This window comes from Pontibacter diazotrophicus, assembly GCF_003367245.1.
Classification (GTDB): domain Bacteria; phylum Bacteroidota; class Bacteroidia; order Cytophagales; family Hymenobacteraceae; genus Pontibacter; species Pontibacter diazotrophicus.
Genome location: NZ_QRGR01000001.1, coordinates 173,014 through 230,684, shown reverse-complemented (window position 1 = coordinate 230,684; position 57,671 = coordinate 173,014). Strand labels below are relative to the sequence as shown.

Sequence of the window (57,671 nt, the reverse complement as noted above, 5' to 3'; positions counted from 1 at the left end):
TCTGCGCCATCTGCTGCATCATCTTCCCTACTTTCACAGCTACCTCACCGGATATACCAGTATCAATCTCGTCGAACACAATGGTTGGCAATGCAGTCTTATCTGCGAGCATATACTTAATGCTGAGCATCAGGCGCGAGAATTCACCACCGGAGGCAGCCTTACTCAACGTCTGGGGCTGTGCTCCTTTGTTGGCGCTGAACAGGATGTTGATATCATCGGTACCTGTGGCTGTTGGCGCTACTTCGTTGTGCTGAATGACAATGCGGGCGTTTGGCATACCAAGGTCAGCAACGAGTGTATACAGCTCCTGCTCAAATGTGTCGAAGGAAGCTTTGCGGCGCTCCGAAAGGATCGCTGCTTTTTCGTGCACCTCCTTCTCTGCCTGCTTCATAGCCTTTTCGGTGCTGGCAATGGCGTTGTCCAGATTCAAGACACTACCCACTTTATCTTCCAGCTCACGCTGTATTCCCAGCAACTCAGCGATGGTAAGCACCTGGTGCTTGCGCTGCAGGGTATAGATCAGGTTCAGGCGCTCCTGTACCTCTTCTGTCCGCTCCGGGTCAGCTTCGGTATTTCGATCAGCGTCCTCCAACTCCCCGGCAATATCGTTTAGCTCTATCATGCAGCTCTCCGTGCGGGTGCGCAGTTCCTCGTATTTAGAGGAGAATTGTGCCAGCTGCCCAATAAGATAGGCCGTGTCTTTCAGGGACGAGGTAATGTTAAACTCCGACTCCGTGAGGCTCTGCACCGCCTGTGCGAGCTTCAGTTTAATGTCTTCGGCATTCTCCAGTTGCTTCAGCTCTTCCTCTAATTCCTCCTGCTCTTTTTCCTGCAGGCTGGCCTCTGCCAGCTCGTTCAGGAGAAAAGCGTGGTAGTCATGTTCTTTCTGGGCCTGTGCCAGCTTTTCAGTCAGCTTTTTATAGTCACTCTCCAGCTTTTTAAACTGGCGGTAACTCTCGTTATACTTGCGCAGGTACGACAGGTTCCCCGCATATATATCGAAGGTGGTGTTACCCATGGCTGCCGTGTTACCGGCATATATGTCCAGGATGTTCAGCTGATAACTGGTATCGCCGAGCTGCAGCGTGTCGTGCTGCGAGTGGACGTCCATCAGGTTCTCACCGATTTTCCGGATCACGTCCAGCGTTACGGGTGTGTCGTTGACAAAGGCACGGCTCTTCCCGCTCGGGCTAATCTCGCGGCGCAGAATACACTGGTCATCAAAGTCCAGGTCCTCTTTCGTGAAGAGCTCCTGCAGGTTGTAGCTCGATATATCGAATACTCCCTCTATCACGCACTTCTCGTTCTGGTTAAAGAGCAGCTTTGTATCTGCGCGGTTACCCATCAGCAGGCCTATGGCCCCCAGCATAATGGATTTACCCGCACCGGTTTCACCCGTGATGATATTGAGCACCGGCGAAGGACGCATCTCCAGCTTCTCAATCAGGGCGTAATTTTTTATTTTAAGATCTATCAGCATACATCAAGACACAAGACTAAAATCCAAGATATAAGACTTTTTGCCTATGCTAAAGTTCGGAAATTCTATTGAAATACAAGATAAAATTATGGGGAGCAGGTGCTTTAAGTACAGGGCTAAAGCGAACACTTCCGCTATCAATATGGCGCTTCTATGTCGTAGATGATTTCTTCAATCTCACCGATAGCCACTTTATGCTTTCCAAAGCGATGGTCCTTCAGGTGAAGTTCTTCGTCCGTCAGCTTTGTGATGTCGCCGTTCATAACTACTTTACTGCGCAGCACCACCTGCACTGTTTGCCGCACCAACAGCTCCTGAATACGGTTCTTTATGTCATTCCTGAAAATGCGTTCCTGCCGCTTGCCCATAGGGGATATAGGTATAAACCCGACTTTGCTGCCGGGTGCGTGAAGATACGCTGTTTTAGCGAAATTCTAAAAATTTTAGCGTTTTAGCAAAATCTCGTATTTCGTATTGTTGGTGGGGTCTACCTGCGATAAGACAGTGAAAGCCTGCTGCTTCTGGACAGGCGCGGCCGTTTTAAACATATTCACCAGTTCATCAGACTTCGCATCGAAGAAAGCGCGCAGCACAGCGGCGTTTGGCTTTTGCTGCTGCAGGCGCTGCAGGTCTGCTAAGAAACCAAGCATTGTGGTCCGTGCCTTTTCAGGGTCCTGCGCCATAATGTCCAGCCCTTGCCGATGCATCTTGTACATGCCCTCGCGGTAAGGCAGAAACTGCGGGTCCTGCAGGTTGTCGATCAGCCAATAGCGGTTCCGGTTGCCGTCGAAGGCTTTCCAGCCTACATATCCGGCTCCTTGTGAGGCAGCAATGTTCAGTACGTTCCTCGCCCTGTCGAAGGCGGGTGCGCCACCCAGGCGGCCAAAGCTGTCGTTATCCATTCCCACTATCATGTAGGCATAGAAAGCCAGCATGGAGGAAAGGTTAGAGGTATAGTTGTTTTCAGAGAAGTCAAGTGGTTGAGCGGTGTTAAACTGAAAAGTCCAGTCTTTGTCGATGAACGAGAAAAGAACTGTCTCATAGCCGGTGCCATACGTTGGCCGCAGCGACACCACCTGCACATTGGCCTGGAAGGTTCCAATCTCCGGCATGGCTGTGAGGTTGATCAGCAACCTGCATTTAATGCGCTCGTCCGGCTGGTAAGGTTGGTCTGTCCAGCGGCGGTTGTTCATGAACTCAAAGATGCTGGTTTGCATATCCGAGAATAGCTGCCGGTCGGTGTATTGTACCTGCTCGCTGTTCACTACTACATCACACTGCAGTTCCTGCGCCCTGGCAGTCCAGGCCGTGCAAAACAGCAGCAGCATCACAAATACTTTTTTAACCATGTAGCCTGTCCCAGATGAGGTTTACAATATCCTGTGCCACTTCGCTCTTCGGCTTCAGCTCAAAGGCGGTGGTGGCTTCCTGTTCAATAACAGTTATTTTATTTGTATCGTGCCTGAAACCTGCCCCCGCATCGTTCAGGGAGTTCAGCACAATCATATCCAGATTTTTTTTATGCAGCTTTTCGCGGGCGTTTGTATTCTCATTGTGAGTTTCGAGGGCAAAGCCCACCGAAAACTGCCCCGGCTTTTTACGCTGTCCCAGCGCCGCTGCTATATCAACGTTCTTAACCAGTTCAATCGTCAGCTCGTTCCCTGATTTCTTGATTTTTTTCTCTGCGGTTACTTTTGGCTTGTAATCGGCCACGGCAGCGGCGAATATCAGGATATCAGCCGCATCGGCATGTTCCAGCACAGCGGCATACATTTCGTCGGCCGTTGTCACGTTTGTAACGGTAATGTTAGCATGGTGGGCATGGAGGTTAGTGGGCCCTGCCACCAGTTGCACGGTAGCCCCGCGCTGTGCAAAACATTCAGCCAGGGCATAGCCCATTTTACCTGTAGAGTGGTTTCCTATAAAGCGAACGGGATCTATAGGCTCTTGTGTCGGCCCGGCCGTTAAGAGTACTGTTTTGCCTTTAAACGATTCTTGATTCACCTCCAAAGAAGTTCTGAAGTACTTGTACAATTTCTTCCGGCTCCGCCATACGCCCCTGCCCTACCAGGCCACTTGCCAGCTCGCCGTAACCTGCCTCTATAATGCGGTTGCCGTAGCCCTGCAGCTTTGTGAAATTAGCCTGCACTGCCGGGTGCCGGTACATATCCAAATCCATGGCGGGGGCAACAAATACAGGGCAGCGTGCCGAGAGATAGGTGGCAGAAAGGAGGTTATCACAGAAGCCGTTGGCGAACTTGGCCACTGTGTTGGCACTTGCCGGGGCTACCACCAGGGCATCAGCCCAGAGCCCGAGGTCCACGTGGTTGTTCCAGGTGCCTGTTTCGTCTTTCACAAAATGGCTGAGCACGGGCCGTTTAGAGAGGGTAGCCAGTGTGAGAGGGGTTATAAACTCAGAAGCAGAAGCAGTCAGGATGACTTGTACTTCTGCTTCTGCTTTTATGAGTTGGCGGACAAGCAGCGCTGCCTTGTAGGCTGCAATACTTCCGCAAACTCCCAATATAATCTTTTTGCCCTGCAGCATACGCCTGTATTACAGGTTGATGTCCTCCTGTGTTTCCTCGTCGCTCGGGTTTCTTACGTAAACCTTCTTCTCCAGGAACTCCTCTACTGCCAGGTTGGTAGGCTTCGGAAGGCGCTCATAGTACTTAGAGATTTCGATTTGCTCGCGGTTCTCGAAAACTTCCTCCAAGTTATCTACAGTAGTAGCGAATTCAGCCAGCTTAGAGTTTAACTCCTCCTTCAGCTTCACAGAAATCTGGTTTGCTCTTTTGGAAATCACTGCCACAGACATGTATACGTTGCCGGTTTGCGCTGCAAAGTCGGCCATGTTGCGGGTAACGATAGATGATGGAACTGATGCCATATGTATATTCTTTATAGATTCGCTTGATTGTTCGTATTCTTTCTGATTCTTTCGAGTTCGCTTCTTGCCTGCTCGTAGAACTGCTCCGCATTACGCTTAAACCTGCTGTCAGGATACTGATCCACGAAACTCTGAAAATAGTCTATTGCCTCGTCGAAGCGCTCTTCCTGCTTGCTTGCCACACTTTCCATAGCATAGCGGTACTGTGACTCAAGCTTTAAGAAAGCCGCCTCCTCGCTGTAAGGAGAAGAAGCATGCTCCCGCTGGAAATTATTGAAAGCCACCACAGCAGAGTGCCAGTAACGCAACTGGTAATACAAACGCGCCTGGTTAAACTCTTTCCTGTCAAGCTTTAAGTAGAGTTGTTCAATTCTACTGTTAGCCTCCGGCACATTCTCGCTGTCAGGATAGCGCGTAACAAACTCCTCGAAAGCCATGATAGCGGTTATCGTCGGCGTCTGGTCTTCCTGGTAACTTGGCGACTGCTGATACAGCGACTGCGCCTGCATATACATTGCCTCCTCTGCTAAAGGGCTTCGCGGGTAAGTTGTATAAAAATTGCGAAAGTAGGCATCACTCAGGATGTAGTTGCTCTGCTTAAAATGCGATTGCGCCTGATAAAACAGGGCTTTCTCTGACTCCCCCGTACCAGCTAACAACGGTGTAACCTGGTCTAGCAACTGAGAGGCACGATAGTACTCCTCCTTCTCGTAATACTCGAGGGCTGCCTGGTATTTCTTTGTGACGTCGTTACTCTTCAGAAGTTTCTGAAAATTGCTGCAGCCACTGATAAGCAGTAACAGGCAAAAAAGTGTAACGGTATTTAAAAAGCCTTTATTCATGAACAGGCAAAATTATAAAATATCAGTATGATTTACAAAAATGAATTTAAGATAGGTCGGGTAAATGAATCAATACCCTATTTCTTCTTCTTAGCCGCTTTATTTTTACCGGCTGCCTGTGCTGTAGGAGCCTGCTGCTTCGGTATTTCCGGGGGCTTTACCACTACAGCGCGCTTTGCCGTTACCTCCTGCTTCGTGGGTCGCAGCTCTGCCATCCAAGTAAAGCCCGCTAATGTTTTATCTTCTTCCTTTAGTTCATGCGGCGGCACAAAGTTGGCATCTGGCTGCACCAGAAACGAAATTGTCTTCAGTTTATTTTCAGCGAACTTCAAGACCATATCGCTGCAGATGGCTTTGTTCATCCCCGTCATCAGGGTGTCGCCCTGCAAAGCATAGTACAGGCTTTCCCCGTTTCCGTTTACATTCACCCGCTTTATCTTGCCATCCTGAAAATAGGCCGTCATGTCGCGGCCTTTTACCTGGTTGTAGTTCTTCAGCGAGTCTTCTGAGGAGATAAAGGCATTGCTGTACATGTACATCCTGTCGATGGTCTTGTTGCGCAGCTCCATGTGGATAGTATCTGATACCAGCTGGCTCTCGTCGCTCCAGAGCACCGGCGCTATGTTCAGGTGCATCAAAGAGTCGGTGCGGTTATAACTCAGCGAATCAGCCTTTCCCTGCAGGTCAGACTTAAAGATTTTTACGTTCGGGTAGGCGAAGATCATACTGGCCGCCTTCGCATCCTTCGCCTCGCGGGAGTAAAGCGTGTCTGCTGACAGGTAGAGAGTATCCTGGTCCAGGAAAGTTTCCATCACCGGGTTTCCGTACACCTTGGCTTCTCCTTTCTCGCGCCAGTAGCGGCCCACCTGGCCGTATATCGTCACATCGTCCTTCAGCGACCGCAAAGTTACATTTTGCTCTGCGTATCCATACCCCGTGTTCTGGTCGTAGAACAGTTTGTCTCCGCCCAATCGGTATTCAGGCGTCAGGATATAGGCATTGCGCCCGAAATTAGAAATCTTGGTGAGTGTGTTGTAATTGCCTTCTTCGGCATACAGATCCCCCTGCTGCCCTTTAATAATTGTTGGCCCCTGAAAGAACACCACTTTTGTAAGGGTGTTATACTTCATATTTTCGGAGGTGATATTATAGTCTTTGGTGGTCACCTTCACGTTCTCCTGGAAGGTATACAACTTGTTGTTCAGGTCGTAAGAGCCTCTGCGGCTTTCCAGCCGGTTCTCCGGATCCACAATAACACCGCCCTCGGTATACACAGCGGTTTTAGTATTCAGGTCGTAGTCCAGGCTGGGCGTGGTCAGGGTCATGCGCGGGTCGCGCATCACCACGTTGCCGGTCATCTTAGCAGTTCGGTTTGTGCCATTATACACCATGTGGTTACCTGTCAGGGTAACTGTATCAGCCTGATTAATGCGGACATTGCCAAAGGCCTCCAGCATATTGGTGTCGTCACGGTACTGGTACACAGAGTCGGCATACAGCAAGGCGTCGTTCTGCTTAAACTTCACATTGCCGATAAGCTTCACGATTTCGCGGCGATTAAAAGTACCGCCTATCAGGTCATCAGCTCCTTGTAACTGTACTTTCTCTGCCTGCCCTTGCTGTGGCTGTGGCCGCTGCTGCCCGAAAACCGTTAAGGTCATCAGGGTAAAGACAAGGGAAAACAGTAGTTTTGTGCTATTCATTTAGTTTATACAAAAGATATAAAGACGCAAGTTAAAGGACGTTGGAGAAGAACAAATCTTTCATCCTTTATCATGTCATCTTTCTTCATCCTATTGATTTCAAAATTAGAAAAAATTTACCAGTCGCTGCTTTATGCTACAGAAAGTTTCAGGTTTCATACAATCCCATCAGCTCTGCCAGCCTGAGAGCAGAATATTAGCTGCCGTTAGCGGTGGTATCGACTCAGTGGTGCTCTGCGAAGTGCTGCACCAGCTGAAGTACACCTTTGCTATTGCCCACTGCAACTTCGGCTTACGTGCCGAGGATGCCGAGGCTGATCAGCTATTTGTCAAAAAGCTGGCCAAAAAGTATGATATCCCCTTTTTCACAGAGAATTTTAATACCCGCGCCTTTGCCCAGCAGGAGAAGCTATCCACACAAATGGCAGCCCGCACCCTGCGCTACCAGTGGTTCGAGACCGTCAGGCAGGAAGAGGGCTATGACTACATCGCGACAGCCCACCATAGCAACGATACAACCGAAACCATATTGCTGCACCTGACCAAGGGCACCGGTATTGCGGGGCTGCATGGCATTCCCGCAAAGAACGGCTATATCATCCGTCCGCTGCTGCCGGTCACCAAAGACGACATCTATGAATTTGTAACCAGCAACAAACTTATCTGGCGCGAAGACAGCTCGAATGAAACCACCAAGTACCAGCGCAACAAAATCAGGCATGATGTAATTCCGGTACTCAAGGAAATAAACCCCAGCCTGGAAGAAACCATGCAGCACACTGCTGAGCGGGTGAGCCATGCTGAGGCCATTGTGGCCCTTTACATAGACCAACTGCGCCAGCAATGTGTAAAAGAAGCGGAAGAAGCTGTATATGTCGCGCTGCAGCCCTTACAACAGGCAACAGGCCTGCCAGTGGTGCTGCACGAGCTGCTGCGCCCCTACAACTTCAGCTATAGCGTGGTGCTGGAACTGGTGGAGGCACTGGAGGGCATCTCAGGCAAACAGTTTGACTCCCCCACCCACACCCTCGTTAAAGACCGCGACCAGTTGGTGATTACCCCCAAGAACATCAGCAGCTTTGGGAGTATAATGATAGCAGAGGGCGACACGACTGTGGAGGCTGGCAACATGAGCTTCAGCATTCGGTATGCAGATGCCGCTAACTATAAATTGATCACCAAGCCGCACGTAGCAGCCCTTGATGTGGACCAGCTGAAATTCCCTTTAAAGTTGCGCGCATGGCAGGAAGGCGACTGGTTTGTGCCGCTGGGCATGAACGGGAAAAAGAAAATCAGTGATTTGCTGATAGATAAAAAAGTACCGGCTAACCTTAAGCCACAAACACTGGTATTAGTATCTGAGCAATCCATTGCCTGGGTTGCAGGTATCCGGCCTGACAACCGCTATAAAGTAACAGACAAAACGCAGAAGGTAGTAGAAATTACGATGCAGCGTAAACCGTAACTTTTTTCGTAACTCGATACACGTATCAAGTAGCACGACTTCCTAGGTAAGCTTTACGCACTATGATAGAAGGGTTGATACAGTTGCTCCTTTAGCACTTCATGCGCTTCAAAATTTTGTCGTGCTACGTGCTTCGTGGTGCCTGATATGAAAAGTGATACCTGATACGAAAAAGCAGATTGCCGCTTGTTAATACTTGGATTTTCTTAGATTTACAGAAGTAACCGAATCTCAAACCAAAATAAAACATATCTGAAATGAAAGTAACTGTAGTTGGAGCAGGTAACGTTGGGGCAACATGCGCCGATGTGCTGGCTTACCGCGAAATCGCAAATGAAGTAGTTTTAGTAGACATCAAAGAAGGCTTTGCTGAGGGCAAAGCGCTTGATATCTGGCAAAAATCACCTATTAACTTATATGACACCCGCACTGTTGGTGTAACAAACGATTACTCCCGCACCGCCGATTCTGATGTAGTGGTAATTACGTCCGGCTTGCCAAGAAAACCGGGCATGAGCCGCGATGACCTTATTTCGACCAACGCGGGCATCGTGAAGTCTGTAACGGAGAATGTTGTAAAGCACTCACCAAACGCCATCATCATTGTAGTGTCTAACCCACTGGACGTGATGACGTACCAGGCGCACCTTACGTCTAAACTGCCTCGCACCAAAGTAATGGGTATGGCTGGTATCCTGGACACTGCCCGCTACAGGGCTTTCCTTGCTGAGGCGCTGAATGTTTCTCCGAAAGATATACAGGCAGTGCTGATGGGTGGCCACGGCGATACAATGGTGCCGCTTCCGCGCTATACTACGGTGGGTGGTATTCCGGTAACAGAGCTGATTGAAGAAGACAAACTGAACGCTATTATAGAGCGCACCAAAACAGGTGGCGGTGAACTGGTGAAACTGATGGGTACCTCTGCCTGGTATGCTCCGGGCTCAGCAGCTGCCCAAATGGTGGAAGCCATTGTGCGTGACCAGCGCCGTGTATTCCCTGTGTGTGTGAAACTGGAAGGCGAGTACGGCATTGATGGCGTATACCTGGGCGTTCCGGTAATCCTGGGCAAGAACGGTATCGAGAAAGTGATTGAGCTGCAACTGAACGACGAGGAGAAGCAACTGCTGGAGGAATCCCGCGGACACGTGAAAGAAGTGATGGACGCGCTGGACAAAATGTCTGCCAACGCTTAAGCATTCTTTTCTTCAAACTAAAACAGCAGCGGCGCTCTCTTCGGGGAGCGCCGCTGCTGTTTTAGTTTGAACAGGTTTATGGTTCAATGATTATATTGGAAGAGACCATGGATCAGGATAATATAGCATCTTTCAACAATCCTACACTTTTGTCTTTTGTCCAAAAGGCTTTTGTTAGCATTATTAAGGTATATCTAGCCACTCATGCGGGTTCCAGGCTATAGGCCTTGCTCCTACTGGTTCATAGGTTATCTGCGGGTCGTCTACCTGCAGCAGGGTCAGCAGCCTCTCTCCTAACAGCAGGTGCCATTGCGAGGCTTTGGATAAAATATCAAGTAAAATCTGAGCCGTTTCTTTCTCAACTGTGTCGAAGTGGTGCAGCACCAGCACCATGCCTTTGCCGGTTACAGTAATCTCCTTTAAGCTTTCTTTTAAAGCACCAAAATTACTTGCGTAAGTATCCGGGAACCTCAGTTTCTGTTTCAGTTCGTCATGCATTTTCTGCTCTTCTGCCCACCTGGAGCAGTCGAACTCCATTACTCTATAGCGCTCTTTCCGGAACCAACTGATGTCTATGATCAGGAACTCCGGACGGGAGTAAAGGCAGGTGTAGCCGTTCTGCAGGATAGACCAGTCCAGCCGCTGCCATTCTTCGGGTGTGTTTTGGAAAACAGGCATAAAATAGGTCTTAAATTTCCAGGCGCTCTTTCACCTGCTGCAGTTTACTGTCTTTTAAAGTGATGATGACCACTCCGCTTTTACCTGCAGCACCATATTTGTCAACGGCTTCAGTCTCTTTCAGAACCTCAATCCGGTCAATCCAATCCGTATCAACGATTTTAAGTTGTGGCTGCGTCAGGGTAATTTCCTCCTTTACATCCTGCAACACATAAAGCGGCTGGCTTTTCGGAGCCAACCCTTGTGCGCAGTACAAACGGATTGTCACGGCCTTAGAACTATCGGCACTTTGCCCATAGCCATGAAGCGACAGTACAAGAAAAAAGGCAATGGTAGACAGGAAGTATTTCATCAGTTAAATTGCTGAGCTTAATCTTTCTGGCTTGCCTGGAAGAGCTTCTGCTTCTCATCTTTCGACAGGCTTTCGTAGCCGGAGCTGGATATCTTATCCAGGATACGGTCAATCTCGTTCTGGCTGGGCTTGCCCGGCTGGCCAAAAGCGGACTTGCTCCCGTTTGTGGGAGTAGAAGAGGCTGTTGTTGAACGGCGGTGTGTTACCTTCAGGTTCGGCCTGCGTTTGAACAAGCCAGAGAAGAAGCCAATAACAGCATGTATCGGCCGACCCATGTCATTACCACGTTGCAGTTGCTTAATAAACGCCCAACCCAGAATAGCTCCCCCGATGTGGGCAATGTTACCACCAGCATTGTCGCCAACGGCACCGGAGATAGACAACAGCACCAGGAAAGCAGCGATATACTTTATCTTGATAGGGCCTATCAGAATCAGGTTAAAGGCATAGTTAGGCAGCAGAACAGCAGCTCCTACCACAACGGCCAGAACACTTGCCGAGGCACCTATCATCATAGAATAGGCGGCGCGATCAGCAAAATAAGGTATAAAGTTGTAGCAGAGCAGGTACAGAATACCTCCCGCTAAACCTCCCAGCACATACAGGCTGAGCAGCTTTTTCTCACCCAGGTACTCGCGCACTATCTGCCCGAACCAGTACAGGTTCAGCATGTTAAAGATGATGTGCAGAAAACCCTCATGCGTAAAGAAATAGGTAATCAGCGTCCAAGGACGGGTTATGAAGGTGAGCGGATAAGAATTAAGCGCCAGGTAGCGCATTATCAGGTCGTATACCCCTGATCCGCCTGTTAAAACCAAGATCGTACGCAATACAATCAGCACCACAAACACAATCACGTTGATCAGAATAAGCTGCTTCAATGTGTTGCTGGACTGACGGAAATTGTACTTTATATCTTCAAGGATGCTCATTGTTTTTTAGAAATTATCCTGATAATCGTTTCGCTGCCACATCTTTACAAGTATATACGCGAACAGCATACCTCCAAGGTGCGCAAAGTGTGCTACGTTATCACCCGGTGTCCGGTTAAAGCCAGTATATAATTCGTAAGCGCCGTAAAACAGCACAAAGTATTTCGCTTTTATAGGTATAGGCAGAAACAGCAGCATCAACTCCAGGTTCGGGAACAGCAGGCCAAAGGCCATCAATATCCCGAAAACAGCGCCTGAGGCCCCCAGCATCGGGCTGTTGTACATACGGCTGAACACATAACGTACGGCCTGCTTGCTTTCTTCTATATAAGACTCGTTATCGGGATTGCGCCGGTATTCTACAGCAAACCCCTGCTCATAACCACCAGAAAAATGATCCTCCATATAGTTATAAAAGCGGTTGGGGTCCGGGTTAGCAATATAGCTCACTGTTTCCTCCTCCAACTGGTTTAGTTCGTAACCACGCACTCCTGAGTATAAAAGGCTGGCTCCCAAACCTGTTATCAGGTAGAAGGCCAGAAACCGCTGTGGCCCCCAGAAACGCTCCAGCATGGGTCCGAAAATAAACAAGCTGAACATGTTGCTGAAAAGGTGTCCCCAGCCGCCATGCATAAACATATGCGAAAACAGCTGGATGGGACGGAAATAATCAGAGCCAAAGTAATGTAACGCGAAAGTTTCGATACTGATTACGCCACTAAGTTGCAATAAGTAAACAACCACATTAATGATCAGGAGATTCCTGACCATTGGGGTAATATTAAACATGCGAATTTTCTTTTAGAAGTATAAATCCTGCCTCAGTCATAACCTAAAGCCGGTACCTGTTCGAAATATAGATTCGGAGATTCTGCAGGAGGTCTGAATTTTATTCTCACTGCTGCAAATAGCGCCTCCAGCATAAAATTCAGACCTTCTCTTAACCTATTCTGGCTATCCAAAATAACAATTTTGTCATCAACAATCATGCAATTAAATTCAGCCTTTCATGAAAAGATCATGCAACTGGCCAAGCTGCATGATAACCAGTGTCTTCTGCCCTCCCGGGGCATAATTCGGCACCTGGCACGCAAAAAGTTTATCTACGAGAGAATTCATCTCAAGGTCCGACATTCGGGAAAGAGACCTGGAGGCGAGGCGTTTTGCCATGGCCCGGGCCAGGTTCTCCCGTTTATCAAGCTTCAAGGAGGTCAGGTTGTTTTTATATTGCTCAATTAATTCCTCCAGCAGCTCCTTTTCATTTACAGCATGCACATCGGCAGGTATACCATTCAGGATGATGGTGTTTCCGCCAAAATCCTCGAACAGGAAGCCCATATCTTTAAATTCCGCTGCCAGTTCATGCATCAGGGTGGCATCCGCCGGAGAAAGCTGCACCGTCTGCGGAAACAGCAGCGCCTGCGAGGCACCTGTTTTCTTTTGCAGCGAGGCCATATACTTCTCGTACAGGATACGCTCCTGCGCCGCCTGCTGGTCTATGATCATCACCCCAGACTTTACCTGCACCAGCAAGTACTTCTGGTGTATCTGGATGGCTTTGTTTGAGGAAGCGGCCGGTATGTCCGTTGCTGCGAAGGCATCGTCCAGCAAGCCCATTCCAGAGGAAGCTGATGTAGTACCTTCATCCTCCAACGGTTGCTCCCGCATGGGTTCATACAGTTGCTCCCAGCCTTTGGAGGTTGCCCTTCTGGAAGAAGCAGGAGGCGTAAAGCCGGGGAAAGCTGTGCTTCCGCCGCTTCTGGGTTTATTATCCGGGTCAAACTCATTGTAGCCACCCTGCACACGTATTGGCTGCAGCGGGGCAAAATTCACATCACCCTCAAAATCCAGCGACGGAGCGATATTATAAGCACCCAGGGCTTTTTTTACAGCGGCATGCACAATGGCATACACCGTTTTCTCGTCCTCAAACTTGATTTCGGTTTTAGTAGGATGCACATTGATATCGATCTTCTCCGGGTCCAGCTCAATAAACAGCACATAGAACGGATGGTTCTCTTTCGGCACCAGGCCCTCAAAGGCCGTCATCACGGCATGGTTCAGGTAGCCGCTCTTTACAAAGCGGTTGTTCACAAAAAAGAACTGCTCGCCGCGTGTTTTCTTCGCGTGCTCCGGTTTGCCGATATACCCCCTCACCGTCAGGAAGGTGGTATCTTCCTCGCAGTAAGCCATCTGCTCTTTATAGTTGCTGCCGAAAATACTTACAATACGTTGGCTCAGTTTGCCGGCAGGCAGGTTAAACACCTCTGTATCGTTATGGTGCAGGGTGAAAGTTACCTCCGGATAGGCCAGCGCCACCCGCTGAAACTCGTCCAGGATATGGCGCATCTCCACCGCGTTGGTCTTCAGGAAATTGCGACGAGCCGGCACATTGTAAAACAGGTTCTTTACTGCAATGGAGGTTCCTCCGGGCACAGCGGCCGGCTCCTGCAACACCACCGTTGACCCTTCGACCAGCAGTTTTGTCCCGGCTTCGGCGCCTTGTGGCTTTGTTTTGAGCTCTACCTGTGCCACCGCCCCGATAGAGGCCATGGCCTCACCCCGGAAACCCATCGTCCGGATACGGAAAAGGTCTTCGGTGGTGGCGATTTTGGAGGTGGCATGGCGCTCAAAACACATCCGGGCGTCTGTCTCTGACATACCGATGCCATTATCCACCACCTGTACTAATTGTTTGCCTGCCTCCTTCACAATTACCTGAATGCTGGTCGCTTTGGCATCCACGGCATTCTCCAGCAGTTCCTTCACCACCGAGGCAGGGCGTTGCACCACTTCACCGGCAGCAATCTGGTTGGCAAGGAAATCAGGCAGTAAATGTATGATGTCGGGCATCCGGTTCTTTAACTCCTTATTGATATATATTATTTTCTCGCTTTATCAGCCAATTCAGGCATTTGCGGCAGAATTATTGCTCTTACTAAATATGTAAAAACAGAACTTATTCGGAATCAAATTTATTATTAAATTAGAGACCGATTAAAAAAATAGGCAGGAATAACAGCTAACGATTTGCTTTTATTTTCGTCTAAATATATATAGCAAAGGTGCATGTATTAATGCAGGGGCTAGTGGCGTTAGCATATGAAGCTACTCTTTGAGGCCACGTTCGCATACAGGCAGGCATTAGATTCTCTGCCTTCGATCAGAGTAGCTGAAGAAATATACATCACCTCTGAAATTTAGTCTGTTTTTCCGAGCCGCCTTTTGCAAAATTAGGCTTAATTTTGACTTGTTCCAATTATAAATAAAGTAGCACAGGATGTTGAAGAGTTTTAGTTTAGGGTTGTTGATACTTGTTTTTCTCGCAGTGGGGCCACTGATGTCGTTAAAGCCGTCAGAGGAAGTGGTCGTCAATGTAGAAGAGAAAAACTGGGTTGACAGCGTGATGACGACACTCACTCCTGAGCAGCGCATCGGCCAGCTGTTTATGGTGGCTGCCTACTCAAATAAAAACGAAAAGCATTTTCGTGGCATAGATACCCTTGTGAGCCGCTATGGCGTTGGGGGCGTCATGTTTATGCAGGGCGGCCCTATGCGCCAGGCTATTCTTACAAACCGTTACCAGCGCCAGGCGAAGGTACCCATGCTTATTGCCATGGATGCGGAGTGGGGCCTGAACATGCGCCTGGACAGCAGCATGCACTTTGCCCGTCAGATGACCCTGGGCGCCATAAGCGATGAAAAGTACGTTTACCTGATGGGCCGAGAAATAGCCCTGAAGATGAAGCGCCTGGGCGTGAACGTAAGCTTTTCGCCGGTGCTGGACGTGAATGTGAATGCCACTAACCCAGTTATCGGAAGCCGCTCCTTCGGAGAGTCTACAGAAGAGGTTACCCGCCACGGCATCGCCTATATCAAAGGCCTGCAAGACCATGGTGTGATGGCGGTAGCCAAGCACTTCCCCGGCCACGGCGATACCGACACTGACTCTCACCTTTCTCTGCCTGTTGTGCCGCACGATATAAAGCGCCTGACAGAGGTAGAACTTCATCCTTTTAAGAAATCTTTTGAAGCTGGCGTAATGGGCGTGATGGTAGCGCACCTGTATATGCCAAGCATTGACTCCACCCTCAACTTGCCCACTACACTGTCGCGCCCCTTGGTAACAGGCCTTTTAAAGGAAAAGATGAAGTACAAGGGTTTAGTGTTTACCGATGCCCTGAACATGAAGGCTGTCAGCCGCTTCTATAAGCCTGGTGTAGTAGATCTAAAGGCGCTGATGGCCGGAAATGATGTTCTGCTCTTCCCGGAGGATGTGCCAACCGCTATCACCAAAATAAAAGAAGCCATTGCCGCCAAACAGCTGACGCAGGACGAAGTTGACCAGCATGTAAGAAAAATCCTGCACGCCAAGTACTGGGTAGGGCTTAACAACTACAAGCCTGTTGCACTGGATAACCTTCAGGAAGATATAGACAGGCCTCTTAGTACCGTAGTGCAGGAGCAGCTTTATGAGCACTCTGTAACAGTTGTAGAGAACAAAAGCAGTTTAATTCCTTTCCGCAACCTCGATACTTTAAGCATTGCCTCCGTAGCTATCGGAGCCCCTGCCAACAATGTGTTCCAGGAAACGCTTGGAAACTACGCTCCGCTGAATAAATTCGCTATACCCGATCGCTTTGCACCTGACTCTGCTTTCACAAAAGTTATTCCGCAGCTAAAAGACAATGACCTGGTGGTGGTGAGTATCCATAACATGAACATCACACCTGCCAAGAATTTTGGTATTGGTGTTGGCACCAGGGCCTTTATCAAGTACCTGCAGGAGCGCACAAATAAGAAGGTAGTGGTAGTAGTAATGGGCAATGCCTATAGCCTGAAATTCTTTGAAGGCAGCAACTGGCTCGTGTGTGGGTACGAAGATAACCCGGTAGCGCAGTCACTGGTGCCACAGGCGCTGTTTGGCGCACGTGCGGCCAAGGGCAAGCTGCCTGTAACGGCCTCTGCCACTTTCAAGTCAGGTACCGGCGTTTCTACGCAGGCGCTCGGGCGCCTGAAGTATGGCACCCCTGAAAGTGTGGGCATGAGTTCTAAAGTATTGCAGCAGATTGACAATGTTGCCACTGAAGCCATTGCCTATGCCGCTACCCCGGGTGCGCAGGTGCTGGTGGTAAAAGACGGAACCGTAATCTTTGACAAATCCTACGGCCATTATACGTACGAGAAGCAAAAGCCTGTCACGAAGCATACGGTGTATGATGTTGCCTCTATCACAAAGGTGGCCGCTACCTTACAGGCCATTATGTTCCTGAAAGACCAGGGCAAAATTAATATCGACGCAAAAGTATCTACTTACCTGCCGGAACTGAAAGGAACAAACAAGGAAAGCATCGTGCTGCGCGACGTACTGACGCACCAGGCGGGTTTGCTGGCTGGTTTGCCGAACTGGCAAAAGACATCAGCCTCTTTGGAGACCAAGAAGATGTTTTATGCCAGCAACCGCTCAGACTCTTACCCGAATGAAGTGATCCCGGGCTTTTACTCCATCAAAACAATGGAAGACTCGCTCTGGACCTGGACGGTAAAATCTAGAATGCTGCCAGCTAGGAAAGGCGGAAGGGGCCATGATTACAAGTATAGCGACCTTGACTTCTACGTGCTAAAGCGTGTGGCAGAGAGAATGCTGAACCAGCCACTGGATGAGTTCATGGACCAGAACTTTTATGCCCCTCTTGGCCTCAGCACCATGACGTACAAGCCACTGCTCAAGCACTCGCGCAATGTGATTGCCCCGACAGAAGACGACAAGTATTTCCGCCACAACCTGATTTGGGGTAGTGTACACGACCAGAGTGCAGCCATGCTGGGCGGCGTGGCCGGGCATGCCGGTTTGTTCTCCAACGCCAACGACCTGGCTATTCTCATGCAGATGAACCTGAACAATGGCAACTATGGCGGGCACAAGTACTTTAACTCTAACGTGGTAACGGAATTCTCGCAGCGGAACTCTAAAGACAGCCGCCGTGGCATTGGCTGGGATAAACCAGAACCGGAAGGCCACGGCCCCACCTCAGACCTGGCTCCTATGAGTACGTTTGGCCATACAGGCTTTACTGGTACAGGTGCCTGGGTAGATCCGGAGAACAAGCTTATCTACATCTTCCTCTCTAACAGGGTATTCCCGGATGGCGGCAATAACAGGCTGCTGAAGTATAACATCCGGACCAGGATACACGATGTGGTTTATAAAGCAATGATTCCTAAAACATAAAAGATAATTGGTAGTTTAGCAGGTGCAGTCATATTAGTTGGCTGCACTTTTGTTTTTTATATATTCAGAAAATGAGAATCGGTATAGTTTGTTACCCTACATTTGGCGGTAGCGGCGTGGTGGCCACAGAGCTAGGCAAAGCACTGGCTCTGAAAGGCCATAAAGTACACTTTATTACCTATAGCCAGCCTGCCCGCCTCCACCTTTTCAGCGAGAACCTTTTTTATCACGAAGTATTTATACCTGCTTACCCCCTCTTCCAGTACCCGCCCTATGAACTGGCACTGGCCAGTAAGATGGTAGACATAGCCCGCTTCGAGAAACTGGATCTGCTGCACGTGCATTACGCTATTCCGCATGCTTCAGCAGCATTTATGGCGAAGCAGATCCTCAAGACCAAAGGCATCAATATCCCTGTTATCACAACGCTGCATGGCACAGACATCACACTGGTGGGCAAAGATGCCTCGTTTGAGCCTGTGGTTACCTTCAGTATCAATCAATCGGATGGTGTAACTGCGGTTTCTGATAGCCTGCGCGTCGAGACTTACGACTACTTCGACATTGAGAAGGATATTGAAGTGATTCCTAACTTCATTAACCTTGAGAAGTTTAAGCGCCAGCGGAAAGAGCATTTCCGTATGGCCATTGCCTCAAGCAACGAGAAGCTGCTGGTACATACTTCCAATTTCCGGGCGGTGAAGCGCGTGGAAGACGTTATCCGGATTTTTGCAAAAGTGCGCCAGCAAATACCAAGCAAACTGCTGTTGGTAGGCGACGGACCGGACCGGCCCAAGATGGAGAAGCTTTGCCGGGAGCTGCAGATCTGCCAGGATGTGCGGTTTTTAGGGAAACTGGACGCCGTGGAAGAAGTACTCTCTATAGCAGACCTGTTCCTGATGCCTTCTGAGAAAGAAAGCTTTGGCCTGGCGGCACTGGAGGCAATGGCTTGTGAGGTACCCGTAGTATCCACTAACGCAGGCGGTATACCGGAATTGAATGTTGATGGCGAAACAGGGTTCACAAGCCCGGTTGGCGCTATAGACGAAATGGTGGAGAAAGCCCTGTATATACTGGATGATGAGAACCTCCCTCGCTTCAAAGCAAACGCTTTGCGGCGTGCCAAAGATTTTGATGTTGATAAAATAGTGCCGCTGTATGAGGATTTTTATCAAAAAATCATCAATACACAACTGGCATTGCTATAAATTCAATCATCTGATAAAAACTAAAATTCAAAAAGAACTGGCAACTTATAAGTTGCCAGTTCTTTTTTTTATATTTATGCCCTCTTACCCTTGTTGTTATACCTGCGCTTTAGGTATAGCCCATATTCCTTATTACAGACATGAGCAAAGACAAATACTTCATCATTGATTTTGACAGTACTTTCACCAAAGTAGAAGCCCTGGACGAACTGGGCGAGTTATCCCTTGAGGGAGATCCTCAGAAAGAAAGCATACTGCAGCAGGTAAAAGAGCTGACAGATAGCGCCATGGCCGGGCAAAGTTCTTTTGCAGAGGGCCTTCGCAAGCGCCTGGACCTGTTAAAGGCACATCAGAAACACCTGCCCCAGCTTATTAATGTATTGCAGGATAAAGTCTCTCAATCTGTGCGCAGAAACAAAGCGTTTCTGGAGGAGTACTCGGACCAGATTTACATTGTATCAAGCGGATTTAAGGAGTTTATTACGCCTATTGTAACGCAATACGGCATCAAAGAAGAGAACATCTATGCCAACACCTTCAAGTTAGACGACAACGGAAACATCATCGGCTTTGATGAGAAGAACGTGCTTTGCCTTGATAAGGGAAAAATCAAGTTACTGGAGCAATTGGCACTATCTGGTGATGTTTACGTCATCGGTGATGGCTATACAGACTATGAGATCAAAGAAGCCGGGCTGGCGAATAAATTTTACGCCTTCACAGAAAACATATCCCGCGACAGTGTGCTGGCGAAGGCAGAACACGTCGCCCCAAGCTTAGATGAGTTCCTGTACCAGAACAAGTTGCCAATGGCTATCTCCTACCCCAAAAACAGGATAAGCGTGCTGCTGCTGGAGAACATACACCCAAGGGCAGTAGAGATGTTCCGGCACGAAGGATATCAGGTAGAAACCATAGCCGGTGCCCTGAGCGAGGAGGAACTTTGTGAGAAAATACAGAACGTATCGATACTGGGCATCCGAAGCAAAACGCACGTAACCCGCAAGGTGCTGGAGCATGCCAACCGCCTCATGAGCGTCGGGGCCTTCTGCATCGGCACCAACCAGATTGACCTGGATGCCTGCCTCGAAGCCGGTGTAACCGTGTTCAATGCCCCTTACAGCAATACCCGCAGCGTAGTGGAAATGGCTATCGGGGAGATTATTATGCTGAGCCGTGGCATTGTAGATAAGAGCAGCAAAATGCATGAAAGTACCTGGGACAAATCGGCCACGGGTAGTTACGAGGTGCGTGACAAGAAACTGGGTATTGTAGGCTACGGCAACATTGGGGCGCAGCTATCCGTGCTCGCGGAAGCGATGGGCATGGTGGTATACTATTACGATGTAGTGGAAAAACTGCAGTTGGGTAACGCGCGCAAATGCGACACCCTCCGCGAGTTACTGGAGAAGGCTGATTTTGTGACGCTGCACGTAGATGGCCGCCCGGAAAACAAAAACATATTCGGGGCACAGGAGTTTGCCGCCATGAAAGACGGTGCCATTTTCCTGAACCTGAGCCGCGGCCACGTAGTGGACATAGAGGCGCTGGTAGAGAGCCTGAAGTCAGGCAAGTTGCGCGGCGCGGCCGTGGACGTGTTCCCGCAGGAGCCCGCCACGAACAGTGAGCCCTTTGTAAGTGAACTGCGCGGCCTGCCGAATGTAATTCTGACACCACACATCGGTGGCAGTACATCTGAGGCACAGATGAACATTGCCAACTTTGTGCCCAACCGCATCATGGACTATATTAACTCAGGCAACACCTACCAAAGCGTCAACTTCCCTAACATCCAGTTGCCGGAACTGAAAAACGCGCATCGCCTGATCCACATACATCAAAACGTGCCGGGCGTGCTGGCCGACATAAACAATGTGCTGGCAAAGAACCAGGTAAACATCCTGGGCCAGTACCTCAAAACAAATGAGCATGTAGGTTATGTGATTACCGACGTGAATAAGAAGTATGACAAACAGTTGGTAAATGATATGCGCGGCGTGCCGCACACCATCAAGTTCCGCATGTTGTATTAACAAATCAGCTAGCACGTATCACGACGCACAACACATGAACAACAAAGTATACTTCACCCCCGGGCCGTCAGAACTGTACCCTACCGTGCCACAACACATGAACACGGCATTGCAGGAGAAGATTGGCAGTATTTCACACCGCAGCAAACAGTTTCAGGAGATATTCGCACATGCGGTGGCGGGGCTACGGCAGCTGTTGCAATTGCCAGAAAACTACGAGGTGCTGTTCCTGGCGTCAGCGACGGAAATATGGGAACGCGCTATTCAGAATACCGTTCAGCAGGAGAGCTTTCACCTGGTGAATGGCTCATTCTCGGCTCGCTTTTTTGAAACAACGCAGGAACTGGGACTGAAGGCGCAAAAGCACGAAGTGCCGTTCAGCGAGGGTTTCGACGTGCCAGGCATTACGGTGCCTGCATCTGCAGAATTGGTAGCGCTTATCCAGAACGAAACCAGTTCCGGTGCCGCTATGCCTGTAGCTGAAATCAACCTTTTTCGGGAAAAAGCTTCTTCGGACGCCTTGATTTATGTAGATGCTGTTTCTTCGCTGCCAAATCCTGCTTTCGATTTCTCAAAAGTGGATGCTGTTTATTTCTCTGTGCAGAAGTGCTTCGGCTTACCAGCAGGTTTAGGCGTGTGGCTCCTGAACGACCGTTGTATTGCTAAAGCAGAAGCCCTGGCTGCCCAAGGCCAGACTATCGGATCTTACCACAGCATACCGGCTATGCTGAGCAAAGCCAAAGCAAACCAGACGGTGGAAACACCCAACGTGCTGGACATTTACCTGCTGGGCAAAGTAGTAGAGGATATGAATAGCAAAGGCGTGGAGGCAATCAGAGAAGAAACAGAAGCGAAAGCCAGCCTGATTTATGAATACCTGGAACAGAGCAAGACCTTTACGCCCGCGGTAGAGAACCCCCAACACCGTTCTCCTACTACCATTGTGGCCAATACCTTAGTGCCAGCATCAGAAGTAAACAAGCGCCTGGCTGAGTTTGACATGGCAGTAGGAAGCGGCTACGGCAAGTACAAGGAAACCCAGATACGCATCGCCAATTTCCCCGCCCACAGCCCGGAACAGGTAAAAGCCTTGGTAGAGAAACTAAAAGAGCTGTTTGAGTAAACAGCATAGAATAACCCAAACAGAAAGAGGTAGAACGGTCCACGTTCTACCTCTTTTCTTTTATAACTCTCTAACTTTCTAACTCAAAACACCTGCCTTATCTCCTGCTTCACATAACTGAGAGCACGGGAGGTCGGATCCTGCTCTGTTGCCAGCACACTTTCCAGGATGCGTTTGGCCAGATCAGTGCCACGGGAGTTTTCGGGCAGTTCCTTGTAAGTTTTGTTAATTAGGTTCACCACATCTTCGCGGGCGTGCTTTACCTGTTGCCAGGCCTGCTCCGTCATGTACACCTGTTGCGACATGTTATGGTTAAATTCATTGCGGATCTCGTTGAGCAGCACCCGGTGGTATTCGGCAGCCGTCTGTCCGGAGGCGCCCACACGCAACAATAGGTTGCTTGGCGTAATACGCTCCAGCAACAGTACAATGCGCTCATAGGCCTGCAAACGAATCGGCAGCACTACCTCTGCATTTTTTTGCCGCAACTCCAGTAGCTTTATTTTATGATCCCGCTCGTAGTGCTTTTTCACGAGGTAATACATTGCCACCGCCACGATGATAGCTGGTAGTGCGATTTTTAAGAGGTCTATAATAAATATGAGAAATTCGTTCATGTTAGTTGTCTGATGAAAGCTTAAATATCGTAAAAAATTAACGGAAGATACATGAATCATTCAGCCGGTTTGGCTGTTAAATGAGTACACAAGATAGCCATGCCGCATAATTCAGAAGAATTGTGTAAGTTTGTGGCTACAAATAAAAGAGCGTACACTATGGCAACAGAAACTAAAACTGCACCTATTACTTTGACTGAAAAGGCCTTAGCGGAGGCTAGAAATATAATGCAGGAAAAAAATGTACCAGCAGAATACGGCTTGCGCGTTGGTGTGCAAGGCGGCGGATGCTCCGGTATGTCTTACCTGCTTGGCTTTGATAAGCCAAAGGATTCTGATGAGACTTATGATTTAGATGGGCTGACACTCATTATGGACAAAAAGCATGGCATGTATGTGATAGGCATGGAAGTTGACTTCCAGGATGGCCTGAACGCGCGTGGCTTTACGTTCAGCAACCCGCAGGCGAAGAGCACATGCGGTTGTGGCAGCTCTTTCTCTGCATAATCGAAACCTTCTTTCTCTTTGATAAGCAAAGCCCGGTCATTTGGCCGGGCTTTGCCGTTTTTATCCGTATAGCTCACTCAGACGCTCGCAGGAGCTGCGCACGCTGCGAGGTCTTTGAGCGTAAGGCTGAGAGCACTTAAGCTAGCAATGTGAGCAGAGCTTTAAAACGTTCGGGTCATGCTGGCGGGAACCACAATAACATAGTCGGCTTTCTCTTTGTTTTCCTCTGATAGCTTCTCCAGGTCATCTTGCAGCAAGGTGGTAATAGTAACAGTTTTTAGCTGGGGTTGTCCCTGCTTCAGGTACCAGCCAATGCCTTCAAAATTATCCGAGTGATAGGCACCGTTAATGTGGAGCAACTTGTTATCTTGCTTTACCTGCTCCAGTATGAAATGCGCCATAGTGGCATCTTTTAGCGCCTGCGCCTGCACTATATTCTCGCTTTTGGTATTGCCATGCGTACTGCCTCCGAACATACCCATCATACGCTTATACCCCGGCAGGTTCATGTCCACCTGTATCGGAAGCGGTGCGATGTACTTTTTCGCTTCCTCTGAAATACCTCCCAGCGCACTTAGGCTACCTGCTGATACCATGGCCGCATATCGCCTGGGAACATTGGTGGCAACAACAGGAATTCCATTTTCCTTAGCGTAGCGCAATATTGGTTTATAGTCTGTTTTATAATTAGGCCACGGCCGCGACTCCTGCTCAAAGTTCGCCTCCGGCGTCAGGTTCGCCAGGTACTCGTTTAGTACCAGTTGCACATCTGCCTCAAACATCTCTACTCCTATGGCAAAGTTCTGCGGGTGTGCCTGGTGTAAATCCTTCGCCAATTCTAACTGCAGCCAATGCGCAATCGGGTCGTTGTGCTGCTCACCGAAGAGCACTACATCAGCTTTCTCAAGTTCCTTCAGCATTTTACTATAGCTGATATTCTTACCCTCCTTTGTGAACAGGCGGTAAGCAGGCTTATCTTTATTCTGGGCAGAGGTAACAGCAGTAACCATTAGTAGCAACAAAATCAGGAGCGGCAGATTCTTCATTCAGTTTGTGATTATCAAGCAAATTTACAAAAAAATAGCCGGCCTTTGGTTGGGGCCAGCTATTCTTGTTTTATGCTACTATGTACGTTTATACTCTATAAAACAGCCACTTCGACAGTTCTTTATAATTAATCTTTTTGCCATACATCAGGATACCGACACGGTAAATGCGGCTTGCAATCCAGGTGGTAAATATAAAGCCAGCTATCAGTAGCGCCATCGAGAGCAGCAGTTCCCAGGCGGGCACGCCAAAGGGCACCCGTACCATCATCACAATCGGGGAAGTGAGCGGGATAATCGACATCCAGAAAGCCACCGGCCCATCCGGGTTCTTCAGCACAACAGAATACGACATGATGAACGCAATAATCAGCGGAATCGTGATAGGCATCATAAACTGCTGCGTATCTGTCTCGTTGTCTACTGCTGCTCCAATGGCTCCGAAGAGGGAACCGTAGAGCAGGTAACCTCCAAGGAAGTAGAATAAGAAGCAGCCAAAAATCAAGGCAATGTTCAGGTTAGCGAAGCCACGCTTCACATCGCTGATGGTGTTAGCAACTTCATTTTCCTGCGGTGGGTTATCCACTGTAGAAGTAGCTGTTGCTTCTTCCTCTTCCTCCCCCTGCGCAGCGGCCTGCCCTGCTGCAAACTGTGCTGCCGGCGACGGCGCTGCATCGATTCCGAAAGCAGCAGAAACGGCAGTTACGGCTACAAAGGAAAGCACAATCCAGAGCAGAAACTGTGTGAGGCCTACTGCGGCAATGCCTATAATCTTACCCATCATCAGTTGGAAAGGCTTCACAGACGAAATCATTACCTCCACAATGCGGCTCGTTTTCTCCTCAATTACACCCCGCATAATCTGGACGCCATACATAAAGATAAAGAAGTAGATGATAACGGCCCCGGCCACTCCGGCAATAGACGTAATAATGGCGTTGTTGTCTTTCTCGCCTTCACCACTTAAGTTGATGGTGCTCAGCTTCACATTGGCCTCTATTTTATCCAGCGTCTCCCGGTCCAGGCCGGATGCCAGGAAGCGCTGGTTCTCAATTTCTTTCTCCAGCGTGTTCTCCAGGCGAACCTGTGTTTGCAGACTGGTGTTTTTCTTGCCGTACAAGGTGATGCCCTGCGGATTGTCAATCGACATTTCAGGGATGTAAAGCAGGGCAGTATAATCCGTTTCCTGATAAGCCATTTTCGCCTGCTCCAGCGATCCTGCCAGCGGAATAAACTTCAGGTCCTCTCTGTCCTGCAACTTATCTTCAAACAAGCCGCTTTCGTCCAGTACCATCACCGTCTCCGTGTCTCCGGACATGGTAATAAGCAGGCCCGGCAAAATCATGAAAGCAGCCAGCAGGATGGGTGTCAGCAGCGTCATGATAATGAAGCTCTTTTTACGGACACGCGTCAGGTATTCCCGCTGTATAATCAACCAGACTTTAGACATGGTGTGTCTCCTTTACTTTTTGAATGAAAATATCATTTATACTTGGTACCAACTCTATAAAAGAGTGTATCTCCACGCGCTGAATCAGGTAACGCAGCAGGTCATTGGGAGTCGTGTTATTCAGCAGCCGGATATTAGCCCTGAAAACGCCATGGTTATCGTGCTGTTCCATCACCTGAAAGTCCGGAGACGTAATCAGTAGCCTGCCGTTCCCTATCACCTGGAAGGTATCGGTCTTATAAGTGTCCTTTACTTCCTTTACAGGCCCGTCCAGCACTTTCTGCGCCTGGTTGATAAGAGCTATATAATCACACAGTTCCTCCACCGATTCCATGCGGTGTGTGGAGAAGATAATGGTGGCGCCCCGCTCGCGCAGGCGCAGGATCTCGTCCTTTATCAGGTTGGCATTTATAGGGTCGAAGCCGGAGAAAGGCTCATCGAGGATAATGAGCGATGGCTCGTGCAACACCGTAGCAATAAACTGCACCTTCTGCTGCATGCCTTTTGAAAGGTCTTCGATGTTCTTGTTCAGCCAGTCACGGATCTCAAAGCGGTCTACCCACGTTTTAATACGCGCCTTCGCATCAGCTTTGCTCAGGCCTTTGAGTTGCGTGAGGTAGAGCAGTTGCTCCCCCACCTTCATCTTCTTATAAAGCCCACGCTCTTCCGGCAGGTATCCTATATCCTTGATGTGGTTTGGCCGCAAGCGGTCTCCTTTGAAAAATATTTTGCCACTATCAGCCCCTGTAATTTGGGTAATGATGCGGATAAGGGAGGTTTTACCGGCACCATTAGGTCCCAGCAAGCCGAAGATACAGCCTGTTGGAATTTCGAAGCTCACATTATCGAGAGCCACATGGTTGGCGTAAGTTTTGGTTACGCCTTCAATTTTCAGAATGCTCAAAGCTGATATTCTTTTAGATTTATTTAAAAATACCTTTCTAAATTGTAAGCAGCAACAATATATAATCTACCATCTATATTAATCGACAAACCTTGTTAATAATCTGATGAAACAGGTTAAAAAAGAACGAGCAACGCTTCTCACGCCTGCCCTCCTGCACTCAAACTGTTTTGCGCTGTTTTGCACTTCAACCAACAGCTTGCTGATCAAATGTACACAGTAAGGGCGGCGGTTACATGCAAATACTCATAGAACGAACGAGCCCTGCTTTTATGTAAAAGCAGGGCTCGTAATTGTTACTGTATATTCACTTCTTCTACTGAAAGTAGTCCTTCACTTTCTCAAAGAAGCCTTTTTCATTTTTACCCGGGTGCGGTGCGAAGTTATTGGAGTCACGCAAGCCTTCCAACGTCGCTCTCTCCTCGCTGCTCAGCGACTTCGGCGTCCACACATTCACGTGAATCAACTGATCACCTTTCCCGTAGCCGTTGATGTCCTGCACACCTTTGCCACGCAGCCTGAAGATTTCTCCGCTTTGCGTACCTGGCTTAATAGTGATTTTTACTTTTCCCGTAATTGTCGGTACTTCTATTTCTGCACCTAAGGCCGCATCCACAAAGCTGATATATTGGTCGAAGATAACGTTGTTGCCCTCACGCTTTAACGTTGGATGCGCCTCTTCCTCAATCTGAATAAGCAGGTCGCCTGGTACACCACCGCGCTCCGGCACGTTACCTTTACCGCTCATAGACAGCTGCATGCCATCCATTACACCGGCCGGCACATTGATAGAGATAACTTCTTCCTGGAGCTCCCGGCCGCTACCGTTGCAGGTTTCGCAGTTATGCGTTACAATGCGTCCTTCCCCGTTACAGGTAGGGCAGGTAGCGGTAGACACCATCTGGCCCAGCATGGTATTCACTACTTTGCGCACCTGGCCGGAGCCCTGGCAGGAGTTACAGGTTTGCATGTCGGTGCCGTTCTTCGCGCCGTTACCACCACAGGTGCCGCAGGCTACATAACGCTTCACCTTTATCTTCTTCTCTACGCCGTTGGCAATCTCCTCCAGGTTCAGCTTCAGCTTAATGCGTAAGTTGCTGCCCTTGCGGGTACGACGGCCACCAGCAGAGCGTCCGCCTCCAAAGAAGCTTTCAAATGGGCTGCCACCGCCGCCGCCGAAGATGTCGCCGAACTGCGAGAAGATATCCTCCATGTTCATGCCGCCGCCGCCGCCGCCGAAGCCGCCGTTCATACCCTGGTGGCCGAACTGGTCGTAACGTTGGCGCTTCTGCTGGTCGCTCAGCACCTCGTAGGCCTCCGCTGCCTCTTTGAATTTGTCCTCGGCAGTGGGGTCGTCCGGGTTCTTATCGGGGTGGAATTTGATGGCGATTTTGCGGTAAGCTTTCTTTATCTCATCCTGGCCTGCGCCCTTGCTTACACCCAAAACCTCATAATAATCTCTTTTAGCCATAGCTTACGCTCCTATTATTACTTTCGCGAAACGGATTACCTTATCATTCAGGGTATATCCTTTCTCAATTACATCTACTATTTTGCCTTTCATCTCTTCTGATGGGGCAGGAATCTGGGTTACTGCTTCGTGCATGTCGCTATCGAAGCTGTCGCCTGGTTTGATTTCCATCGGCTTAAGGCCCTTCTGCTGTGTAACGTGCTTCAGTTTATGAAACACCAGCTCAAGCCCCTGCAACATCGCATCCACGTCTTTAGTTGCTTCTATAGATTGGCGTGCACGCTCCATGTCATCAATCACCGGCAGCAAATCACTCATTAAATCCTGAGTGGCTGTTTTGGCAAGGTCAATGCGCTCTTTGGCCGTTCTGCGTCTAAAGTTTTCAAACTCAGCCATCAAACGGATATATTTATCTTTCATTTCTGCCAATTCTGCAGTTGGTCCGCCATCCTTTGCGCCTTCTGTAGTCTCAGCTTCTTCTGTGTTGTTCTCGTTTTCCTCCTGAGCTTCTGCTTCAGTAGTATTGGCAGTAGTATCTTTTACTTCTTCTTTTTCCTGCTCTTTCTTAATATCTTTATCTGACATAATGCCTTAAAAAGTTAGGTTAATAAGTCTTCTTTGTTTTGTCAATTAACTTGCCAAACCCTCATTTGTGCCATTCTGACATCTGATAATTTTGAATACCTGAATTTTGAATGACTGAATAGCTGAATGTGCTTGCAAGGCTTTATACTTAGGTTAGCTGAGCTATAGCCTCTGCCGTTGTTGTGGGTTCTCACCAACAACTATAACTGCCTTTACTCTAACTCCTGCTGTTTCGGCTTTAGCTACCTTAGCCCCCTCCTCTGCTATTTTAACATAAAACAGTTACCACTCCTTTTGCCGATTAAGTTATTGGTGAGAACACACAACAACGGCAAGGTTTTACTGCCATTTAACCATTCATTACAAAAAAATCGGTAGGCAGCTTTGCAGCTCTCTACCGATCTTGTTTTTTATAATCAGAAGCTTCAGCTTAGCTGTTAAGCGCCTCCCAAATCATGTCTTTTAGTTTAGGAATGTTTTTCCCGCTGATGCTGGAGATAAATACGGCAGGCAAATCGGCAGGCAAAGTTGCCCGCATTTCAGTTTCCAGTTCCTCATCCAGCATATCAGATTTGGTCACTGCCAGAATACGCTTTTTATCAAGCAGCTCCGGGTTAAACGTTTGCAGTTCATTCAGCAGCACTTTATACTCTTCGGCAATGTCGGCACTCTCGCAGGAAATCATAAACAGCAGCATGGAGTTCCGCTCAATATGCCGCAGGAAGCGCAGGCCCAAGCCTTTGCCCTCAGAAGCACCCTCTATTATACCTGGTATGTCAGCTATTACGAACGACTTATAATCGCGGTAAGCTACCACACCCAGGTTGGGCGCCAACGTAGTGAAGGCGTAATTCGCTATTTTAGGTTTAGCTGCAGAAACAACGGATAGCAGCGTCGATTTACCTGCATTCGGGAAACCTACCAGACCAACATCGGCCAGCAGCTTCAATTCCAGTACTACCCACTCCTCTATGCCTGGCTCTCCGGGTTGCGCGTAGCGTGGGGTCTGGTTAGTGGCAGATTTAAAATGGGCATTCCCCAGGCCGCCGCGTCCGCCTGGCGTCAGTATTATTTCCTGTCCGTCTTCGGTTATTTCGCATTTGAACTCACCGGTTTCGGCATCCCGGGCGATGGTACCAAGCGGCACCTCCAGCACGTCGTCTTTCCCCTGCGCTCCAAAAGAGTGGTTAGGGCCACCATTATGGCCGTTTTCCGCAATCACGTGCTTGCGGTACTGCAGATGCAGCAGTGTCCAGAGCTGAGCGTTGCCTCTCAGAATAATGTGTCCGCCACGGCCTCCGTCTCCCCCGTCAGGGCCGCCTTTGGATGTCATTTTATCGCGGTGAAAGTGCGCGGAGCCACCACCACCGTGACCGGAGCGTGAACAAATCTTAACGTAATCTATAAAGTTGCTTGAAGCCAAATCGGGTAAGCGTAAATGTGCTTATTTCTTATTTTGTTCTTTCAATGTATCTATCTGCTGAGACAGCTCATTGAAAATATCCTCTATCTCGCCGATGCCGTCTACTGCAAGGTACTTTCCTTGCCCGGCGTAATAGTCTGCCACCGGGGCTGTTTTGCTGTTGTACTCCATAACACGCTTGCGAATCAGCTCCTCGTTCTGGTCATCCGGGCGACCTGATGTCTGGCCACGCAGCAACAGTCGCTTTGTCAGTTCCTCATCGTCCACGCGCAAGGCTATCATGCAGGTAATTTCTGTTTCGTTTTCCCGCATCAGTTTATCCAGGCTCTGGGCCTGAGGCACTGTGCGCGGAAAGCCGTCGAAAATAAAGCCAGCCGCATTACGATGCTCTTTTACTTTACTATCAATCATGCCAATGACCACTTCGTCCGGAACCAGCAGGCCGTTGTCCATCAGTTTTTTTGCTTCCATACCCAGCTTAGTGCCAGCGGCAATCTCTGAGCGAAGCAAGTCACCGGTGGAGAGGTGAATAAGGTTGTATTTTTCTATCAGCTTTTGACTTTGGGTACCTTTACCAGCACCTGGAGGTCCAAACAAAACGATGTTGAGCATATCTTGGCTTAATAATAAAAGACAAATGTATGTATTAATTGATGTACTTTCTAATCTTCAGCATAAGGGGCTAAGCATCAGCGTCCATTACCTTTAAAGGTTTACTAACGCGGCAAACAATCTTTAGGGTTACGAAATTATCTTATAGATGTCGCGCAGGTTACGCCCCAGCCCATTATAGTCTAACCCATAGCCCACTACAAAATCATTTGGGATTGACTTGGCCACATATTTAATATCCAGTTGATGCTGCAGGCAATCGGGCTTCAGTAAGAGACTGGCTACCTCTACAGAGGCGGGCTCAAGTGCCTTCAGTTGCTGCAGCAACCCCTGCACGGTATGGCCTGTATCTACAATATCCTCCAGCACTACTACATGCCGGTTCTGCACCACTTCCGTCAGCCCCAATATCTCTTTCACCTTTCCTGTACTTTTGGTATCCTGATAACTTGAGAGGCGGATAAAGGAGATTTCACATGGAATGGTGATGCGCTTCAGCAAGTCAGAAACGAACATGAAGGAACCGTTGAGCACTCCCAGGAACAGCGGCTGTTTGCTTGCGTAATCGCGGTCAATTTGCTCCGCCAGCATCACAATACGGGCGATAATCTCGTCCTCATAAATATAAGTATCGAACTTGCAATCGTGTATTTCAATAGTGCGCGGATTCATTTGAATATTTTTGGTGCCTGTACAAAGGTACGTATAATTAAAAAATAAGCCCAACACTAAGGTTGGGCTTATCGAAACTATAGCTGGCAGTGTCTACAATCGGAGCAGGTCCTGGCCAAACACCACCGTATTTTCCAGCTCGATATTGACTTTAGCTGTTTGCGGATAAAGCTCTTTTACATCGAGGTTAATTGGCTCCAGGTCTATAGGCGGCACCGGAATAGGAGGCTCCTGCTCCAGGGCAATATGCGGTGCTATCACCAGCGATACGATTGACATGAGCTTGATGAGGATGTTCATAGATGGTCCGGAAGTATCTTTGAAAGGGTCACCCACTGTATCACCGGTAACGGAGGCTTTGTGTGGTTCTGAGCCTTTGTACTCCATCACACCATTGATCATCACCCCTTTTTCAAATGATTTCTTAGCGTTATCCCAGGCACCACCGGCATTGGACTGAAACATAGCCATCAGCACCCCGGAAACCGTTACCCCCGCCAGGGTACCGCCCAGCACCTCCGCAGAGGATGTATCCGGAAACACATCCCTGAAGCCGAACCCGATGATGATCGGAACGAGCAGGGCAATAGCGCCCGGCAGCATCATCTCACGGATAGCGGCCTCTGTGGAAATGGCCACGCATTTTTCATACTCCGGCTTGCCCGTTCCCTCCATGATACCCGGTATTTCCCGGAACTGCCGACGCACCTCCTGCACCATCGACATGGCCGCTCTGCCTACTGCCGATATACACAAGGCCGAAAAAATGAATGGTATCATGGCTCCAATAAACAAACCTGCCAGCACAGGGGCTTTGTATAGGTCTATGGTGCGTATACCGGCTATCCCTACGAAGGCGGCGAAAAGAGCCAGAGAGGTAAGTGCCGCGGAGGCAATGGCAAAACCCTTACCGGTGGCAGCAGTGGTATTTCCAACGGCATCCAGAATATCGGTGCGCTCGCGTACCTCTTTCGGCAACTCACTCATTTCAGCTATACCACCGGCATTGTCGGCAATAGGCCCAAAGGCATCTATCGCCAGCTGCATAGCTGTGGTTGCCATCATGCCTGCCGCCGCTATAGCCACCCCATAAAGGCCCGCCGCAGAGTATGACAGCACAATGCCCGCTGCCAACACAATGATGGGCAACACTGTGGAGTGCATACCCACGGCCAGACCGGCGATGATGTTAGTGGCATGCCCGGTTGATGACTGCTGTACAATGGAATTAACCGGCTTTTTACCCATGGCAGTATAATATTCTGTAATAATGCTCATCAGCGCACCTACCACCAGGCCAACGATGACCGCCATGAACACACCATTGGCAGTAAAATCGAAGTTACGCAGGTTTAGCGTTTCGGGGAGCAACCATTGAATAGAGAAGTAAGCTCCTATGGCTGTGAGTATAACTGAAATCCAGTTTCCGCGGTTAAGGGCCGCCTGCACATCACCTCCCTCTTTTACGCGCACAAATAGCATCCCAATAAGAGAAAAAACGATACCCAGGCCCGCAATAAGCATAGGAAGGATAACAGGTGAGAGTCCTCCAAAATTATCTGTTACCTCCACTTCACGCCCCAGCACCATAGTTGCCAGAATAGTGGCCACATAAGAGCCAAAAAGGTCGGCACCCATACCGGCCACGTCGCCTACGTTATCGCCTACGTTATCGGCAATAGTGGCGGGGTTGCGGGGGTCATCCTCCGGAATGCCGGCTTCTACTTTACCCACTAAGTCGGCACCTACGTCGGCCGCTTTGGTGTAGATACCGCCCCCTACACGGGCAAACAAGGCGATACTTTCAGCACCCAGCGAGAAACCCGTCAGCACCTCCAGGGCGCGCTCCATCTCTATGCCGTTTACATCGGCACCTGTGCTGTGCACAAACATATAATAGAAAACGATGAACAGCGAGCCCAGGCCCAGCACTGCCAGACCGGCCACTCCCATCCCCATCACAGAACCACCCGCAAACGAGACGGTGAGTGCTTTGGAAAGGCTGGTACGCGCTGCTTCGGCTGTCCGCACATTCGATTTGGTGGCAATCCGCATCCCTATAAATCCTGCCAGGGCCGACAGAACAGCACCTATAATAAAAGCTACTACAATAAGCGGATGCGATTTCTCACCTGTATAACCCAAGTAAAAAAGGAAAATTGAGGCGATGATCACAAAATAGCCCATCACTTTATACTCGGCTTTCAGAAAGGCCATGGCCCCTTCGGCAATGTAGCGGGCAATGGTACTCATGCGCTCGTTACCAGTCGGTTGTTTTGTTACCCAAGCCGACCTTATCCAGGTATACAGAAGCGCTGCCAGACCAAAGGCAGGAATAGCGTAGAGAACAGTTTCCATTCAGTATAGTTAAGGGTTAGGCAATATTTATATATCCCTATTAAAGAAAGAATATTTTATAGACTTTTCCAAATGTTCCACAATCATCCCCTATGCCCACTCCTCCAGGCTATGCCACTATTTTTTAAGAAGTTATAACATCAAACACACATACAATACAGCTTTTCTCTGGTAAACATCACCACGTGTTCCACAAAAGAAAAGAGGCTGCCTCTTCTGCAGGGGCAACCTCTTTGACTATGAATGAGTTATCACTCACACACTTTTCTTTGATCAATAATCATCCTCGGTAATGGATAATGTATACGTAGCGTTTGATGTGTTCTTTTTTTGGTACACCCACCGCCGGGTATCATTAAAATTTATTTTGTAGGCGTTGCCATTTTTCGAGGCCTCAACCGTAAACCAGTAAAGTTCAGTATCTCCTTTCTCCTCGTCAAACACCGACTCATTTGCAAAGCCAGAGGTGTTATAGATTGTTTCTGTACTACCAGGCGCTATAGTATAATAGAACTTCCCATCTCCCTTTATGATCGTGCTCGGATTTTGCTTCACCTGCACCGTTACCTGAACAGTTGAGGCAGTGTTGTTCTGAATCCGGTAGCTATAGTTAACATCTTCTTCAAAAACCTCCTCACAGGAAGGAAGCAGTAAGAAGAGGAGGGCACAAAGGAGCCAGAGGCGTGGTGATTTTCCTGCTTTCATGTAGAGAGGGTGTTTTGTGAAATTAAGTGGCACCTGAAAGTAATGAAGATAAATAGATTTGCTATAGTTTCTCCATCAATACCTTATAAAGCGCCACCATACTATCAATATCTTTTTTATGCACGATTTCATCCGGGGTATGCACATTATCTTCCGGGGCACCCACAAAGCACCAGTCCCATGGATAGTCGCTGCGCTGCAACTCCTTGGCATCGCTTCCGCCCGCGCCTTCTACCTCCAACTGGAAAGGTATGCCTGATTCTTTTGCTATCCGGATAATCTGCTGCACGTATGCGCGGCGCGGAATCAGGCTGTCGCGCATGGAGATAGCGACCCCTTCCCCGGCATGCACCCCCTCGGTTACCCAGGTGATGTCGGAAATCAGGCCCTGCCTTACGCCATACTGCTCATAAATGTACCTGGAGAGATAAGATACAGACCCGCCACCGTGCTCTTCCCAGCAACTAAAGGCGATAATACCGTTCTCCAGCGTCTCCGCCACTTGTAACGCGCTCCATACCCCCAGGCGATTGTCCAGGTAGCAGCTTTGCACTGTATCTTCCGTCTCCCGGAAATCGCATTTAAAGACCAACTCCGTTCCCCGCTCTATCTCCCGCTCATATTCATAAGTGATTCCGCCTTCTTCCTCATCATACTGCAGGCTGCACGCTATTTTTCCCTTAGCATCTTCGCCTACCAGTTTGTAGCCGTTTTCAACATCCGGGCCTCCTATTTTAACGAGTTGGTTGCCGTAACGCACTGTAAAACCAATAGAGTCCATGTGCGCAAAAATTGCACTCCTTGGTTTGCCAAACACCAGCAGGATACAATCCTGAAAGGCTTCGCCATGCAGTACCTGCGGCTGTGTTTTCCAGTGGTTCTTATGTTCCTGAATATAGTTCAGCAGAAATTTTGAGAGGTTTTGCTCGTTGCCGGACGGGGCATGGACTTTGCAGAGCTGCTCCAGAAGTTTCATAATTATTTTCGATTTATGGAATTCAAATTTAGGAGATATGTTGTACTTTTAGAATCTACGGAGGCTGCAAATAAAAAAGGCTCTCTTATACACTGAATATTCTGATTTATTCATGAAGAAGTTAATACTTATCATCTTCACTTTTGTTTTACCAGCTATAGCTGTAGCACAGCAGCAGGCTCCTACTGATACCACCGCGATGCGGCATATCACCTTCGACCAGATTGAGGTGATACCGGCAGCGGGTAGCGTGAAAGGGATGTTGCTGCTTAACAAAGATATTCAGTATGAGCTAGAGGGTGCCGTAGACAATATGTACAATTTCAAGTACGCGGTTGCCGAGAAGCAGTTTAAATCCATACGCCGCCGTTACCCGCAGCACCCGCTGCCCTACTTCCTGATGGGCCTGAGCCAGTGGTGGAAAATTGTACCTACCAACATACAGACACTGCAGTACGATGACCTCTTCTTCGCCTACATGGACACGACCATACAGAAAGCAGAGGCGATGTATGATAATGATGAGAAGAACTTTGAGGCATCGTTCTTTCTGGCGGCAGCTTATGGTTTTACAGCCCGCCTGCACTCGGAGCGCAGCAACTGGCGCAAAGCTACTGTGGCGAGCAAGCACGCCCTTGATTTCATGGAAAAGGCTAAAGCAGGTAACGGTTTGAGTCCGGAGTTCCTTTTTGGCGAGGCGCTGTTCAATTACTACTCCATCTGGATTCATGAAAATTACCCGATGCTCCGGCCTGTGCTGATCTTCTTTCCGGACGGAGACAAACGGCTTGGTCTAAAACAGTTGGCCTATGTGGCGAACACGGGCTTTTATACCGGCACAGAGTCTAAGTTCTTCCTGATGAAGATTTATGCGAATGAGGAGAAGAAAATGGACGAGGCACTGCGGCTGTCGGAGCAGCTGACAATGAAGTACCCTGACAATGCTTATTTTCAGCGTTTTTACGCCCGGTTGCTGTTCGTACAGGGGCACTTCACAAAAGCAGAGAGGGTGTCGCTTGACATTCTGAATAAGCTGGAGCAGCAGATGCCGGGTTATGAGGCTGTAAGCGGGCGCTATGCCTCTTACATTCTGGCTTATGTTAACCAGCACAAGTACCGCAATTTTGATAAAGCAGAGCAGTACTACAAAAACTCCATTATGTTTGCTGAGATGTCGGACGAGCGTGATTCCGGGTACTTTATCAACTCTTATCTCAATCTAGCCCGTATTGCGAATCAAGAAAACGATCTGCCTGCTGCTAAGAATTACTATGAGATAGTGCTGCAAATCAGCGAAAAGAAGTCAGAAAATTATAAAGAAGCTAAAAAGTACCTGAAAGAGCTTAAAAAGAAAAAGCCTAAGAAGAAAAGAGGCTAAGAAAGGTCTGACTGTGTGCCTGCAGGGAATAATGCTTTCTTACCCAAACCTGCCCTTCTGCTCCCATACTGGTGCGCAACTCCGGCTTCAGCAGCAAAGCCTCCAGACGCTCATACCACTCCTGCTCCGTAGCACAGGGATACCCCGTGCAGCCGTTTGCCACTGCCTCTATATTGGCCCCTACACCTGAAACTACGGCTGGTATGCCCAGGGCCATATATTGCAGTGCTTTAAACGCACACTTCCCTTTTGCCCATTCGGTATCAGGCAAAGGCATCAATCCAATATTTAGCTGCAGCAAATCCTGCACCTCTGTTTCCCTTTGCCATGCTTTGAATTCGAGTGACCGCAGTTGTAGTTGAGGCGCTTTATCAGCTATAACAAGCAATCGGAACGAATACTTACGCTCCAGCCGCTGCAATACCGGCTCAACCAGTTGCAGGTAAGGCAGGGTAGAGTGTGACCCAATCCAGCCCATGACCACCTCCTGCGTATGCTGTTCTTTATGTTCATTATAGCGATGTTCCGTATCCAGCACGCTGGGTAGCAGCACCGCTGCTGCGTTATATTTCAACGCATAGTTTCGGAGATAGCCATTTCCGCAGCTCACTTTATAGCTCCACCGGCATATTTGAGCAGTCTTATGGTGCCATTTAAGCTTTGCAGCCCACCTGTTTTCTGCTGTGGTATTCGGCAGCCAGATCGCATCATCAAAATCGAAGATGATTCTTTTCCGGAAAACCTTTGCCGCCACCCACTCAAACCAAGGAGGCCCCAGCGGCGTAGCCTCTCTATGCACAAAGACAAAGTCGTATACAGGCAGATGACGCAATAACAGCATGCGATTCATAAAACCCGTTAGCAGCCCCGTAATTTTCCGCCAGGTATGCTGCGGCTTGTAAAGCACATTCCAGGCGCTCTGGCTCCAGAATGGCGCTAACCTATACTTTATATCCTGCTCCTGCAATAGCGGTAGCCACTGCTCTACCCTATAACGTTGCGAGGCGGCCTGCCCTTCCGGGTATGGTACCACAAACAGTACCTTCACGGCTGCTCCTCCTGCTTTTGGCCAAAGAAGTATTCGTAAGCCTCCCGTATCCGCTCCGGTGATCTGTACTTTTGTGCCAGCTTTAGTATTTCCTGCCGATGGTTTGGGTCCTGCAGTATCTGCTGTATCTGCTGCAATGCTCTTTCCACACTTCCCTCTTCCCTTAGGTTAAAAATAGCGCCTCCACCTTCGTTCTTGATGATGTCACTATCGTCGCCTACTCCTTCTGTCAAAAGCACCGGCAGGCCGTTTGCCCAGTACTCGCCGATTTTCACAGGGGAAAGATATTTTTTTGATGGTCCGGGTTTATAGGTGGCAAAGGCAAAATCAGCAGCAGAAAGATATTGTGGCACTTCCTGGTGAGGGACGGAAGTAACATTTACTAGAGCTGTGTCAATCTGATGCTGTTGCAGCAGGCTCAGAATTTCTTCCTGCGGCTGTGGTGAGAGAACGATAAGCCTGAAATCAGGGATGCTTTCAAAGCATTGTTTGTAGATGGCAAAAGCATCTTCCTGATAGTACAGGCCGCCATACTTGCCTGCATACACACCAATTACAGCATGCTGCCAGGCCAACTGCAGGCGCATATCACTTCTCTTCCGTTCATTAAAACTAAAGGTATCCATATCAACAGAACAGGGAACTACAAAGATTTTTTCTGCAGCCACTCCTTCTCCTACTAAAGCTCTTTTGTACCTATAAGCAACAGGCATAATGCCAGCCGCATTTTTCTTTTGAAGATGTTCCCAATACTTCTGAAATCTATACTTCAGGCTATACCTTGTCCAAACTTTTGATTCCAGCATGTAATCGGCGTGAGGCTCGAAAGAACTGACGTAAAAAGGCAATTTGCTTCGCTTCCACACTTTATATGCCAAAGCCCCCGCTGGTGCGCCATGTGCCAGCAGAACATGTGTATTGTACTTCTGCGCAAACTTTATTAGCTGCCCTGGGAATAGAAGAAAGTCACTTATTTTGGTGGCAATATTGACAGCTAAACTTTTAGGAGTGAGAGGCATATGCACTACTTTGTTTAAGTGTTGTGTTAATGGGTCCTCATTTACATCCGCGTTTCGTTCTATGGTTACCAGTATAATCTTTTCGATAAAAGGGAAACGCTGTAACACCTCAAGCCGTGGTAGAACAGTAGAAGTTGTAAGATCATCTCTCAGACCCCAGTAACAGACAAATAGTACAGATCTGCCCATTTTAACCTACTTCACAGCTATTTATTACTTGAATTAGCTGCGCCATGTGCTGCTCAAAGGAAAACTTATACTCCACTTGCTGCGCGACCTCATCTAAATCTACTAAGCCAGTATCACGGTTGTCATAGATAAACTGCAGCTTTTCCAGGCAATCATTCACAACACCTGCTCTAAACATAAACCCATTCCGGCCGTGCTCGATAATTTCTTTCAAACCACCTGCGTCTGATGACAGAACTAATCTCTTGTTTTGCAACGCCTCAAGCACCACTAAACCAAATCCTTCGTAATGTGACGGTACAGCAACAAGATCCACTAAGGTCATTACCTTCATCAACGCAGCATTCTGTACCGCCGGCGAAAAATAGCAGTAGCCTTTAATGCCTTTTTTATTAATTAACTCTTTTATTACTTCTTTATCTGGGCCATCTCCTACTATCAAAACAGCTAAATCCTGTGGTTCAAATAAGTTATTTTTAATAAAGATGCTCAGTACTTGTAAGAAAAAAAGCTGCCCCTTCATATAACTTAATCTACCAGGTATAAGAATTTTAAAGCTACCGCTTCTAGTCCTCAACCAAGCTTCAACACGTTGCACCTCTTCTATGCTATACCCGTTCTGTACAATTGCTTCTCTGGGTAAGGCATTGACTATTACTAAATGTCGCTTATGCTTAAACAAATTTGATTCTATATCGCTTTTAACTGCCTCGGTAACAGATACATGACTGTCATCAAAATATTTACCCAACACTCTATTTAATTGATTAACAGCGCGCCTCTTTGCTGAATTAAGCGGGAACTGTACATATTGGGTTATGTGGAAGTACTGTACCAGCTTTATATTGAAACTATCAAACTGCAACCTTAGCTTTACTAATCGCATTACAAAGTGAGCGTAAGGCGCATGAGCTATCACCAACTTTGCATTATGGTACCTTAAGAATTTTGTAATTGGAGTTAAAAGCAGAGATGAGTTAAATAAGCTTCTTACAGAAAGATAAGCATCTTGCTGCTTTAGCACCAGTAACTCGTCAGCAGAAAGTTGAACACCGGCTTCCTCGAACACATCTTTAGCAACATTCGCAAGCACTATCATTACTATACGATACCGTTCATCCTGAAAGCTCTTTATTTGACTTAACACAAGTTTGGTGATACCTTCACGGGCAACAGCAGGTATAACTATAGCAATAGTGCCATAAATTTCTTGCTCATTTTGTTTCAACGCAATATTTATAGGATGTTTATACTCTGTACTGTTGCTTAAGTACATCTTGCATTTAAGGTAGTGCTTAGCAACAAACGCATAATATTTAATTTATTTTTGATTAGAAATAAATTAAATACTATAATAATAGCCTTACTTCTTAATGTCGATTATGCCAAATATACTTATTGTTGGATACTATAACCGAAAAGATTATTTGGATTTGTTTAAAGGTTGCCTTGGATACTGTAAATTTTACTTTATTGACTATGCTTCTAAAAAAGAAATCTCTAATGATTTTTATAAGACATATGGGGAAGCTGTTTTTTGGGGAGACTTCAAAAATGCCACTGAATTGCTCCTTCATGTTAAACCTCACAAAGTAGTGTTCTTCTTTATAGAATCATATTATCATGTTTTAATGAATTTAGCTTGTCAAGAACATGGAATTCCTACCTATTTGATAGATCATGGCATCAGGGATATTAATATTAACATCAGGTTTGAGACTCATCTTATTACCCAAGCCAGTACAACTTCACCTTCTAGCTATATCAAAAAGCTATTACAGTTCAAAGAACGTCTTAAGGCAAGATACTTTCTTAGAAACTCTGTTAATGCGCTTTCTAAGGCTAATTCAGACTTTTTCTGGATCTTCTATAGAATAAGGAAAAACAACGGTGTTATAGCTACTCTTAATAAGATTGCATCTCCTCTTAGAGTAGCAAATGCATATATTTCTTTTAGCCCTAAAGTTTATGAGGTGCATAAACTTCATGATCACCTGCCAAACGACAAGCGTGTTCATTATATAGGTATACCTAGCTTTGATCACTTAGCAGGACAGAAACCTGCCTTCGTAAAGAAACCACAAATAGTCTTTCTAGATCAGGGACTTGCGGTTCGACGCTTCTTTAACTGGAACAAGGAAAATTACAGGCAATTCCTAGAGGCATTCGCCAATATTTGTACCAATGCAGGATACCAGCTTCTTGTAAAGCTCCATCCCATACAACCCCACACAGATGTACAATTATGGAATTCATTTCAGAACGTAAAAGTTATAGACAATGAAGAGTTAACATTGCAATTACCTTATACACAGCTTATAATCGGTTTCTTTTCTACCTATCTACTACCTCTGATGGCTTTGCCATTCACAACTGTTCTTACTTTAGAAAATCACCCCATTGGTAAAATTAATGTATCGAAATCTTTCATTGAAGCCGGTGTAGCACACCCTATCTATAACCTGGAGGAACTGCATGGAATTTTACAGGACGTGGAAGCATTACATCAGAAACAGCTCCCTAATAAGGCAAAATTCACTGAAGAATGGATGTATAAATTTGACGGCAAAGCTGGCGAACGCCTTCGGGACATTCTTCTAAGTGATGACCTATAAAAGCAGAAGAGGCAGTCCTTACAGACTGCCTCTTTTGCCTCTTTGCTTTTAATAACACTTAAGCCTCCTGCTCAGCGGGAGTTTGAATCTTCTCTTTAAAGTATTCCAGTGTTCTCTTCAGGCCTTCGGCCCTATCCACCTTCGGTTCCCAGCCTAAGACCTCTCTGGCCTTGGTGATGTCTGGCTGGCGCTTCTGGGGATCATCTTTCGGCAGTGGCTGGTATTCCACCTTTAGCTCTACACCGGTGAGCTTGCAGATTTCCTCTGCGAACTCCTTGATGGTGATCTCGGATGGGTTACCTACGTTAATTGGCATGTGGTAATCACTCAGCAGCAAACGGTAGATACCTTCCACCAGATCATCCACGTAGCAGAAAGAGCGGGTTTGGCTACCGTCACCGAAAATACTGAGAGGTTCTCCCCGTAAGGCCTGGCTCAGGAAGGCAGGCAGCACACGGCCATCATCCAGGCGCATGCGTGGACCGTAGGTGTTAAAGATACGCACAATGCGCGTCTCCAGCCCGTGGTGCATATGGTAGGCCATTGTCATAGCCTCCTGGAAGCGCTTTGCCTCATCATAGCAGCCGCGTGGGCCAACTGGGTTCACATTACCCCAATAATCTTCCTGCTGTGGGTGCACCTGTGGATCACCGTATACTTCTGAGGTAGAGGCAATGAGCATGCGTGCGCCTTTCGCTTTGGCCAGGCCAAGCAGGTTGTGCGTGCCCAGAGATCCTACCTTCAGCGTCTGGATCGGAATCTTCAGGTAATCGATTGGGCTGGCTGGCGATGCAAAGTGCAGGATATAGTCCAGTTCGCCTGCTACATGCACAAACTTTGACACATCGTGGTGATAAAACTCAAAGTTCGGCAGCTTAAAAAGGTGCTCTATGTTATCCATGCTACCTGTAATCAGGTTATCCATGGCTACAACACGATAGCCCTCCTTAATAAACCTATCGCAAAGGTGGGAGCCCAGAAACCCGGCTGCACCTGTTATAAGTACTCTTTTCCCTGCCATATTTTCTATATAGAGGCGTCTAACTGCTGCGGCACCTGCTGCTTTATACCTATGCCGTAGTAGATAAAGCCTTTTTCGTTAAGGTCATTGGCATCGTAGATATTCCTACCGTCAAATACCACCTTGTCCTTCATGAGCTTGCTTACCACATTGAAGTTCGGGGAGCGGAACTCAGGCCACTCTGTTACCAGCAGCAGCGCATCCGCATCAATTAGTGTTTCATACTCATCCTTGCCATACTCAATAGAGTCGCCCAGGGAGTGCTGCGCCTCCTTCATAGCCACAGGGTCATAGGCACGTACTTTGGCGCCCTGCTCCAGCAACTTCTGTATTATCACCAACGACGGAGCCTCACGCATGTCATCTGTTTTGGGTTTAAAAGACAAGCCCCAGATTGCAAACGTTCTGCCTGCCAGGTCACCGTTGAAGTGGTTGTGTATCTTATTGTAAAGTACTGACTTCTGGTTCTCGTTCACGGCTTCCACAGACTGGAGCACCTTCATGTCATAACCGTTTTCAGAAGCGGTTCTGATAAGCGCCTTCACGTCTTTCGGGAAGCAGGAGCCGCCGTAGCCGATGCCCGGATAGATGAACTTGTTGCCGATGCGCACATCGCTGCCGATGCCTTTACGCACCATGTTTACGTCGGCACCCATGATTTCGCACAAGTTGGCGATGTCATTCATAAAGCTGATCTTGGTGGCCAGCATCGCGTTGGCGGCATATTTGGTCATCTCGGCAGACGGTACGTCCATGAAGATAAGCGGGTGCCCGTTCATCAGGAACGGCTTGTAAAGCTTCTTCATCACCTCCTGCGCTCTTTCAGAGCACACGCCCACCACAATGCGGTCTGGCTTCAGGAAGTCTTCTATGGCGGCACCCTCTTTGAGGAACTCCGGGTTGGAGGCCACATCAAACGGAATGTCCACACCACGGGCTTCCAATTCCTCCTCTATCACCTTGCGTACTTTGTTGGCTGTGCCCACCGGCACTGTGCTCTTCGTCACTACTACGATGTAGGAGTTCATGTTCTGGCCAATGCTGCGAGCAACCGCCAGCACATACTTCAGGTCGGCGCTACCGTCCTCGCCCGGAGGCGTTCCCACAGCGATGAAAGCCACATCGCAGCCCTGGATACTGGAGGCAAGGTCGGTGGAGAAAGAAAGGCGCTCTTTCTGCGCGTTGCGCGCAACCATCTCCTCCAGGCCCGGCTCGTAAATAGGCAGGATGTTCTTTTTAAGATTTTCAATCTTTTTCTGGTCAATATCAATGCAGGTTACATCGATACCAACTTCTGCAAAACATGTTCCCGTAACCAGGCCAACATATCCAGTACCAACAACGGCTATTCTCATAGATTAATCATATTTAATAATATCACAAATATAGATATATTCTTTTATTGTGCAATTTCTAATAAAACTAAATTAGTAAATTTATTTAACTATAAAAGTATTTAATTAAATTTTTCCTATGCCATATATCTTCTCCACCAATACTGAAAGACCAACAGCATCCAGGCTTTCGTTTGCACAAGGGCTGCTTTGTCAGAATTCAGGAGTTGCCGGATGCGCTGCACTTGCTGCACATCGAAAATACCCTGCGATGCGATAAAAGCATCCGAAAGGTAATCGTTTGCCAGACCTTGCCCCTCCGTTTGCAGAAAGGCCTTCAGCGGAATTTCAAACCCCTGCTTTGGGCGCCTGTAAAGCTCAGGAGGCAATAAGCCCCGGAAGGTATCCCGCAGAATCTTTTTCTGTAAACCTTCCTCTACCTTGGTAGAAGCCGGTAGTGAAAAGGCAAACTTCACCAACCTGTGGTCCAGGTAAGGGCTGCGTATTTCCAGGCTATTCGCCATTCCCATTAAGTCAATCTTCGTCAGCATGTCGTTTGGCAGCACTAAACGCCAATCGGCACACAATACGTGGTTAAGGTCATAATGTTTTCTGCTAACACATTCCAACACCCTGCCTTTGCGTGCACGGTACAACCTGTTCTGCACCGCCGCCTGGCTTTCCGGTGTCAGCAATGCCAGCGCATCCTCTTCCTGCTGCCACGTCGCCCACAGCCAATAACGGTCCTGGGGGAGCAATCCGGCCCCTGTAGCAAAGCGTTGCAGTTGCCTTACTTTGTTTCCTGCAAAAGAGTTTCTGGACATAGGCAATACATCCCATAAGAACTTCATTTTTTTTACAGCTTCAACTTTAGCACCACCAGATAGCACCCTATACTCTGCCAGGTGTTTATTGTAGCCACCAAAAAGCTCGTCAGCACCATCGCCGCTCAGCACCGCCTTCATTTCCTGCCCTACGTGCTTACTTAGCGTGTATACAGCCAGCGCAGATGAATCGGCAAAAGGCTCGCTCAGGCTGTCTAATGTTCCAAAGAGATTGTTAAAGAGATCAGCGTTTGAAAGGCGCAGTTCAGTGTGTTCTGTTTTATACTTGTCAGCCACAAGGCGGGCGTAACGGGTTTCGTCAAAAAAGGGCTGATCAGGGAAACCGACGGAAAACGTCTTCAGCTTATCCACCTCCCGGGCCGCCAGGGCAACCACCACCGAAGAATCAATACCGCCACTTAGAAAGGCACCAACGGGCACGTCGGCGACAAGCCGGTCTGTGACGACTTGCTGTAGGAGATGCTTTAGCTTGGCTTGCTGCTGTGTATAAGTTAAGGGGTTGTGTATCGCCTTTTCTCCATCAAATGGCAGCCTGTACCACACATTCTCCTGCACTCTGCTGCCCCGCACGTACAACGACTGCCCGGGCAAAAGTTTTTTCACTCCTTTCAGCATAGTGGCCGGCGCAGGCACATAGGTTAGCTGCAGGTACTGGTAAAGCGAAGTATAATCTAATTCACGTGGAACACCCAGGCTTATCAGGGCAGACAGCTCTGATCCGAACAGGAACTTGTCTGCGTCTTTGTAGAAGAGCAGGGGCTTTTCACCGTAGCGGTCACGCGCCAGAAAAAGGCTCTCTTCCTCGGCATCGTAAATAGCCAGCGAGAAGAAACCTGTCAGCTTCTTCAGGCACTCCTGCCTCTCCCGCGCATATAAGTGCAGCAGCACTTCTGTGTCGGAATCGCTGCGGAACGTGACGCCTTTAGCCTCCAGCTCCTTCCGCAGCTTTTTATAGTTGAAGATTTCACCGTTGAAGACAAGGGTATAACGGCCGCCCTCACTGCTGAAAGGCTGGTTAGCGGCAGCAGTAGGCGCAATAAGGGAAAGCCTGCGGTGGCCAAGCCCGATGTGACCCTCTGAAAACACCCCACCGGCATCCGGACCACGGTGCTGCAGTGCAGCCACGGCTGCCGGCAATCGCTCTAATGCCTTTTGGCCTTTCTCTGTAAATGCAAATACTCCTGTTATACCACACATACCTGGCTGTAAAGTTAAACTTTATTTTTAGCCCCATCGCCTGCCCAATGGCTTACCTAAATATTTATTCCGAAGGAGTACCTTTTTTTGTATATGGAGCAACTTGCTTTCGATTTAAAAGTATATTTATAAGACAGAGCACCCTTAGAAATTATGACACCAGATTGGCTGGATAAAAAAGAATATCCTTTTGAATCCAAATACATACAATTAGAGGCGGGTAAGATGCATTACGTGGACGAGGGGGAAGGGCCGCCGATTGTAATGATCCATGGCACTCCCGTCTGGTCTTTTCTGTACCGCAACCTGATAAAGATACTGCGCAAGAAGTACCGGTGCATTGCTATGGACATGATTGGCTTTGGCCTCTCTGACAAACCGGAGGGTTGGAGTTACAAGCCACGGGCCCACGCCGTTAATTTTGAGCAGCTGATGGAGCATCTTCAGTTAACGGACGTGACACTGCTGGTGCATGATTTTGGGGCGCCTATTGGTTTTGCTTATGCTATAAACCATCCGGAGAAAGTAAAGAATATTGTGATGCTCAACTCCTGGACCTGGTCTTTGTCGAAGCATCAGACTTTTACAGGCACCAGCAAATACCTGGTGGGGCCATTGGGAAAGTTCCTGCATTCAAAGCTAAACGTATCGGCCCTTACGCTTATAAACGAGTTGTTTGAAGGCGAGGAGAAGATGCCTGAACCCATTCGCCAGCATTACGTGAATGCACTGGGTAACCCTGACGACCAGGTTGGCAAGCTTGCCTGCGCACGGGAGTTGATTGGCATAACACGCTGGTACGATGAACTCTGGAAGGAACGAAACAAAATACAAAACATTCCGACGCTCATACTTTGGGGGGAGCGGGATAAACTCATAAAGATTGAGGCGCTGCAGTGCTGGAAGAAATTCTTCCACGAATGCTACGTCATTCCTTTTGAAGACAGTGGCCACTTTTTGCAGGAAGAGAACGCGGAAGAGATTGCCAGCTATGTGAGCAACTTTGTAAAAGAAGAAAATAAAAAGAGAGAATTAATGCACCACTAATTAATACACTAATAACCAATTAAGAAACAAATGTTATGAAACCTAAAAAATCAATGGATGAGGCTATATTGAGAGCACACCAATCTACAGAAAAAGAAAACCAGCCGCAAGACAAGCTTTTTTCTATGAAAAACCCGGATCAGTCGTCTTACATGAACAACACGCACCAGGCACCACTTAATGAGTCACATATTAACCTGATGCATTCCTGGATGAACCTACGCGGCATGGACAATCAGTTGGCTGAGACTAAATACAGCGACCTGAATCAAAAAAATGCATCATGAGAACGGAAGCGTGTTTCCACAGTCTATGGCGTGGCACCACCATAACAGCTGACTGTAAGACAAAACAGGCGCAGAACCCGAGTTCTGCGCCTGTTTTGTCTTACAGTGTTTTGCACGGGTTCAGGATACCATAAGGGGCAAGTAAATTTTCATATTCCGTCCCGGCCGCTACTTCAGCCCTTTTAGCGCAAGAGTGATCAAGAGCTTCTGCATCGGCCGATAATAATTTACCTGACATAACACCTCCCGACTGCACACAACTAACACCTTCTTTTATTTCTTCCGGCAACTGATTGTGCCCGTCATCATCGCGCATGTCTCTTTTCAAGATAGCATGTGCAGATAAGATTTCTTTTTTTAACCTCCCAATAGAGAGTATAATGTCTTTTATACTGCAAAAGCTCCGCTACCATGGTCCACATCGGCACCACAAAGAGGTATTGGCAACAAATTTTCGTGGCGAAACGCCATAATAAGGCCTCTCCCCGAGGCGTTAGCAGTTCTAAGAACCCTCTCCGGCTTATAGCGCAGCCCTCTGTCATCATGCGTGGCAGGAAAGCTGCCAGCAGCCGCCTGTAACAACACATGTGCTGCGCCTACTATGGCTGAGAGGTCGTCTACTAATTTTGGAGTAGCAGCGTTAAATTTCATTTTTAAAAAGCGAGGTTAATCAGTACTTTAGCCATCAGTTAAAATCACCTTTTGCACTTTAAACTGCTTGAATACGCTTTGAAAACTCATTACACCACTTCTGCCCTTTTCATCTGCTTTCTGCTGCTGATAGCTTCCTGCCAATCCACAAAGCCCACTTTCAGCAAGCGTGGCGAGACATATAAATCAGCCCGCGAAATAGCGGCTGAAAAGAGACTGGCAAAAAAAGGTGGCAGGACCAGGACAGGCGGCAACACCGTCGCCTCCTCTAAAGACCGCACCAGCCGCACCCGAACCCGCAATTTAGATAAAGATGTAGCCACGGTTATTCAGGCAGCCCGCTCTTATACCGGCACTCCTTATAAGTGGGGTGGCACCACCCGTATAGGCATGGATTGCTCCGGACTGCTCTGCACCTCCTTTCAAACCATCGACGTGGCCTTACCACGCACCTCCAACGAGCAGAGCCGCTACGGCAAAAAAGTAAAACCCAAAAACATAAAAGAAGGTGATTTGGTGTTCTTCGGTGCCAACCGCTTTAGCCGTGATATAACACATGTGGGCATGGTAACGGAAGTAATCAGCAAAAAGGAGGTCAGGTTCATTCACGCCTCCAGCTCTGTGGGCGTTATAGAGACCAACCTTTATGCCGACCATTTCCAGAAAATTTTCATTAAAGCCGTTAGACCGCCGGTATTTTAACTAAAGCTTAGCACCCAATTGCTTATACCCAAAAATTGTAACGTTTTTTAAATTTCACTTAAAGTTAACATAACAAAATTTTTAACTCACGTACTTAATAGCTCAGACAAACAATTGTTGTTCAACCTGTTATTACGTGCTATGAAATTTCTTTACAAACGATTACTCTTTTGCTTTGCACTTTTCCTGATGGCGCAGACGGTCTGGGCGCAGGGATCAACGACAGCCGCGCTAAATGGTACTGTAGAAGATCAGGCTGGCACAGCATTGCCTGGAGCCACCGTCATCGCCGTTCACACGCCTACCAACGCACAATATGTAGCCAACACGGATGTTAATGGCTATTATACCATTCAAAATATGCGTGTGGGAGGCCCCTACACAGTTGCCACTACTTATATAGGATACCAGGATCAGCGCGTAGAAGGAGTAACGCTACCTCTTGGCCAAACTGTAAGAGTTGATTTTGAACTGACTGAAAATACACTCCAGTTGGGTGAGGTCGAGGTTATTGGGGAAAGAAATGACATTTTTAACCAGGACCGTACCGGTGCAGCCACCAACGTTTCCCGTGCACAACTGGAAAACTTGCCAACGCTAAGCAGAAGCCTCCAGGATTTCACACGCCTTACGCCTCAGGCATCCGGCAACTCTATAGCCGGCACTAATAACCGCTTCAATAATATTACCATAGACGGTGCCGTAAACAATGACGTGTTCGGATTATCAGGCAGCGGCACCCCTGGTGGGCAGGCAGGCACACAACCAATCTCGCTGGACGCGATACAGGAGATTCAGGTTGTTGTAGCCCCTTACGACGTAAAGCTGGGAAACTTTACCGGAGGTGGCATAAACGCCATCACCCGCTCTGGCTCAAATGATTTTACAGGATCAGTGTATGGCTTCGGACGTAACCAAAACACCATCGGCAGATCTGTGGAGGGAGAAAGGGAAAGAGCCGAGGAATTCCAGAACTACCAGTACGGCGCTCGCCTTGGAGGACCTATTGTGCGTGACAAGCTTTTCTTTTTTGTGAACTACGATGCAAACAGAATCACAGAACCGGTTCGTTTTGCCCCTGGCTCTGCTGAGTCCCAAATTCCGCTGAGTGAGGCACAGCAGCTTGCTGACTTTGTGCAGAACACTTATGGGTATGATGTGGGCTCCTTTGGTGGTTATGACAGGTCTACTGAAAGTGATAAGTTCTTTGCCCGCCTCGACTGGAATATTTCAGACATTCACCAGCTGACACTTCGCCACAATTTAGTAGATGCTTTTTCTGAAAACTTTTCCAGAAGCCGCAGCTACCTGCGTTATGGCAATAATGCTTACCGGTTCAGCAGTAGTACCAACACCTCGGTTCTGGAGCTGAACAGCCGCTTTTCAAACAGTATATCCAATAACCTGATCGTGGGTTATAACCGCATCAGGGAAAGCCGGGATATTCCGGGAGGGTTGTTCCCTCAGGTAACAATAGACGACCCTATCGGTACCTTTGAGTTTGGCGCTCAGCGTTCCTCTACAGCAAACGAACTGGACCAGGATATTTTCGAGTTTACAGACAACTTCACTTACCTTTTAGGCCGGCATAACTTCACCATCGGTACCCACAACGAGTTCTTTAATTTCCGCAACCTGTTTATCAACAATGCAAACGGCTACTGGGACTTTAGCAGCCTGGAAGATTTCTATGCCGGCAATCCAAGCCGGGTACAGGCTACTTACTCCCTGACAGACAACCCGAGACCTGCAGCTGAATTTAACGCAATGCAGCTTGGCTTGTATATACAGGATGAATACACCGCCTCTGAAAAGCTGAGGATAACTCTCGGACTGCGTGCTGACCTTCCCGTGTTTCCTGATGCACCACCGCGTAATGTTGAGTTCGAGAACGATTTTGCGAACATCGCCCCTGGCTTAAGAACCGATCGCACACCAAGTGAAAGCATCCTGTGGGCTCCCAGGTTTGGTTTCAACTATACGCCAACAGATGAACGCGACTTCCAGATTCGTGGCGGTACCGGCATCTTCACGGGCCGCGTGCCTTTTGTGTGGTTATCTAACCAGTTTACAAACACAGGTACCATCTTCGGAACTGTGTTTGACACCAACCCTGAAGAGTTTATTGCAGACGTAGATGAGCAGCGCAACGCAGGGGCCGTTAGTAACACTGTGGAGGTGAATGTTGTGACGCCTGACTTTAAATTACCCCAGGTATGGAGAAGCAACCTGGCATTTGACTATACCCTGCCAGGCGAGGTCTTTGCCACTTTAGAAGGTATATACACCAAAACGTTGAATGATGTCGTTTACCGAAACCTGAACCTGGCTGACCCGATAGGAACTTTGGCAGGTCCTGATAACCGTAATGTGTATCCAGGCAGTACAAGTGAGCGCCGCAGAGTCAATGACTACACAAATGTTATTCTTCTGGACAACACGAACAGGGGATACCGTTACAACATTACAGCTCAGCTCCGGAAGGATTTCACCAATGGCTTACAAACATCGGTTGCTTATACCTATGGCAAGTCCATGGATGTGAACAGCGGCACAAGCTCAACCGCTCTTTCAAACTGGCAGTTTAATCAGATCGTAAACGACCCAAACAACCCTCCCCTCAGCTACTCCAACTTTGATATACGACACAGAATAATAGGCACCGGTGGTTACACCTTTCGTTATGCTGATAATTTTGCTACAGGCATTTCGCTCTTCTACCAGGGTCAGTCAGGCCGGCCTTTTACCTATCTGTATGCGCAGGACCTGAACAACGATGCAAACCGAAGCAATGACCTGCTCTACGTTCCACGTGACAGAAGTGAAATAAACTTAGTAGATATAGAAAGAGACGGAATTGTTACTACATCAGCTGATGAGCAGTGGGAAGCGCTTGATGCTTTTATAGCAGACGATGATTACCTGAACGAGCGTCGCGGCCAATATGCAGAACGCAACGCCGCACGCATGCCCTGGACCCATCAGTTTGACCTGCGCCTGCTTCAGGACTTTTATATAAATACGGGAGAGAAGCGACATACCCTGCAGATTACATTCGACATCATTAATGTCGGAAACCTCATTAACAGGGACTGGGGCCGTCAGTATTTTGTAAGAAACAACGCCAACGAGATTATCCGCTATGCTGGCCGCAACGATGCAGGTGAGCCTACTTTCACCTTTAACCCTAACAGTGCAGCCTACAACATCGCACCTTTCGACTCAAGATGGCAGGGACAGTTGGGCTTAAGGTATATATTTGAGTAAAAAATATTCTTTGATTTTTATCAGTAAAAAGGCGGGGCTCAGGTCCTGCCTTTTTATTTATATGCCTTCCTGCTCCTGATTGGCCATATTAACATTTGCCTATGCGGTTACTAAAATATAAGATCCTAAAGTAACAATTAAATAATATAACATAGGGTTGATAGTGAAGATTTAGCGACTTACTTTTGCGCCAAAATCAACCTACCTTTTATGAAAAATTTTTATAGTACACTGTGTCTCATCCTCGTGATGATACTGACTGCCCAACACAGCTGGGCACAGGTAACGACAAGTAGCATTAATGGTTCCGTTCAAGGTGTAACCGGTGAGCCTCTGATTGGCGCAACTGTTAGAGCTACTCACCAGCCTTCCGGAACCAACTACGGTACCACCACCAACACGGAGGGTCGCTTCAATATTCCGAACGCACGTATTGGAGGCCCTTACCAGATTGAAGTAAGCTACCTGGGTTTTGCCCCGAAAACTTACAATGGTATTGACCTGAAACTGGGCCAGCCATACATCCTGAACGCCACGCTTGCTGAGGCAGGCACAGAATTACAGGAAGTGGTTGTGAATGCAGACAGAACTTCTGTATTTAACTCCAGCAAAACCGGTGCTGCTACCAACATCAGCACACGCCAGTTGGAGACGCTGCCTACTATCTCCAGAAGTATCCAGGACTTTACCCGTACTACTCCTCAGGCAAACGGCAACAGCTTTGGTGGCCGCGATGCACGATTCAACAGCATACAGGTAGACGGTGCCAACCTGAATAACAACTTCGGACTAAGCAGCAGCCCTATGCCTGGCGGTGGAGCCCAGCCAATTTCACTGGATGCCTATGACGAAATCTCTGTGAACATTGCTCCTTTTGATGTTAGACAGTCTGGATTTACTGGTGCCGGCATCAATGCCGTTACAAAGAGCGGTACCAACACATTCAAAGGAACTGCTTATACCTTCTTCAGAGACCAGAGCTTTATAGGTACAAAAGTAGGTGACAATGACATCAGCCAGAATATCCAGGATTCTAAAAGCCAGATTTATGGTATGAGCCTGGGTGGCCCGATTATCAAAAACAAACTGTTCTTCTTCGTAAACGGTGAGTTTGAGAAAGAATCAAGACCAGGTGTTGCCTTCTCTCCAACAGGTGGTTCAGGCCTTGGTACTGTTTCTACAACTCCTGCAGCTGACCTGCAGTCCGTTTCTGATTACCTGAGAAACAACTTCGGTTACGAGACAGGTGGTTATGACAACTTCCCGAACTTCGCAAACGATAACCGCAAGTTTTTAGCTAAACTTGACTGGAACATCAGCAATGTACACAAGCTTACGTTAAAGTATACTGATTTCCAGAACACAAACGACCAGATTGTAAACGCCACCAGTATTCCAAACGGCGGCGGATTCTCTGTTACAGGCCGTTCAGGTTCACTAAGCCGTTTGCCATATTCCCGCTTCAGCAACAATGCCATGGGATTTGCCAACTCGAAGTATATTTTTAAAGACGTTGTGAAAACAGCTACTGCTGAGTTGAACAGTAACTTCGGAGGCAGACTTTCTAACCAGTTCCTGGCAACAGCCAGTAAGATACAGACCACACGTGACTACCCAGGCGGTGTGTTCCCAACTATCGATATCTTCGACGGTAACGGCAACAACTACATCCACGCCGGTATGGACCCGTTCACTTACAACAATGATGTCATCAACGATGTTTACAGCATCACGAACAACCTCTCTTACTACGCTGGCAAGCATACCATTACAGCTGGTATCAACTACGAATACCAGAAAGTAGGTAATATGTTCATGGCTGGTTCTAACAGCTACTATGCTTTCAACTCATTGGATGACTTCCTGAATAACGAAGCTCCAGCTTATTATGCCTATACTTATTCCCTGGTACCTGGTGTTAAAAGCCCTTACTCAGCTGAACTGAAAGTAGGTCAACTGGGACTTTATGTTCAGGATGAGATGCAGGTGAGCACTGGCTTAACCGTTACAGCCGGCTTACGTGCCGACAAAGCGATTTACCATGAAGACCCGATTGAAAACCCGGCCGTTTCTGAGCTGCAGTTCTTTGATGAGAATGGTAACTTAACCAACTACACTACCGGCTCATGGGCAAAGAGTAAAGTACTTCTGTCTCCAAGAGTAGGTTTCAGATGGGATGTTGCAAATGATGCCTCTCTGGTGCTGCGCGGTGGTACAGGTCTGTTTACAGGCAAGTTCCCATTTGTTTGGTTAACCAACATGCCAACTAACTCTGGTATGTACCAGTTCGGCTCTGGTGTTACAAACCCTGAAACTCTGGAAACCATCAGATTGAGTGGCAACCCGGATGCACATGAAGCTTTGTTCCCAAGAACAGCTGGCACTTCGGTTCCATCTAACCTTGTTTTCATGAACGAAGACTTCCAGTTCCCTCAGGTATTCAGAACGAACCTGGCAGCAGATAAGGATTTAGGCAGTGGGTTTATGCTGACACTTGAAGGCATGTTTACAAAAGAGCTGAACGGCATTAAAATGCGCAATGCCAATCTTTATGAGCCAAACGGCACCTTTACAGAAGGTGGCAACACAAGAGAGCGCTACTTAGACAGAACTGGCGATGACAAAGTAACTAATGACGACAGAAGGCTGAATGACGTTAACACAGCTATTGTGTTAGAAAACACCAACAAAGGCTATTCAAGCTCTTTAACTGCACAACTGAGCAAGTCATTTGCCAGCGGCTTCTATGGCTCTGTGGCTTATAACTATACAGTGGCGAAGGGCATCACAGCAAACCCAGGCTCTCAGGCAGGTTCCGTATGGTCTCAGAATCCAAATGTAGGCACAGCCAACGCTGAGGAGCTAGGTTACCAGTCATTTGCTATTCCTCACCGAGTTGTGGCAAACCTGTCTTACAGAAAAGAATACCTGAACCACTTTGCCTCTACCATCTCTATCTTCTACGAAGGTGCTAACCAGAGCAACTACAGCTTCATCATCAACGGTGACCTGAACGGTGACGGCAACTCTTCTTCTGACCTGATGTACATTCCTGCAGATCGTTCTGAAATGAACTTTGCACCTTATGTTGTTAAGAACAGAGACGGAGAAGTAGTTAACTCTTTCTCTGCAGAACAGCAGGAAGATGCGTTTGAGCAGTTTATCAACAACTCTCCTTACCTGAGCAAAAACAGAGGTGAATATGCAGAAAGAAGCGGTGCTCTGCTTCCTTGGTACAATAGAATGGACATGCGTTTCTTACAGGACTTCTACATTGTAACCGGCAAGAAAGACACCAAACACACACTGCAATTCAGCGCTGACGTTCTGAACTTACCTAACATGATAAACAAGAACTGGGGTATTGAGAAGAGATTTGTAACTGCTAATCCGCTTCAGTTTAAGTCGATTGATAGCGAGAACAATCCTGTTTATAACTTCCAAAACCGCAATGGTGAATTAGTGACTCAGCCATTCGAAGATGTAATTACTACAAGCAGCACTTGGAGACTACAGTTAGGTCTTCGCTACAGCTTTAACTAAGCAACATTTGGTTTTATACATAAAAAGGGGCAGTAAAAGCTGCCCCTTTTTCTTTTGCACATTTTTTTACCAGGATGTTTTACATCTAAAATATTTATCCTATTTTTGTGCCACACAAGGGGGATTAGCTCAGCTGGCTAGAGCGCTTGCATGGCATGCAAGAGGTCATCGGTTCGACTCCGATATTCTCCACCTGATAATCAAGCACTTACGAGGTAAAACTGGTAAGTGCTTTTTTGTTGGGTCACACAATAGTACACACAACTCCCTTCTTCTGTTCTTCCCAACTCACCCATATCCATATCTGATGCTGTTCGACAAGAGAAGACCTTCTACCAATCAACATTGTTGCGTTCGGAAGAAAATAGAATGCGACGAACTCACCGTTAGATAGTTTCAAATTTATTCTGGTTCAATTAGAAGTGAAGTTAAGATGCCTGACTCAGACTCGCAGAGGCAAGTTGACTTCAATACTATATTAGTGCGACTATTATCATTCCTGATACCCCTCCGGCAATGGCGTAGGCTGCATAGCCCGTTGCATCCCACGTTCTACGAACTCACTGACTGCTCTGTGCGCATGCTGCTGGATCAGCAAGACGACCTGCGGGTCCTCTGATGTTTCTATTACCTCCACTCCCCCTTCAATATCCTTTATTTGCAGGTCGATCTTTTCGGCGTTCTCAAAAAGCTCCCGGAAGACCGGGTCCATCTGGCGGATGGGCTTCTTTTCTTCCATTCTATCCTTCATTTGCCTTACATGCGCACGAATGGCCGTTGCAATCTGAGGGTCATCAGATACAGTTCTGGTTCTAACGCCATTCTCCAGGTTTTCTACGCGTCTATCTATTTTCTCGTGCTGCATCAGCAACTGGCGAATAGGCCTCATATCCTCCATCATCTCCGGCCCCATTCCCCTGGACATCATTGCTTTTCGCATTTCCTCACTCATCATACCGTCCTGCATCATGCCTCCTTCTCCCATCATACTCATACCTTGGCCCATGCCGTCTTCACGCATGACGCTGTCCTGCATCATCTCTCCGTCCATCATGCCGCCCTCGCCCGTCATTCCATGCTGCATCATTGCATCTTCACTTTCTCTTGTTTCCTGGCTGTCGCTATTGCAGCTAGTAAGCGACAGGTTAAGGAAAAACAGCAACAGTAGAATGGTTGCTTTCACTGAATAGGCTAAGGCAGACTGATCTTTCATAAGCTTTCTTGCTTGACAGGTTTGAACGTCATATAAATATACCTACCTGCAGTCACAATAGTTTTCAAGGAGTCAGCAGCCTATCTACCATAAGATAAGCTACCCAGAGAGAAACAACATCAATGAGCTTCCTATCTTCTCAAATCAAGAGGTGTTACATATGAGTGACAGAAAATAACAGAACTTATTACCTACATCCCAGGCTTACTGTTGTAGACTACCTTATTTTTCCAGCCACTTACACGGGAAATATCCCGGATGTTATCTTCGCTCTCCTCATCTACAATAATTACTTTGATGCCTTTTCGGACCTGCCCTTGCAGGTCAAACTCATCGCTCCCACCCAGGCCGTGCAACTCTATCTCTTTCGTCTCACCGCGATAAAAGACCCGATGATAGGTTAAGTTGCCATCTGCTTTCCGGCGCACCGTTACCTCCGTCTCCTCATCATTTAGCCGCACCACCTCAAACCGTTCCGACTCATCTGTGCCTATCACCAGCACCTCCTTTGCCAGCACTTCGTAAAATTCACGGGCAGCTTTGTCCAGATTATTTCTTCTGCTTTTGATTTTACCTGCAAGGCTTTCTCCTTCCAGCCTGTAAACAGCGTCCGGAAGCCTTTGTACGGCTTGTTCAATTATCTCATCTGTGAGAGAACGTTGCATGTCGCGGGCCAGGGAGTCGAACTGCTGTGCCGTTACCTGCGGCAGCGCACGTGCATCTAAATCTTCTGATTTTATCATCAGCGCTTTCACATCCTTATACTTCCCGCTGAAAGAATGATACTTGCGGAAAGCCCACCTGCGGCTAACAACCCAGGAGAAAAGGCCATTGCCAAATAAGTAGAAAGCGTTG

Annotated in this window: 49 protein-coding genes and 1 tRNA gene (2 of these 50 only partly in view); 15 read left to right on the top strand and 35 right to left on the bottom strand. The window is 47.9% G+C overall.

The window, feature by feature from the left end; translation table 11 throughout:
- From recN to DXT99_RS00950, 8 genes are all read right to left on the bottom strand, one after another.
- On the bottom strand, nt 1-1,483 hold the 5' portion of the coding sequence (gene recN / locus DXT99_RS00985; protein ID WP_115563641.1) for a DNA repair protein RecN. Its footprint begins 215 nt before the window's first position; the window shows 1,483 of its 1,698 coding nt (coding positions 1-1,483); it begins with the start codon at nt 1,481-1,483; its stop codon lies beyond the left edge, outside the window.
- 137 nt (nt 1,484-1,620) lie between these two features.
- The gene (locus tag DXT99_RS00980; protein ID WP_115563640.1) at nt 1,621-1,851 is read right to left on the bottom strand and encodes a hypothetical protein; all 231 of its coding nucleotides are present in this window, start codon (nt 1,849-1,851) and stop codon (nt 1,621-1,623) included.
- A gap of 75 nt (nt 1,852-1,926) precedes the next feature.
- Entirely contained in the window at nt 1,927-2,832 is a 906-nt protein-coding gene (gene porD / locus DXT99_RS00975; RefSeq protein WP_115563639.1) for a type IX secretion system protein PorD, read from the bottom strand.
- Nucleotides 2,825-3,487 carry a bifunctional phosphopantothenoylcysteine decarboxylase/phosphopantothenate--cysteine ligase CoaBC gene (gene coaBC, locus DXT99_RS27835; protein WP_115563788.1) on the bottom strand — a complete coding sequence of 221 codons (663 nt, stop codon included), beginning with the start codon at nt 3,485-3,487 and terminating at the stop codon, nt 2,825-2,827. Before coaBC ends, porD begins: the two co-directional genes overlap by 8 nt.
- Nucleotides 3,468-4,028 (bottom strand): flavoprotein, encoded by a 561-nt coding sequence (locus tag DXT99_RS27830; RefSeq protein WP_115563638.1) that lies wholly within the window; start codon nt 4,026-4,028, stop codon nt 3,468-3,470. Before DXT99_RS27830 ends, coaBC begins: the two co-directional genes overlap by 20 nt.
- A gap of 9 nt (nt 4,029-4,037) precedes the next feature.
- A complete protein-coding gene (locus DXT99_RS00960) occupies nt 4,038-4,370 on the bottom strand; it encodes a DNA-directed RNA polymerase subunit omega (protein WP_115563637.1) in 333 nt (110 codons plus the stop codon).
- A gap of 11 nt (nt 4,371-4,381) precedes the next feature.
- Entirely contained in the window at nt 4,382-5,212 is an 831-nt protein-coding gene (locus DXT99_RS00955; RefSeq protein WP_115563636.1) for an outer membrane protein assembly factor BamD, read from the bottom strand.
- 77 nt (nt 5,213-5,289) lie between these two features.
- The gene (locus tag DXT99_RS00950; RefSeq protein ID WP_115563635.1) at nt 5,290-6,915 is read right to left on the bottom strand and encodes an OstA-like protein; all 1,626 of its coding nucleotides are present in this window, start codon (nt 6,913-6,915) and stop codon (nt 5,290-5,292) included.
- Nucleotides 6,916-7,048: 133 nt separating this feature from the next.
- Here DXT99_RS00950 and tilS point away from each other — a divergent pair, with 133 nt between their 5' ends.
- Both tilS and mdh read left to right on the top strand, forming a co-directional pair.
- The gene (tilS, locus tag DXT99_RS00945; RefSeq protein WP_115563634.1) at nt 7,049-8,380 is read left to right on the top strand and encodes a tRNA lysidine(34) synthetase TilS; all 1,332 of its coding nucleotides are present in this window, start codon (nt 7,049-7,051) and stop codon (nt 8,378-8,380) included.
- 257 nt (nt 8,381-8,637) lie between these two features.
- Entirely contained in the window at nt 8,638-9,576 is a 939-nt protein-coding gene (gene mdh / locus DXT99_RS00940) for a malate dehydrogenase (protein WP_115563633.1), read from the top strand.
- Between the two features lie 183 nt (nt 9,577-9,759).
- On the opposite strand, the gene DXT99_RS00935 is transcribed toward mdh, so the two are convergent.
- The 5 genes from DXT99_RS00935 to mutL form a co-directional block, all read right to left on the bottom strand.
- The gene (locus tag DXT99_RS00935) at nt 9,760-10,254 is read right to left on the bottom strand and encodes a barstar family protein (protein WP_115563632.1); all 495 of its coding nucleotides are present in this window, start codon (nt 10,252-10,254) and stop codon (nt 9,760-9,762) included.
- A 10-nt stretch (nt 10,255-10,264) separates the two neighbouring features.
- Nucleotides 10,265-10,606 carry a SusC/RagA family TonB-linked outer membrane protein gene (locus DXT99_RS00930; protein ID WP_115563631.1) on the bottom strand — a complete coding sequence of 114 codons (342 nt, stop codon included), beginning with the start codon at nt 10,604-10,606 and terminating at the stop codon, nt 10,265-10,267.
- Between the two features lie 17 nt (nt 10,607-10,623).
- The gene (locus DXT99_RS00925) at nt 10,624-11,538 is read right to left on the bottom strand and encodes a rhomboid family intramembrane serine protease (RefSeq protein ID WP_115563630.1); all 915 of its coding nucleotides are present in this window, start codon (nt 11,536-11,538) and stop codon (nt 10,624-10,626) included.
- A gap of 6 nt (nt 11,539-11,544) precedes the next feature.
- Nucleotides 11,545-12,327, bottom strand: coding sequence for a rhomboid family intramembrane serine protease (locus DXT99_RS00920; RefSeq protein WP_115563629.1), 783 nt, complete (start codon nt 12,325-12,327; stop codon nt 11,545-11,547).
- Between the two features lie 210 nt (nt 12,328-12,537).
- The gene (gene mutL / locus DXT99_RS00915; protein WP_115563628.1) at nt 12,538-14,391 is read right to left on the bottom strand and encodes a DNA mismatch repair endonuclease MutL; all 1,854 of its coding nucleotides are present in this window, start codon (nt 14,389-14,391) and stop codon (nt 12,538-12,540) included.
- A gap of 427 nt (nt 14,392-14,818) precedes the next feature.
- On the opposite strand from mutL, the gene DXT99_RS00910 reads away from it, so the two are divergent.
- From DXT99_RS00910 to DXT99_RS00895, 4 genes are all read left to right on the top strand, one after another.
- Nucleotides 14,819-17,770, top strand: coding sequence for a glycoside hydrolase family 3 N-terminal domain-containing protein (locus DXT99_RS00910; protein WP_246000380.1), 2,952 nt, complete (start codon nt 14,819-14,821; stop codon nt 17,768-17,770).
- A gap of 71 nt (nt 17,771-17,841) precedes the next feature.
- Nucleotides 17,842-18,978 (top strand): N-acetyl-alpha-D-glucosaminyl L-malate synthase BshA, encoded by a 1,137-nt coding sequence (bshA, locus tag DXT99_RS00905; RefSeq protein ID WP_115563627.1) that lies wholly within the window; start codon nt 17,842-17,844, stop codon nt 18,976-18,978.
- Between the two features lie 140 nt (nt 18,979-19,118).
- A complete protein-coding gene (gene serA / locus DXT99_RS00900; protein ID WP_115563626.1) occupies nt 19,119-21,011 on the top strand; it encodes a phosphoglycerate dehydrogenase in 1,893 nt (630 codons plus the stop codon).
- Nucleotides 21,012-21,045: 34 nt separating this feature from the next.
- The gene (locus tag DXT99_RS00895; RefSeq protein ID WP_115563625.1) at nt 21,046-22,134 is read left to right on the top strand and encodes an aminotransferase class V-fold PLP-dependent enzyme; all 1,089 of its coding nucleotides are present in this window, start codon (nt 21,046-21,048) and stop codon (nt 22,132-22,134) included.
- A gap of 83 nt (nt 22,135-22,217) precedes the next feature.
- Here DXT99_RS00895 and DXT99_RS00890 read toward each other — a convergent pair whose 3' ends face one another.
- Complete coding sequence (locus DXT99_RS00890) at nt 22,218-22,751, bottom strand: DUF7935 family protein (RefSeq protein WP_115563624.1); 534 nt, start codon at nt 22,749-22,751, stop codon at nt 22,218-22,220.
- Nucleotides 22,752-22,910: 159 nt separating this feature from the next.
- Here DXT99_RS00890 and DXT99_RS00885 point away from each other — a divergent pair, with 159 nt between their 5' ends.
- Nucleotides 22,911-23,258: a HesB/IscA family protein gene (locus DXT99_RS00885; RefSeq protein WP_115563786.1), complete on the top strand. Its 348-nt coding sequence runs from the start codon at nt 22,911-22,913 to the stop codon at nt 23,256-23,258.
- A gap of 161 nt (nt 23,259-23,419) precedes the next feature.
- Here DXT99_RS00885 and DXT99_RS00880 read toward each other — a convergent pair whose 3' ends face one another.
- The 11 genes from DXT99_RS00880 to DXT99_RS00830 form a co-directional block, all read right to left on the bottom strand.
- Nucleotides 23,420-24,304, bottom strand: coding sequence for a ChaN family lipoprotein (locus tag DXT99_RS00880; protein ID WP_115563623.1), 885 nt, complete (start codon nt 24,302-24,304; stop codon nt 23,420-23,422).
- Nucleotides 24,305-24,392: 88 nt separating this feature from the next.
- Nucleotides 24,393-25,754 carry an ABC transporter permease gene (locus DXT99_RS00875; protein WP_115563622.1) on the bottom strand — a complete coding sequence of 454 codons (1,362 nt, stop codon included), beginning with the start codon at nt 25,752-25,754 and terminating at the stop codon, nt 24,393-24,395.
- Complete coding sequence (locus DXT99_RS00870; RefSeq protein WP_115563621.1) at nt 25,747-26,658, bottom strand: ABC transporter ATP-binding protein; 912 nt, start codon at nt 26,656-26,658, stop codon at nt 25,747-25,749. Before DXT99_RS00870 ends, DXT99_RS00875 begins: the two co-directional genes overlap by 8 nt.
- 316 nt (nt 26,659-26,974) lie before the next feature.
- Nucleotides 26,975-28,129 (bottom strand): molecular chaperone DnaJ, encoded by a 1,155-nt coding sequence (gene dnaJ / locus DXT99_RS00865; RefSeq protein ID WP_115563620.1) that lies wholly within the window; start codon nt 28,127-28,129, stop codon nt 26,975-26,977.
- Between the two features lie 3 nt (nt 28,130-28,132).
- Nucleotides 28,133-28,714 (bottom strand): nucleotide exchange factor GrpE, encoded by a 582-nt coding sequence (locus tag DXT99_RS00860; protein WP_115563619.1) that lies wholly within the window; start codon nt 28,712-28,714, stop codon nt 28,133-28,135.
- Between the two features lie 430 nt (nt 28,715-29,144).
- Nucleotides 29,145-30,137: a GTPase ObgE gene (gene obgE / locus DXT99_RS00855; RefSeq protein ID WP_115563618.1), complete on the bottom strand. Its 993-nt coding sequence runs from the start codon at nt 30,135-30,137 to the stop codon at nt 29,145-29,147.
- A gap of 21 nt (nt 30,138-30,158) precedes the next feature.
- Nucleotides 30,159-30,749: an adenylate kinase gene (locus tag DXT99_RS00850; RefSeq protein WP_115563617.1), complete on the bottom strand. Its 591-nt coding sequence runs from the start codon at nt 30,747-30,749 to the stop codon at nt 30,159-30,161.
- A 129-nt stretch (nt 30,750-30,878) separates the two neighbouring features.
- Nucleotides 30,879-31,421 (bottom strand): hypoxanthine phosphoribosyltransferase, encoded by a 543-nt coding sequence (gene hpt, locus DXT99_RS00845; protein ID WP_115563616.1) that lies wholly within the window; start codon nt 31,419-31,421, stop codon nt 30,879-30,881.
- Between the two features lie 93 nt (nt 31,422-31,514).
- Nucleotides 31,515-33,779, bottom strand: a complete 2,265-nt coding sequence (locus DXT99_RS00840; RefSeq protein WP_115563615.1) for a sodium-translocating pyrophosphatase — start codon at nt 33,777-33,779, stop codon at nt 31,515-31,517.
- Between the two features lie 273 nt (nt 33,780-34,052).
- Nucleotides 34,053-34,484 (bottom strand): hypothetical protein, encoded by a 432-nt coding sequence (locus tag DXT99_RS00835; RefSeq protein WP_115563614.1) that lies wholly within the window; start codon nt 34,482-34,484, stop codon nt 34,053-34,055.
- A gap of 61 nt (nt 34,485-34,545) precedes the next feature.
- Nucleotides 34,546-35,460 carry a M20/M25/M40 family metallo-hydrolase gene (locus tag DXT99_RS00830; RefSeq protein WP_115563613.1) on the bottom strand — a complete coding sequence of 305 codons (915 nt, stop codon included), beginning with the start codon at nt 35,458-35,460 and terminating at the stop codon, nt 34,546-34,548.
- Nucleotides 35,461-35,572: 112 nt separating this feature from the next.
- Here DXT99_RS00830 and DXT99_RS00825 point away from each other — a divergent pair, with 112 nt between their 5' ends.
- On the top strand, nt 35,573-36,838 hold the full coding sequence (locus DXT99_RS00825; RefSeq protein WP_115563612.1) for a tetratricopeptide repeat protein: 1,266 nt from the start codon (nt 35,573-35,575) through the stop codon (nt 36,836-36,838).
- On the opposite strand, the gene DXT99_RS00820 is transcribed toward DXT99_RS00825, so the two are convergent.
- The 3 genes from DXT99_RS00820 to DXT99_RS00810 all read right to left on the bottom strand — a co-directional run bounded on the left by DXT99_RS00820 (nt 36,819) and on the right by DXT99_RS00810 (nt 40,370).
- The gene (locus DXT99_RS00820) at nt 36,819-37,886 is read right to left on the bottom strand and encodes a glycosyltransferase family 4 protein (RefSeq protein ID WP_115563611.1); all 1,068 of its coding nucleotides are present in this window, start codon (nt 37,884-37,886) and stop codon (nt 36,819-36,821) included. The two genes, DXT99_RS00825 and DXT99_RS00820, sit on opposite strands and share 20 nt — an antisense overlap.
- On the bottom strand, nt 37,883-39,013 hold the full coding sequence (locus tag DXT99_RS00815) for a glycosyltransferase (RefSeq protein WP_115563610.1): 1,131 nt from the start codon (nt 39,011-39,013) through the stop codon (nt 37,883-37,885). The genes DXT99_RS00820 and DXT99_RS00815 overlap by 4 nt, the downstream gene beginning before the upstream one ends.
- Nucleotides 39,014-39,095: 82 nt before the next feature.
- Nucleotides 39,096-40,370 carry a glycosyltransferase family 4 protein gene (locus tag DXT99_RS00810; protein WP_115563609.1) on the bottom strand — a complete coding sequence of 425 codons (1,275 nt, stop codon included), beginning with the start codon at nt 40,368-40,370 and terminating at the stop codon, nt 39,096-39,098.
- 106 nt (nt 40,371-40,476) lie between these two features.
- Here DXT99_RS00810 and DXT99_RS00805 point away from each other — a divergent pair, with 106 nt between their 5' ends.
- Nucleotides 40,477-41,709, top strand: coding sequence for a polysialyltransferase family glycosyltransferase (locus tag DXT99_RS00805; RefSeq protein ID WP_147294149.1), 1,233 nt, complete (start codon nt 40,477-40,479; stop codon nt 41,707-41,709).
- 58 nt (nt 41,710-41,767) lie between these two features.
- Here DXT99_RS00805 and DXT99_RS00800 read toward each other — a convergent pair whose 3' ends face one another.
- From DXT99_RS00800 to asnB, 3 genes are all read right to left on the bottom strand, one after another.
- The gene (locus DXT99_RS00800; RefSeq protein WP_115563607.1) at nt 41,768-42,730 is read right to left on the bottom strand and encodes a UDP-glucuronic acid decarboxylase family protein; all 963 of its coding nucleotides are present in this window, start codon (nt 42,728-42,730) and stop codon (nt 41,768-41,770) included.
- Between the two features lie 5 nt (nt 42,731-42,735).
- Nucleotides 42,736-44,085: a UDP-glucose dehydrogenase family protein gene (locus DXT99_RS00795; protein ID WP_115563606.1), complete on the bottom strand. Its 1,350-nt coding sequence runs from the start codon at nt 44,083-44,085 to the stop codon at nt 42,736-42,738.
- 116 nt (nt 44,086-44,201) lie between these two features.
- Nucleotides 44,202-46,106, bottom strand: a complete 1,905-nt coding sequence (gene asnB / locus DXT99_RS00790; RefSeq protein WP_115563605.1) for an asparagine synthase (glutamine-hydrolyzing) — start codon at nt 46,104-46,106, stop codon at nt 44,202-44,204.
- A 153-nt stretch (nt 46,107-46,259) separates the two neighbouring features.
- Here asnB and DXT99_RS00785 point away from each other — a divergent pair, with 153 nt between their 5' ends.
- A complete protein-coding gene (locus DXT99_RS00785; protein WP_115563604.1) occupies nt 46,260-47,153 on the top strand; it encodes an alpha/beta fold hydrolase in 894 nt (297 codons plus the stop codon).
- Nucleotides 47,154-47,188: 35 nt separating this feature from the next.
- Nucleotides 47,189-47,440, top strand: coding sequence for a hypothetical protein (locus tag DXT99_RS00780; RefSeq protein WP_147294148.1), 252 nt, complete (start codon nt 47,189-47,191; stop codon nt 47,438-47,440).
- A 100-nt stretch (nt 47,441-47,540) separates the two neighbouring features.
- Here the strand turns inward: DXT99_RS00780 and DXT99_RS00775 are convergent, their stop codons facing one another.
- Nucleotides 47,541-47,756, bottom strand: coding sequence for a hypothetical protein (locus tag DXT99_RS00775; protein ID WP_115563602.1), 216 nt, complete (start codon nt 47,754-47,756; stop codon nt 47,541-47,543).
- A gap of 71 nt (nt 47,757-47,827) precedes the next feature.
- Nucleotides 47,828-48,091 carry a hypothetical protein gene (locus DXT99_RS00770; RefSeq protein ID WP_115563601.1) on the bottom strand — a complete coding sequence of 88 codons (264 nt, stop codon included), beginning with the start codon at nt 48,089-48,091 and terminating at the stop codon, nt 47,828-47,830.
- Between the two features lie 78 nt (nt 48,092-48,169).
- On the opposite strand from DXT99_RS00770, the gene DXT99_RS00765 reads away from it, so the two are divergent.
- From DXT99_RS00765 to DXT99_RS00750, 4 genes are all read left to right on the top strand, one after another.
- On the top strand, nt 48,170-48,793 hold the full coding sequence (locus DXT99_RS00765; protein ID WP_246000379.1) for a C40 family peptidase: 624 nt from the start codon (nt 48,170-48,172) through the stop codon (nt 48,791-48,793).
- 141 nt (nt 48,794-48,934) lie between these two features.
- Complete coding sequence (locus tag DXT99_RS00760) at nt 48,935-52,060, top strand: TonB-dependent receptor (RefSeq protein WP_115563600.1); 3,126 nt, start codon at nt 48,935-48,937, stop codon at nt 52,058-52,060.
- Between the two features lie 210 nt (nt 52,061-52,270).
- Nucleotides 52,271-55,603 carry a TonB-dependent receptor gene (locus DXT99_RS00755; RefSeq protein ID WP_246000378.1) on the top strand — a complete coding sequence of 1,111 codons (3,333 nt, stop codon included), beginning with the start codon at nt 52,271-52,273 and terminating at the stop codon, nt 55,601-55,603.
- Nucleotides 55,604-55,721: 118 nt separating this feature from the next.
- Nucleotides 55,722-55,795, top strand: a tRNA-Ala gene (locus DXT99_RS00750).
- Nucleotides 55,796-56,096: 301 nt separating this feature from the next.
- On the opposite strand, the gene DXT99_RS00745 is transcribed toward DXT99_RS00750, so the two are convergent.
- Nucleotides 56,097-56,816 carry a hypothetical protein gene (locus DXT99_RS00745; protein WP_115563598.1) on the bottom strand — a complete coding sequence of 240 codons (720 nt, stop codon included), beginning with the start codon at nt 56,814-56,816 and terminating at the stop codon, nt 56,097-56,099.
- Nucleotides 56,817-57,007: 191 nt separating this feature from the next.
- A protein-coding gene (locus DXT99_RS00740; protein ID WP_246000377.1) for a hypothetical protein crosses the window boundary here: on the bottom strand, nt 57,008-57,671 show its final stretch. 731 nt of this gene lie beyond the right edge of the window; 664 of the gene's 1,395 nt are visible here — the last part of the coding sequence; its start codon lies beyond the right edge, outside the window; its stop codon occupies nt 57,008-57,010.

Bases quoted from the DNA above. Each gene is read 5' to 3' on its own strand.
- DXT99_RS00980 (WP_115563640.1), bottom strand. From the start codon at position 1,851: ATGGGCAAGCGGCAGGAACGCATTTTCAGGAATGACATAAAGAACCGT.
- porD (WP_115563639.1), bottom strand. From the start codon at position 2,832: ATGGTTAAAAAAGTATTTGTGATGCTGCTGCTGTTTTGCACGGCCTGG.
- DXT99_RS27830 (WP_115563638.1), bottom strand. From the start codon at position 4,028: ATGCTGCAGGGCAAAAAGATTATATTGGGAGTTTGCGGAAGTATTGCA.
- DXT99_RS00960 (WP_115563637.1), bottom strand. From the start codon at position 4,370: ATGGCATCAGTTCCATCATCTATCGTTACCCGCAACATGGCCGACTTT.
- DXT99_RS00955 (WP_115563636.1), bottom strand. From the start codon at position 5,212: ATGAATAAAGGCTTTTTAAATACCGTTACACTTTTTTGCCTGTTACTG.
- DXT99_RS00950 (WP_115563635.1), bottom strand. From the start codon at position 6,915: ATGAATAGCACAAAACTACTGTTTTCCCTTGTCTTTACCCTGATGACC.
- tilS (WP_115563634.1), top strand. From the start codon at position 7,049: ATGCTACAGAAAGTTTCAGGTTTCATACAATCCCATCAGCTCTGCCAG.
- mdh (WP_115563633.1), top strand. From the start codon at position 8,638: ATGAAAGTAACTGTAGTTGGAGCAGGTAACGTTGGGGCAACATGCGCC.
- DXT99_RS00935 (WP_115563632.1), bottom strand. From the start codon at position 10,254: ATGCCTGTTTTCCAAAACACACCCGAAGAATGGCAGCGGCTGGACTGG.
- DXT99_RS00930 (WP_115563631.1), bottom strand. From the start codon at position 10,606: ATGAAATACTTCCTGTCTACCATTGCCTTTTTTCTTGTACTGTCGCTT.
- DXT99_RS00925 (WP_115563630.1), bottom strand. From the start codon at position 11,538: ATGAGCATCCTTGAAGATATAAAGTACAATTTCCGTCAGTCCAGCAAC.
- DXT99_RS00920 (WP_115563629.1), bottom strand. From the start codon at position 12,327: ATGTTTAATATTACCCCAATGGTCAGGAATCTCCTGATCATTAATGTG.
- mutL (WP_115563628.1), bottom strand. From the start codon at position 14,391: ATGCCCGACATCATACATTTACTGCCTGATTTCCTTGCCAACCAGATT.
- DXT99_RS00910 (WP_246000380.1), top strand. From the start codon at position 14,819: ATGTTGAAGAGTTTTAGTTTAGGGTTGTTGATACTTGTTTTTCTCGCA.
- bshA (WP_115563627.1), top strand. From the start codon at position 17,842: ATGAGAATCGGTATAGTTTGTTACCCTACATTTGGCGGTAGCGGCGTG.
- serA (WP_115563626.1), top strand. From the start codon at position 19,119: ATGAGCAAAGACAAATACTTCATCATTGATTTTGACAGTACTTTCACC.
- DXT99_RS00895 (WP_115563625.1), top strand. From the start codon at position 21,046: ATGAACAACAAAGTATACTTCACCCCCGGGCCGTCAGAACTGTACCCT.
- DXT99_RS00890 (WP_115563624.1), bottom strand. From the start codon at position 22,751: ATGAACGAATTTCTCATATTTATTATAGACCTCTTAAAAATCGCACTA.
- DXT99_RS00885 (WP_115563786.1), top strand. From the start codon at position 22,911: ATGGCAACAGAAACTAAAACTGCACCTATTACTTTGACTGAAAAGGCC.
- DXT99_RS00880 (WP_115563623.1), bottom strand. From the start codon at position 24,304: ATGAAGAATCTGCCGCTCCTGATTTTGTTGCTACTAATGGTTACTGCT.
- DXT99_RS00875 (WP_115563622.1), bottom strand. From the start codon at position 25,754: ATGTCTAAAGTCTGGTTGATTATACAGCGGGAATACCTGACGCGTGTC.
- dnaJ (WP_115563620.1), bottom strand. From the start codon at position 28,129: ATGGCTAAAAGAGATTATTATGAGGTTTTGGGTGTAAGCAAGGGCGCA.
- DXT99_RS00860 (WP_115563619.1), bottom strand. From the start codon at position 28,714: ATGTCAGATAAAGATATTAAGAAAGAGCAGGAAAAAGAAGAAGTAAAA.
- DXT99_RS00850 (WP_115563617.1), bottom strand. From the start codon at position 30,749: ATGCTCAACATCGTTTTGTTTGGACCTCCAGGTGCTGGTAAAGGTACC.
- hpt (WP_115563616.1), bottom strand. From the start codon at position 31,421: ATGAATCCGCGCACTATTGAAATACACGATTGCAAGTTCGATACTTAT.
- DXT99_RS00840 (WP_115563615.1), bottom strand. From the start codon at position 33,779: ATGGAAACTGTTCTCTACGCTATTCCTGCCTTTGGTCTGGCAGCGCTT.
- DXT99_RS00835 (WP_115563614.1), bottom strand. From the start codon at position 34,484: ATGAAAGCAGGAAAATCACCACGCCTCTGGCTCCTTTGTGCCCTCCTC.
- DXT99_RS00830 (WP_115563613.1), bottom strand. From the start codon at position 35,460: ATGAAACTTCTGGAGCAGCTCTGCAAAGTCCATGCCCCGTCCGGCAAC.
- DXT99_RS00825 (WP_115563612.1), top strand. From the start codon at position 35,573: ATGAAGAAGTTAATACTTATCATCTTCACTTTTGTTTTACCAGCTATA.
- DXT99_RS00810 (WP_115563609.1), bottom strand. From the start codon at position 40,370: ATGTACTTAAGCAACAGTACAGAGTATAAACATCCTATAAATATTGCG.
- DXT99_RS00805 (WP_147294149.1), top strand. From the start codon at position 40,477: ATGCCAAATATACTTATTGTTGGATACTATAACCGAAAAGATTATTTG.
- DXT99_RS00800 (WP_115563607.1), bottom strand. From the start codon at position 42,730: ATGGCAGGGAAAAGAGTACTTATAACAGGTGCAGCCGGGTTTCTGGGC.
- DXT99_RS00795 (WP_115563606.1), bottom strand. From the start codon at position 44,085: ATGAGAATAGCCGTTGTTGGTACTGGATATGTTGGCCTGGTTACGGGA.
- asnB (WP_115563605.1), bottom strand. From the start codon at position 46,106: ATGTGTGGTATAACAGGAGTATTTGCATTTACAGAGAAAGGCCAAAAG.
- DXT99_RS00785 (WP_115563604.1), top strand. From the start codon at position 46,260: ATGACACCAGATTGGCTGGATAAAAAAGAATATCCTTTTGAATCCAAA.
- DXT99_RS00780 (WP_147294148.1), top strand. From the start codon at position 47,189: ATGAAACCTAAAAAATCAATGGATGAGGCTATATTGAGAGCACACCAA.
- DXT99_RS00775 (WP_115563602.1), bottom strand. From the start codon at position 47,756: ATGCGCGATGATGACGGGCACAATCAGTTGCCGGAAGAAATAAAAGAA.
- DXT99_RS00770 (WP_115563601.1), bottom strand. From the start codon at position 48,091: ATGAAATTTAACGCTGCTACTCCAAAATTAGTAGACGACCTCTCAGCC.
- DXT99_RS00760 (WP_115563600.1), top strand. From the start codon at position 48,935: ATGAAATTTCTTTACAAACGATTACTCTTTTGCTTTGCACTTTTCCTG.
- DXT99_RS00755 (WP_246000378.1), top strand. From the start codon at position 52,271: ATGAAAAATTTTTATAGTACACTGTGTCTCATCCTCGTGATGATACTG.
- DXT99_RS00745 (WP_115563598.1), bottom strand. From the start codon at position 56,816: ATGAAAGATCAGTCTGCCTTAGCCTATTCAGTGAAAGCAACCATTCTA.